This window comes from Bacillus sp. MMSF_3353, assembly GCF_030733445.1.
Lineage (GTDB): Bacteria > Bacillota > Bacilli > Bacillales > Bacillaceae_G > Bacillus_A > Bacillus_A wiedmannii.
Genome location: NZ_JASHJA010000029.1, coordinates 1 through 46,846 on the forward strand (window position 1 = coordinate 1; position 46,846 = coordinate 46,846).

Sequence of the window (46,846 nt, forward strand, 5' to 3'; positions counted from 1 at the left end):
ATTATAACTTAATCAATTAGAAAATGAATTACATATTAAAATTAAATTTTATAAAATATTAATACGCAATGACTATAGAAAATCTCCCATTTTCTATGGTTATTATTTAATTTTAAAAATAATGTTTTTATTATATAGTTTAATATTTTATAAAATTAAATTTAAAAAGAAAGTTAAATTAGACATTACTCTAATTTACAATCTAATATATATATCGATATATGGTATAATTTATTTAAAATGTAAATACTATAAATTTTAATTTACATAATAATATTATGTAAATTACGAGGTGTGAGGAGGAATTAGAATGATTAGCGCATATGAAATGACTATGACTACAAATGAAGTAAAAGATTATTTAGATATAAGTCACTTTATTTTTAATAATTTAATGAAGCAAGGAAAGCTAACACCAATCAATAAGGATACGTGGCGTTTAGATGGTAGTTTTTTATTTAGTAGAGAAGAAGTAGAAAAAGTAAAAGAAGAACGTAAAATTGAGGGGATTACTTTATACCAAGCAAGTAAAGAGTATCATATTAGTATGAATCAGCTTGAAAAATGGATAGAAGAAGGAAAGTTAGTTTATTTTTTAATGGAACATCGTAATCGACAAACGAAATTTGTGAAAGAGGAGGATGTTCGTGAACTTGTTCAGCAAGTAGAACAAGCTAATCATATATATACATTTTCGCAGAAATATAATGTAGTATTATTTCAAAAGTTTGTAAAAGGCAATACATTGGCACGTGTTATTTCTATTCCAAAACGTGGTGATATTATAGTTCTTGATGAATTTGGAACTAATATGACACTTAGTGAGGCATTAAAAGCAGGATATGAGTCCGCTTATAAACTGTCGGATAAACCTAGAAGTCATCATCAAAGGTTTGTTAAGTTTCGTTTTCCTAAATCTGCGCAATTACGAAACAATATTTTTCACATAATCGATAATATATTACAGTACGTATCTCCAAGAAATATAAAGATTTTAGAAGAAGAAACATTTTGGTATTTTGAGATTCGTCAATCATTAATTACATTACCACCAGGAATTCAAATGGAATGGATTGAGGAGTTAACGCCTTATATAATAGAAGGGAAAATTGTTCCAAGAATGAATCATAGCGTATATTTGGATAGTAATACAGTAACGAAGTCTGTCATACTTACAAGTAAGGAATACAAATACTTGAAAGAAATTACAAATGAAACAAATAGCTCTATTGAAGAATTTATAGCCATTGCTATTAGAGACAAGATTAATGGGCACTTACTTAAGTGAAATCGAATTTTTTAATGAATTAAAGCTAAATCTAGGTATTTTCTCTTTTACTTTTATTAAAACGCTTTAGTTGAAACGGAATAAATGCTAAGTTCCTATTACTAATAGTTGGGATATAAAAACTGAATATGTAGTTTTTATATATTTAATACTTCCTATAAAGTCTGTTATCAGACTTTCGGAAGTATAGAGAAAGAAAAAATTCAAGAATAGTTGTATGAATAATGTAGCGACAAATTATCTCTTTATGTATTATGTAAAAATATCTATTGTGTATGTGAAATAAATTTATATGTATGTTTTAATTATTAATGTTAAAAAATTACCCTATATTTTTTTGATATTATTTATATTTTTGTTTTAGTCCAAACTGCATTACGACCTTTTGATATTAGTTTAATTAATTTTTCTTCTTGTAAACATGCAAATGCTTTATTGATCGTGCTTGGTGAAACATCTGAAAATACCATCCGTATTGCTTCTTTTGTAAAAGGGAGTTCTTGTTTTAATATATACTCTTTAATTTTAAAGCTTTTGTTCCCTTTCAGTTGGTAACTTGTAATATGTACGTCTAGTTCTTTATATGCTTCTAGAATAATATGTAATAGACATTTTAATATAAAGGATACATTGTGCTCTTGAAAATGCCAATTTGCTGAAGATTTATATAGGGCATCATAATAATCTCTCTCGTATTTTTTTATTATTTTATCTAGTGAAATATATTTCACTAGTGAATGTTTACTTTGTAATAGTAATAAAGAGATAAGTAGACGTACCATTCTTCCATTTCCAGATTCAAAAGGAAAAATACATATAAAATTAAGTACAAAATTACAAATTAAAATTAGTGGATCAATATCTTTTTGATTTAATAAATAATTATATTCTTCACATAAATTTTTTACTGCTACTGGGATTTCTTTAATCGTTAAAGGGCGATAGCAATAAAATGAGAAATTAAGTTGCTCATGTTCTTCAAGTAAGATGTCCTGTTTTCTCCACGTTCCACTATCCGAAGTAGCATATTTAAAAAGTTGAAAATGTATTTCTAAGATTGTGCTTGGATCAATAGTAAGCCTTTCATAGTTATTATGAATGAGTGATAGCGCATCAACGTAACAAGATATTTCATCTTCAATCATTGTTTTTGGCGACAGATCATATGTAATTAATTCTTTTAACCTTTTATTTGTTATTTTTAAGTTTTTATACATTGCGACAAAATCTTTGGTATGTTGAAGTTGAGTAGATATTTGCAACTTTTCTAATGTACATGGAAATTCCTTCTCATAGACCTCCAATCTCCCTTGGTATTGCTTTATTTTTCCAATTAGGCTTGCTACATCTAAATTTACCAATAAATTTGTGAATTTTTCGCCAAAAAACGACATATTTTTCCCCTCCTATAATATAAAACTATACAATACTTAACTGGATTTAAAGTGTTTTTTTGAATAATTTTCTAAAAAAAATTAAAAATATAGTTTTTTATGTGTGAAAATTACAATAATTAGGGTCTTTTTGCCTTATTTTGTGACAAGATTTAACATCAGATTAAATAGTTTCATGTTAAAAAGCAGAGTTTTATATTGTGTAATTGCTTTTTATCAATAAGTGAGTTATTGCATATGGGGAAGGGGGAAGTCCTTACTAATGAAGACTATTGCTTTTTACTTACCACAATTTCATAAAATACCTGAAAACGATTTATGGTGGGGAAAGGGTTTTACAGAATGGACCAATGTAAAAAAAGCAAAACCACGTTTTCTGGGACACTATCAGCCTAGGGCTCCATTAAGGGATTATTATTACAATTTGTTAGATTTAGATGTACATAAGTGGCAGGTAAATTTAGCAAAACAATATGGTTTAGATGGTTTTTGCTATTATCACTATTGGTTCAAAGGGAAAAAATTACTAGAAAAACCAATAGAATTGAGAAATCAATGTAAGGAAATTGATTTCCCATATTGCTTATGTTGGGCAAATGAATCTTGGACAAGATCTTGGGATGGGAAAGACCAAGAAGTAATAATGCGACAAGAATATGGGGATGAGTCTGATTGGAAAGAACACTTTAATTATCTATTGCCATTCTTTAAAAACAAAAGCTATTTAAATATTAAAGATAAACCGATATTTGTAATTTACCGACCAGCTTCTATACCAAACCTAAATAAAATGTTGAGTCTATGGAATGAATGTGCTCAATCTGAAGGGCTTCTAGGGATACACTTTGTAGAAATGTTAACAATTTTTGAAGATAAATCAGATTTTCCTTTTGATGCTGCTATAGAGTTTGAACCTATGTACACTTTAAAAAAACTAATAGGCAATACAAATTCACTACATCAAGAAAAAAAAGATTTTCACTTAAGTTATGATTTTGTATGGAAAAGAATATTAAACCGTCAAATTAAAGAACGTGAAAACATATATAAAGGGGCTTTTGTAGATTGGGATAACTCTCCAAGGAAAAAAGAAAGCGCTTTAATTATGAAAGGGGCTAATCCCGATAAGTTTAAGAAGTATCTTTTACAACATAGTAAGGACACTGACTTTTTATTTATTAATGCTTGGAATGAGTGGGCAGAAGGCACATACCTAGAACCAGATGAAAAGTATGGATATAAATATCTTGAAGCTTTAATGGAGATAAAGAAGAGTCACTTCTAATAAATTGTAACAGCAAGAAGAAGGGGGAAACATTATGACTGGTATAAATACTATGATTTCCATTCGAAACATTAAGAAATCATATGGAGATTATACAGTTATTAAGAATTTAAGCATAGATATCCGTAAAGGTGAAATTATAGGATTACTAGGACCGAATGGAGCTGGGAAGACAACACTTATATCGATTTTATCTACTCTTACTCTGCCAGATGAAGGGTATGGTACAGTATGTAACTACGACTTGTATACTGAACGGAATAAGATTAAAAAAAATGTGAGTGTAGTACCTCAAGATTTAGCGCTATACCCGACTTTAACTGCATATGATAACTTATCTTTTTATGCCGATTTATATGGATTAAAGGGAAATAGGAAAAAAAGCCGCATAAAAGAAGCTTTACAATTCGCACAGCTTGAGGACTGGGCACATAAGAGAATTGATACATTTTCAGGTGGTATGAAAAGAAGAATTAATTTAGTGATCGGTTTGTTAAATAAGCCAAAAGTTATTTTCTTAGACGAACCAACAGTGGGAATTGATCCACAATCAAGAAACCATATTTTTAATTGTATTCGCCATCTCGTAGAAGAACTAGGAATTACTGTCATATATACAACTCATCATATGGAAGAAGCTGAGATGTTATGCCATCGTGTAGCAATTTATGATAAGGGTGAAATATTAGATATTGATACCCCAAAAAATTTAATAACAAAGTATGGGGAAAATTATTTAGAGATTGCAATATCAAATATTCCGGAAGAATTTATACATAAAACAAAAATGATTGCTGATGTGAAGTCCTGCACTTTGGTAGATAAAAAAGTCATCATTCAATGCGTAGATAGTTTTAATGTTACAAGAGAAGTTATGAAATTGATTCAAAAGTATAATTTAAAAATCGAATTATTTAATGTTAAAAATTCTAATTTAGAAAATGTATTTTTACATTTAACGGGTAAAAATTTAAGGTCTTAAATGAAAGGAGATGGTAAAAATGAAAGCTTGGTATATAGCTAAGAAGGATCTACTTATTCTTTTAAAGGATATCCCTGGTCTAATCTATTTATTTATTACACCTATTATAGTTATTGCAGTTGCTAGTTTTGCATTATCAAATGTATTTGATAGTAAGACAGAAAAATTCAAGATTCCTATAGTAGTAAATGATAATGGAGAACTTTCTAAAAGGGTTATTGAGGAATTGAAAAAAATCCCTGCCCTTGAGATAGAAGAAACTTATGAACTAAATGGTAAAAAGAGAGCATATACAGAAGAACAGGTAAAAAAGGAAGTTCAAACTAAAAAAGCGGCAATCGTCATCCCTAAGGATTTCACACAAAATGTATATTCAGGGAAAGAGGCCAAAGTCATCATCATAGAAGATGAAGTTGATCGCATTATTCCAAGTGTTGTTTCAAATGCTGTAACTCAAATTGTGTCAGAAATACAAAGAGATATGACTAAAGAGATTGTAAAACAAGCCTCTGCTCAAATGGAAGTAAATGTGAAAGTAGAGTTTAAAGAATTAGCATCAGATAATGAACATAAACCCACTCCATTTGAATCTAATGTACCAGGATATGCCGTAATGTTTGTACTTTTAGGTACTGCTGCAGCTGCAGGTGCATTAGTAGAAGAGAGAGAGAACGGAACGTTAAGAAAAATTCTTACTTTACCTATTAATACATTATCAATCATTTTTGGAAAGATGCTCTCATGCTTTATAACAGCTATTGTTCAATGTGCAGTCCTTTTTAGTGTAGGACATTTTGTATTTGGAATGTGGCTAGGCAAAAGTGTATTAGGAATTATATTGCTAGTGATATGTACTGCATTTGCAGCTTCAAGTCTAGCAATTTTATTAGCCTCTATATGTCAAACAAGATCCCAAGCAAATGGTATTTCAATTTTAATCGTGTTAACTATGTCTGCTTTAGGTGGATCTTGGTGGCCACTTTATATAGAACCTGAATGGATGCAAAACCTAGCGCATATTACCATTACAGCTTGGGCAATGGGAGGCTTTAACGACTTATTAGTATATAACAAAGAATTCTCCTCTGTTTTTATTCCATCAGCTGCATTAATTGGTATGGGAATTTTATTTTTAACAATCTCTATACAAAAATTTCGACGTTCTTATGAAAAGTAGGTGAAATAAGTGTACTTAGTAAAAAATGAGGTGAATGTTCGTTTTGGGGAATGCGATTCTATGGGAATTGCTCACCATTCTCATTATTTTCATTGGTTTGAGCTGGGTAGGTTTCAAATGCTAGATATGACTGGTATAAACCAGTATTTAAAACAGGAAAAATTGTATTTTCCAATTATTGATATAAGATGTACCTACAAAAAATCAGCTCGTTTTCAAGACGACTTAATTGTAGAAACCTATCTTAAGAATGAAAGTAAAGTTTATATAGAATTTGTTTATAAATTATTCCGCAAGAGAGGCCGAGTTTTGTTAGCGGAGGGATTTTCAAAACACGTTTTAACAAGGTCGAATGATCAATTAATCAGTAGATTACCAGAAGAAATTTTAGAAAAGCTTCAATTTGAAAATAGCGGGGGTGTCATATGATTACATTTATTTTTCCGGGACAAGGGTCTCAATCCGTAGGGATGTGTAAAGGGTATTTAGATAAATACCCAAACATATTTTTCCCATTATTTGAGGAAGCAAATGATACGCTAGGATTTGATTTAAAGCAACTATGTTTATATGGGCCAAGTGAAAAATTAATAGAAACCAGTGTTACACAACCAGCTATTCTTACGGTAAGCACAGGGATATCAAGAATTTTACATTTGCATGGTATAAGGCCATCTAAAGTAGCGGGGCATAGCTTAGGACAATTCTCCGCACTGGTAGAAGCAGGATCTTTACAATTCCAGAATGCATTATCCATTGTACGGAAGCGTGGTCAGCTGATGAGTAATGTAAAACAAGAGGGGTGTATGTTAGGAATTGTATCGAACACATATCAAACATTATTTGAAGTTGTAGAGGAATCTAAACAATATGAAATTGATATTGCTGCCTATAATTCCCCTACACAGGTTGTATTTTCTGGCGAGAGTAAGAGCATTCTTAAATTTCAAAAGGTACTAGATCAAAAAAATGGTATAAAAACTAAAATACTCTCAACTAGTCATGCATTTCACTCACGTTTAATGGGAGAAATGGTTCTTGAGTTTAAGGAGTATTTAAATTTATTTTCGTTAAAAAATGCTCAAATACCAATTGTTTTAAACTGTTCAGGAAAACCAACTACAGATAGAATCAATATTTTACAAGATATAGAAAGACAATGCGTAGATCCAGTTATGTGGCAAGACACTATCTACACTTTATTGAATAATGGTACGAAACACTTTATAGAAGTAGGTCCCGGGAATACTTTAACCAAGTTATGTCGCTCCTTTAAGCAGAACATATCTGTATCCTCTACAGAAACACCGATGTATTTAAAAAGAAGCCTTACTACAATAGAGAAAGAATTTAAGGGGGAACGGGTCTATGTTTAATGGAAACGAAGTGGCATTAGTTATCGGAGGATCACGAGGCATTGGTAAATCAATAACAATGGACCTAGCCAATCAGGGCTTAACTGTTTACTTTACGTTTCAAAGTAATCAAAAATCAGCAAATGAAATAGCAAATACTATAGGAGAAAAAGGTGGAAAAGTGTTTCCTATGCATGTAGATATTACAAATGAAGCCTCTATTCATAAATTGTTTCAACACATACGCTCAAAGGAAAAAAGAATAGATATTTTAGTAAATAATGCAGGAGTTATAAATGATGGATTTGCTGCAATGATGAGCGAGGAAAAATGGGATCATGTGGTTGATTTAAATTTAAAAGGAACATTTCTTTGTTGCCGACAAGCATTAAGAATAATGATGAGACAGAAAAGAGGTTCTATTGTAAATATTACGTCGACAAGTGGAATAACAGGTGCAAGAGGTCAATGTAATTACTCTGCTTCAAAGGGTGGGGTTATTTCCTTAACCAAGACTTTAGCATTAGAAGGTGGGGAATACGGTATTAGGGTTAATGCTGTTGCACCTGGTTTTATAAAAACAGATATGACAAAAGGAATGGATCAACAGGCATTAAAAAGGATGTTAGAACTAGTACCGCTTGGCAGAATTGGGGATCCTAAAGAGGTAGCATATCTAACAACATTTTTATCCTCTAACTATGCAAGTTATATCACCGGGAAAGTTTTTACAGTGGATGGTGGATTAGTTAATGGCTAAACAATAGATGATTTAATGACGAATTTTGAGTTAAACAAGGAAAAGGGGAAAACAGATGTTTACGTATGTAGAAACAAAAATTATTGCTGAAAAAAGAAAACAATTAACTACTAGAATTAAAGAAATTATTACTGAGAGATTAGATTTAGAAATCGAACCACATTTCATTACTGATGATCAGCCATTATTCGGAAGAGGCTTAGGAGTTGACTCCTTGGATGCGTTAGAGCTATTTCTGGCAATTGAAGAGGAATTTGGCGTTGCAGTATATGACGAGAATATGGCAGTACTGGGTTCTATTAATAAAATTGCCGATTTTATTGAAGAAAATAGGGAGGATGATGTGCAGTGAGACCGGTATTAAATGCAGATCAAATCCGAAATATCTTACCGCATAAATGGCCATTCCTTTTCTTAGATAAAGTTATTCAACTTGAGCCAGGAAAGAGTGGAATTGGTATTAAAAATGTAACTGTAAGTGAACCTTTTTTTGAAGGGCACTTTCCAAATGAATCAATAATGCCTGGAGTGTTAATTATTGAAGCTTTGGCACAAATGACGGCTGTTGTTTATGTTACAGGAGAACTAGCAAAAATAGATTCACATGGTGCATGTTCACCTAAAATAGATCCAAGTTCATATGTGGGTTATTTAGTTTCTGTACGTAATATGAAATTTTTAAAACCTGTAGTACCAGGAGACCAGCTAGAATTACATGTCCAAATTGGAAGATCACTTGGGATAATCTCACAAGTGGAAATCACGGCTTATGTAGATAAAAAGAAAGTTGCTACTGGTAGTATCCAAGTTTCTAAAAGAGTTGAGGAAATATGATCCATGGTATGGATGTTCAAGTTCGTGAGTGTACAGAGGCAGATAGTGAGAAGTTAGCTCACTTTTATAATAAATATCAGTATGGTCCCATTAAATATGGGTATCCCTTAAATACGCAAGACATCAAGCAATTATTTCGAGAGCGGAAGATACAGTTATATTTAATTGCTGAATATGAAAATGAAATTATAGCTAGCTTATTATTTTCTAGTTTATCAGGTCAAAGAGCAGCAACTCCAGATGGAACCTGGGCAGGATTCTTTTTAATCCATCCAGAATTTCGTTCGGGAAATATACCAGATAAATTATTTGCCTATGCAATTAAAAATCTTATTCAACAAGATATTAAGTATATTGATACAGAAGTGAATCCGGAAGATAAAGTAGCCATGGCACTTTATAAAAGAGTAGGGTTATATCAAACAAGTAGGTCGTATATAGACTATGATGGCTACTTAAATTTAAGAAGCTATTTACCTTATGTTATTAATTATCTGTTAGATGCATTTAAACCAATTATTTCAAAAAGTGACCAAGATATATGGCTATCTAGGGGTTGGAAAACGGTTAGGGGATTGAAATCCCTACGTTCTATTCAGAGTAACGCCATAACAAGAAATGGAATTGAAGTTGTAAAGTATGCTATTAATCTTGGAGCAAAAGATGTGAATTGTTGGGTTGATATAAAAAGTGAAAAAATTACTGAGGTAGAAACAGAACAAGTAAGATTCACTAGTTATATTTTAGAAGGAAACAATTTAATTGTTGGAGAGAAGATTCATATCTGTTATGTATATGAAAATCATTTTTCAAATCCTATTGAAGCTAGTATTACATCCAAGATAGGGGACGATTACTTAATTGATTTAAAGAAAACTTTTTATCCAAATAAAAAGTACGAGTGGGAAGAAGTTATAACAGTTACTAAGGAAATTGAGGGAGAACTTGTTACTAAGTTAAAAGCAAAAGAACTAGAACTAACTGTTCATTTTGGAGTAACCATAGCAAAACCGTTAGAAATAAATGTTGCTAATTATCCTAAGTTAATTAATGGAAAAGAATCTGCATGTATCGTTAATATAAAAAATAATTCTTTAGATAGATTAATTTACAAACTACTTATTCAACAAGGAAACTCGAAAATACTAGATTTCAAACTGCTAGAAAAACACCAAATCTGTATCATAGAACCGGGTGAAATAAAGAATCATCCTATTTTATTGAATCCTAAAAAAATTGGTATCACTAATATGACACTTTCGGCTGTTAGTCATCAAAATAAAAATATTGGGGAATTAAAGACAATAATTCCGATTCATGCGTATGGGAAAAATCATGTTTATGAAACAAAAGAATACTTAGTTCTAGAAAATATGTATATAACTGTACAAATAAGTAAAAGTACTGGTTGTTTATATATATATGACCTTAGAAAGCAGCAATTATTGGCAAAAGAAGCATGGCCAGATCTAGATTATCCATTTTTAAATGCAGTAAAAGAACCGAAAGTAAATGAGCTGTCATGGGAAATAAAATCTGATTCATGTTTTGAAATTATTCATGAGGCCACAAAATTAAAGAGAAGCATTTGTTTTTTGTCAGATAAGATAGTTCAAATAAATGATTTCGCACAGGAAGGAAAATATATAAAGATATATCCTTGGTGCATGTTATATGATGCGAAGATGACGGTACCATTAAAGAGTGGGTTAGTTTCTAAACCTATGGTATATGGTGAGTATCCATATGCACTACATGACTATGAATTTGTAAATCAATTCGATCTACCTAGTCATCCAAACATGTATGAGCGAAATTATACATTGTTTGAATCACAAAATATTAATATTGGATTTATATGGAAAGGAAATATAGAGCGTATCCTATTTGGATTAAGGTGGATGCCAGCGGTAATATTTAAACGGAGTGAAAAAGAAAAATGTATAACAAAAACTCACTATTATACTTTATGTTCTCATGATAGCAAAGATGAAGTGGAAGAAATCTATAACGATATTACTAATCATACATCCAAATTTATATCTAATAAGATTCCGTACTCAATTGAGACTGACCAATTTCATATTATAAATGAAAACGGGGAATTTCATATTCATGGAAGTCTAAAAAACTTATTTTCTTCCATATTAAAGGGGAAATTAACATTGTTTTTCCCTCAGACATCTTACGAACAACAATTGTTTATACAAGACATAGAATCTATAAGCAATTTTAATTTTGAATTTAGTGGAAAGGTCAATTGGTCAAAAGCACATTATGCCGTACTCACGTATCAAGATGAATTAAATAGAAATGCGATAACTAAAAAAATATATCTATTCCTTAAAGGAAGAAATAAATTAACATATAGCGAAAAAAAACAAGAATATCTAGTTCAAAATAATGTACTAAATTTAAAGATTAAAGTAAACCAAAGTAGTAAAATAACAGAATTTATGTATAAAGATAAAGAGATTTTAAAAGAAAACTCAGTATTAAGTTCTTATAATTTTTTACCCGGTGTAATGATACCAACAGCTAATTCTTATACTCCAGATTGTAGGAAAGATTTGAGCATTAATTCAATATATCTCAATAAAAGTAATCAATCAGTAGTAGCGACGGAAAATACATATAAGGAATTTATTAATCGGATTTTCTGTCAATCTGATGAGTGGAAAGTTGAATATACAACTGTATATGATCTACCTGTCTTACAAATACAATTGAAAAGTCTACAGAAAGATAAAATGAAAACTAGTGTCTTTCACTTATTCTGGGAGAAAAAAGGAAAAACAAAAATTAAAAAGATGTATTATTGGCAGAATGGAGAGCAAAACACGTTAATACCAAATGGCAAACAAAGAAAGATTTATTTAGATAATAAGGTAATTCTCGAATTATCTAATGGGTTATTTGTATCTATTTTAGCATTATCACATAGTACAAAATGTTTTATATACGAATGGCCCAAAAAAGGGATACAAATCGGAATATATGATAATCAGAATGAATTTAATGATGGAGATATTCGCTTTAATATTGCAGTTGGAGAAACTTTACTTGATAGTGAATACTTTTCGCAAATTTTAGTAGAGGGGAATAAGACATGAAAGTATTGTTTATTGCACCTAGTCATTTTAGCATTGGTGAGTTGCATAATGCCTTATGTCTAGCTAAACAAATTCAAAAAGATGGGGAAGTTTATTTTTTAACAAGCGAAAAATTCTCATGGTATGCCAGTAAAACTGTAGCCAATGTTACATCACTAACAAAGGGGCTAAGACAAAAAGAGGTTATAAAACAAATCACTAATTCATTTCAACCTGATGCTATTGTTTTAGCTGATTACCATAATTTATTTTTAGAGTCTCCAATTATTGATCTTGATTATCTATTAAACCTACACATACCTTGTTTCTCTATTGATTCTTTGGCTTGGGGTAGTGAGGATAGATTATTAGAAAATAAACTTTTTAAAAACGCAAACTACAATAGCTTAAAGAAAAGGTCATTGATAAAACTACCTAAAATTCCGTCTCAATTTAAGTTAATTAGAACGTGCCCAGTAAATAGTTATAAAGAAGATAATGAGAAGATTATTTCCGTCAAGTTGTATAAAGAGGCTTTACAAGTAGATGAAGAAAGAAAAATGAAAATACGAGTACAACTTGGTTGTAGAGAGCAAGATAAATTAATTATGATTGCGAAATCATCATGGGCCAACCTATTAGTAAAAATGAGGCTCATGGAGAAGAAACAGTACAATGATGCAAGGTTTAGCTATGAATATATATTACAAGAGCTATTAAGTCTATATCTTCAGGACTTTCCAAGCGATACATGTATTAAATTAATTGGGGTTTCAGATGAGACTAAATTTGTTTCTATGAAAAATGGAGGGAAAATAGAATTTGTTTCACTACCATTTCTTCATTTGGAAGAATACGAGCAACTATTATTATCGTGTGATTTATTTATCACTGATAATATAACATCTTGTTCAATGGGAAAAGCAGTATTTGGAAAAATACCTGTGATTAGCCTTGTAAATCATATGGGATATGAAGAATTAAAAGCTCAAGGATACAGCCTTAATCCTACATTAAAAAGCATTATAGAAAAATGGAATTATATAATACCTAATGGACTTTATCCATTTCTTGTATTCCCAAATGGTTGGCATAAAGAACTAGCTCCATTGATAGAGAAAAATGATTATTTTAATTGTGTGCATACTTGTGAAATTTTTGATTTAAGGAACACCAGTAAAACAATATTCAATATGCTATATAGCAAAACTGAGATTGATAAATTAAAGAAAATGCAACAACTATATATAGATAATGTCTGTAATTTACCGACAATAAATGATGTGATAAAGAGAGAATTGGGGGCACTTAATCATGAGTAATCAAATTAATATACAAAAAGAAAAAAATGAATCATATGATGCAGTACGTAGCGGAATAGGTGTAATAGATTTATCGGAAACAGGAAGAATTGTTGTAAAAGGGGAGGACCATGTAGAGTTCCTAGATCGTTTAGTTACGAAAGATATTATGTTTATGGAAGAAGAAACTACACTCTTTACCTTATTGTTAAAAGAAGATGGGACTGTAATCGATATAATCAATCTATTTAAAAATGAGGATTCTATTACAGTTATTACTACACCGCATAAAAAGGACACTGTACTAGCTTGGTTAGAAAATCAAAAGACGAATGGCATTGAGATTATAGATATAAGTCAAACACATTCTCTCCTTGGATTTGAAGGCCCTTATGCATGGAGATTAGCTCAACAATTTTTAGATTTCGAAATATCATCACTACCATTTCAATCATTTGTGTTAAATCAATTATTTGGAAAGGAAATTCTATTGGCAAGAACAGGTGTAACAGCAGAGTATGGTTATCAATTATTGTTTGAAAAATACTTGGAACCAATAGTGGTTGAAACCATAAATTCTTTTAAAGATGACGATATTAACTTGAAAAAAGTGGATTGGGAAACATTAGAGACGTTAATGTTAGAAATTCGACATCCATATTTTGAATTTAAACATTTAGAAGAACTAAATATTTTCGAAGCTAGTTTAGAATGGTTTATTGATTTTTATAAAAATGAATTTTATGGAAGAGAATCCTTAGAACAGCAATCGGAAGCTGGAGTAAATAAAAGAATTGTGGGATTTACGACAGGAATAGAGAGCAAAATTACAGTTAATGATGAAATTTTTATAGAGGAACAATTAATTGGTAAAGTTATTGAACTTAAAGAAAGTCCTGTATTAAACATGAGACTCGGAATTGCTCTATTAGAGGAACCATTTGCTGTTTCAGGAATTGGATTTTATGTAAAAAATAAAGAAAATGAGTTGTATGAGGCACATACCCAATCCTCACCATATATTCTACCTAAATCATGGTCAATCAAAATACTGTAAAGGTGATGGCATATGAACATGAATAATCAGCGAATCGTCGTGACTGGCATGGGAATTATTTGTTCAAACGGAAATAGTGTAAAAGAATTTTGGGATAATATTAAATCTGGGAAATCTGGTATTAAAGTAATCCAAAATATCGATATGGCTGAAATGGTAACAGATTATGGTGGAGAGATTGAAAACCTTCAGGTAGATGATTACTTCTTTAAGGATGAAATAAAGGATATGGATCGCTGTGGAAAATTAGGTGTCATGGCGGCAAGAGAAGCGGTAGAAAACGCAAAATTAAAAATAGAAAACTTTAATCCATACCGAATTGGAATATCATTAGGCACATCTTTAGGAGGCATGTTGAGCGGGGAAGAATTTCATAATCAGTGGATTAAAGATGGAATTGAAAAAGCAGATGAAACGTTACTTTTTAAGTATCCAATCCATACTCCCTGTGACAATATTACTCGAGACTTAAAAATAAAAGGGCCAAAAATGATTATTTCGAATGCATGTGCCGCTGGTACAAATTCAATTGGATTTGCACTGGATACAATTCGAAATAACAAAGCAGATATCATGATAACCGGTGGTGTAGATCCCTTATCTAAATTGTCAATGAGTGGTTTTAATAGTTTACAAGCACTTGCACCAACGCCACCATCGCCTTATAGCAAGAGTAATGGCGTGGTAATCGGAGAAGGTGCAGCCATTCTTGTTTTGGAATCATTAGATCATGCGGTTGAAAGAGGTGCAAATATCCTTGCTGAAGTAGTGGATTATGATTTATCTTCAGATGCATATCATCAGACGGCCCCAGATCCGGGCGGGGAAGGTGCTTTGAGATCCATGCGAGGTGCTTTAAAGAAAGCCAATATAGATGCTAAGGAAGTAAGCTATATCAATGGACATGGTACAGGTACACCAGCAAATGATGTATCAGAGCCAAAAGCAATTCGTACATTAATTACTGAAAATAAGACACCAGTTTCTTCAACTAAATCAATGATAGGACATATGTTAGGAGCCGCAGGGGCGGCGGAAGCAGTAACAAGTATTCTTGCTATTCAACATGGATATTTACCTCCAACTATAAACTTTGAAGTTGAAAGTCAAAAGTTTAATCTAGATTTTGTACCTAACATAGGTAGGGTAAGTGATTTGAGTTATGTACTATCAAATTCATTTGCTTTTGGTGGAAACAATGCAAGTATCTTATTCTGTAAGTACAATGAGAACCTTGAGTTATCAGCGGCAAAGGAAAAGCTAATTAAAGAAAAAAAAGTCGTAATTACTGGTGTAGGGGGACTTGCTGGGAATTCTTCAAACCTTCAAGAAATTAAAGATTGTATGTTTAAGGGAAAAAGTGGTACCTCAAAGATTAAACAGTGGAACGACAATCCTAAGTGCATACAAGCCGGGAAAATACCAGAACAAAACTATCGAAGGCTAATACATCCTAATTTATTAAGGAAGATGGATTCAATTAGCAAACATGCAGTATTGTCAGTGAAAATGGCGATAGAAAACGGGAACTTAAAGATAGATAAAAATAATAGGGACAAGATAGGAATTATTTTTGCAACTGGTACAGGACCAGTTGGAACGGTAGAATCATTTAACCGAATTATTATCCAAGAGGGTGTTAAGGCCGCCAATGCTAAATTATTTCCAAACACAGTTATGAACGCAGCAGCTGGACATATTTCATTAAACTTTAAAATAAAAGGTCCTACTTCAACTATTTCATGTGGAGGGGTTTCTGGTATTAGTGCACTATACTATGCTTACGCCATGATTCAATCCAGTGATTATGACACGTTCATTGTGGTAACAGCGGATGAAGTAAATAATCCAATAATAGAGGGACACTCAAAAATAAAAAGGTACTTAACAACTGAGAATATAAGACCTTTTGATTGTAATAGTAGCGGTACCATACTTGGTGAAGGGACCGTTGCCTTTATTGTAGAAAGTGAGGAAGCGGCGTTAAACAGAAGTGGTAATATTTTAGCTGAAATCAAGGGATTTGGGTTAACATCTGATGATAGTAAAATAGGGGACTTAAGCCATCTAGGAAAGGCATGGGAGGAATCTATGCGTTTAGCAATGCAAGAGGCGATGATTTCTCCAGAAGGGATAGAATATATTTGTGCAGCCGCCAATGGTCATACATATTTTGACCGTATTGAAGAGAGGGTTATAGAACGGACATTTGGGAATAGTGTTCCTGTTAGTGCTACAAAATCTATCTTTGGGGAAACCCATGCAACTGCAGGTCTTCTTTCTCTAATTAGTGTAATATGTGCATTCGATGGTGAAATTCCAGCTACGCAAAATGTAAAGAGTCATAGAGGAAGAATTGATCTTGTCACAGAAAACGCTCGAAAGACTCCCGTTAGCAATGCCTTAATTAGTACATATTCTTACGGTGGTAATTATAATTCTGTTGTAATAGGAAAATATTTTAATTAATTATTTATGTAGGAGGCCAATTTTATTAAGTAAGTATTGGTCTTCTGCATAATAAGCTATATGGTTTTTAAAGCTTAAGCTCTTAATTGAGCATATCAGAAATACTATGAAGGAGCGCAATGCCATGAAAGGTATCATTCTTGCAGGTGGGAGCGGTACTAGATTGTACCCCCTTACCCAAATTGTATCAAAGCAATTATTACCTATCTATGATAAACCCATGATTTATTATCCTTTATCAGTACTAATGTTGGCTGGTATAAGAGAGATACTAATTATTTCAACGCCACAAGATATTAATAAATTTGAGCAAATGTTAGGTGATGGTTCAAAATATGGAATTACTCTTTCATATACTGTTCAGCCTTATCCAGAAGGTATAGCACAAGCATTTATTATCGCAGAAGAATTTATTGGAAATGATAATGTAGCTTTAATTCTTGGCGATAATATCTTTTATGGTCATGGACTAACAGAATTACTAGAAAAGGCTGTTAAGAAGACAAAGGGGGCTACAGTTTTTGGTTATTATGTCAATGATCCAGAGCGCTTTGGAGTAGTAGAGTTTGATTCTAAAAAGCATGTGATTAATATCATGGAAAAGCCAAAGGAACCAAAATCAAACTATGCAGTAACCGGCCTGTATTTTTATGATAAACGTGTGATAGAAATAGCAAAAACCATTAAACCATCTAATCGTGGAGAATTAGAGATAACAGATATAAACAAAGAATATCTTGAAATGGGAGAATTAGAAGTTGAATTATTAGGAAGAGGCTATGCATGGCTGGATACAGGTACACACGAATCATTATTAGAAGCAGCACAATTTATAGAAACAATTGAGAAAAGACAGAGTTTAAAAGTAGCTTGTTTAGAAGAAATTGCATTTAAAAAGAAATATATAACCAAGCAACAACTATTAAAAATGGCAAATTCGGTAAAGGAAAATCAATACAGCCGATATTTACTAAGGGTTGCCCATCAATAGCATTTAAATGAATGGAGAGAGAAGAATGCGTAAAATTCATACAGCATTAGATGGTGTTTTTATTATAGAGCTTGATAAATGCAGTGACAAACGTGGTTACTTCATAGAAACATGTAATAAGAAAAAATTTGAACTTTTAGATTTACAGGGAGACTTTGTACAAGATAATCAATCATTATCTGTTCACACAGGCACGATACGTGGGCTGCATTATCAGTTGAATCCTAAAGCCCAAATGAAGGTAGTGAGCTGCATTTCTGGTTCTATTTACGATGTAGTGGTAGATATCCGAAAGGGCTCTCCAACGTATGGGCAATGGTTCGGAACAATTTTAAGTGAGTATAATAACCGTCTACTTACCGTTCCTAAAGGGTTTGCACATGGTTTTTGTACTACAGAACCTAATACTATTGTCCAGTATAAAGTAGATGAGTATTATTCACCTAACCATGAAGGCGGAATTCTATGGAATGATGAAATGATAGGGATTTTTTGGCCAACTAATCAACCAATTTTATCAGAAAAAGATAGAAAACTACCTAGTTTAAAAGATACTAATATCAACTTTGTTTATGGAGATGATTTTAATTGAAATTATTAATAACGGGTGGGGCAGGATTTATTGGTAGTAATTTTATTCGGTATATGTTAAAGAAATATCCTCAATACCAAATTGTAAATGTAGATTTATTAACATATGCAGGGAATTTATCTAATTTAAAGGAAATATCACTAAATCAAAATTATAAATTCATCAAAGGGGATATTTCAAATGAAATATTCATAGATAAGCTATTTAAAAAAGAGAAATTTGATTATGTATTAAATTTCGCAGCAGAATCTCACGTTGATAGAAGTATTAAAACTCCCCATATCTTTGTCCAAACTAACATATTAGGTACACAAGCCTTATTACACTCAGCATATAAAACAAAAGTGAAAAAGTTTGTACAAATTTCTACAGATGAAGTATATGGGACATTATCTCAAACGGGTGCGTTTACAGAGCATACAATAATAGCTCCTAATAGTCCTTATAGTGCAAGTAAAGCTAGTGCAGACTTAATGGTACGAGCGTATCATGAGACATTCGGTTTACCTATCAATATAACTCGTTGTTCCAATAATTATGGTCCCTATCAGTTCACGGAAAAATTAATACCATTAACAATAACTCATGCGTTAAATAATAAAGATATTCCTCTATACGGTGATGGATTACATATAAGAGATTGGCTTCATGTACAGGATCACTGTGTAGCAATTGATTTAGTTCTTCATGGTGGAGCAGATGGACACATTTATAATATCGGAGGATATAATGAATATACAAATCTAGATATTGTACAAAAAATACTCAAATTCCTAAATAAAGATCAATCGCAAATTACATTTATCTCAGATCGCTTAGGACATGATCGACATTATGCCATGGATGCTACTAAGTTGAAAGAAGAATTAGGTTGGACACCACACTATCTATTTGATGATGGACTCACTCAAACAATTAAGTGGTATATAGATAACCGTACGTGGTGGGAATGAATTTTATTAGCTGAAAATTACATAAGTTAAACGAGGAATTTTAAAATGAAGATACTGATAACGGGAGTAGATGGGCAACTAGGACAAACTTTAATACAGGTACTCAGCAGAACACATCATGAGCTATATGGTGTGAATCGAACCACGTTAGATATTACAAATAAAATAAGAGTTAGCTCTTATCTTGATAGGTTAAAGCCAGATGTAATTGTACACTGTGCAGCATTTACAAATGTAGATGGGGCAGAGAAAAATAAAGGGCTGGCATATGAAGTAAATGTATTAGGTACCAAATATATCGCTCAAGCTGCAAGCAGAATAAAATGTAAATTTGTATATATTAGTACGGATTATGTGTTTGATGGCGAAAAGCAGACACCATACAATCTTGAGGATTGTCCTAATCCATTAAACATATATGGAGAAACGAAATTAGCTGGAGAGTATTTAGTAACAAAATACACGAATAATCATTTTATTATTAGAACATCGTGGATATTTGGAAATGGCGATGATCACTTTATCGCTAAGATAAGAAAACTAGCAAGTTTATATGGTGAAGTCTGTGTAGTATCAGATCAGTTTGGTTCACCAACTTATGCATTAGATTTAGCAAATTTTATTGAAGAAATAATAGATACAGATCAATATGGATTATATCATGTGACAAATGAAGGAATATGTTCATGGTATGAGTTTGCAGTTGAATTTTTTAAAGACTTCAATAGAGACATCAATATCATTCCTTTAACGACGGAAGAATTCCCGCAAACAGCCAATAGACCTAAATATTCAGTGTTAAGCAAAGATTGCATTATGCTGAATGGATTAAAACCGTTAAGACATTGGAAAGAAGCATTAAAAGAGTATAATAAACAATTAAATAGTAGATAATCGTTTTAATTGTTTATGAAATTAGCCAATAAATGTGGCTTTATTTATTTTAGTAAGTTGCATTTTAATTATGTAGAACTTTGTCGTTTACAAAGTATTAACTGCAAAATAAAAAACCACTACTTTAGTAGTGGTTTTTTATTTTGCAACTATACATTAAATCATAACAAAGGCCATTATACATTCGCTGAAAGATTAACAGTACGTTTACTATTTTAGCATAGTTGCATTCATATAAATGTTCCAATCTAGTGAACTTTCAAGCTTGAATAGATTTAGATAATACCTATTAGGGGTCACCATACATCGCCACCAAGCTAGTATTTTGAAGTACCCCCAAAACGAAAATTTTATATCTTTGCAGATATTTATGAGAATTATTCACGTTTTTCTGTTTCGGGAATCAGCAGTTTCCTTAACTTGATAAGCATGCGTCAGGATTCCTTATAAAGAAAAATAGTAACCCATCAAATTCTTGAAATTCCACATCTAAGTTTTGAACTTTATATTTAAATTGAAACCCAAGTTTTTCTAATATGTGGATAGAGGCCGAATTTTCTGGAAATACAGTAGTAACAATGTTTTCAATCCGAAAAACTGAGAAAGCATATTTTAAAAGAGCTTTCGTAGCTTCTGTAGCAAATCCCTTTCCCCACTTATCATGTGATAATGCATAATATACTTCTGTTAATGATGGAGCAAAATCTAACGGTCCTAATCCACAATAACCAATTACTTTTTGAGAAGTTTTTTCTATTATGGCAAGATTGAATTTTACAATGCTATCTACTGTATTTTTTTTATTCGAATCAATGCTCCACTGAATAATATTTTTCATTTCTTCCAGAGAATAAATTGGATCTGAAATATATCGATGTACCTCAGGATTCTTTTGTATTTCATATAAATAGTCTAAATCATCGATTTGATAGGGTCTAATTAATAATCTCTCAGTTTCAATACAAGCATTAGTAAACATAACATACCTCCCTTATCTTAATTTTTAAGCAAATTTATATTCAAACTCCTTTCCATATTTATTATTGCGGTATTACAAAGTGCTTAGTCGAAAAATTGTAAATACACCTCGTTTTGCAAAACCTTTCATAATCAATCCTAAGGTAGATAAGCTTAGGCTAGCTACTTCAAATATTATCCGATAATGTAAATAGTTATCGTGTTAATTATTTCTCATCTCTTTAATCATTTCCGTACTCCTAAACTCAATTATATCACCGTAAACACATGCTATAACTAGATCTTACGAGCTTAATGTTTTTTAAATTATGTAAAATTTAATTTGAAATCTTAAGCTGATGGCTGTGTGGGGCTGTCCCCCTAATCAGCCCAAGAGTCATACATAAAAATTTTATACGTCGTGCAAGACATTAAATCCAATCTGCCGGGCCGTGACTTTGAAATATAGAAACAAATAAGGGATATTAGTATCCCTTATTTGTTAATTAATAAATTCAAAAAGTTTTGAGCCGTTTGTTCCTCCGGGCAAGTTTTATTTATAAAATTGATTGATAGAATTGATAACACTAGTATCAAAAATGTGAGATCTTTCTGCTCCATAGTAGCTAATAGGATAATACCCCACAAATGTTTTAAAAGCATCTACATATTGTTGATAGCGTTGTTGAAAAATAACCGCACTTAAATTATTGGCAGAGTCGCCCCAATTAACCTTACCATCAACTTCCATTTGAACTCCAATACGGGTTTTAATACCACTTAATTTAATTGCTGCAGGCTTTCCATCACGGAAAGTTACTTGCTGTTGATCTATGCTGTGTTTTACGCCTTGTAAATTCGCAAGAGGTGCTTTATTGTCAGTTCCTGTTCCATTGAAATAGTAGTTAGGTTGTAACAGAACCTCATCAAAAATATTTGTCCTATTTGTTATATAACCTACACGTTTAATTGTATCAGCTGCAATGCCTTCAGCATTAGAATAGATTGGTACCCATATGAAATTATAAGGTTTTGATAAGGAGTTTTTAACATACTGTGATAAATCTGAAGCTAATTTAACTGACGAATTGTTCGTGAGATTATTATAGTCAAATGATGAGCCTGGGTTGTTATACATATACTCGCAGTTATAATAAAATCCTTTTACGGATTTCCCAAGTTCTTTGTCTACCTGGTTAATAAAGCTTTGAAGCTTCGGATATAGGGTCTTAAAAGGAGCACTTGCATGATTCAGACCTGGTAACCCAACAATAACAGGTTTAGGGTTTTTAGAATTATTAATAGTGTTCACAGCATCTTTTATATATGATAAGGCCTTAGAATAAGAATTATTAGACCCATCAGTATATATTTCCCAGTGCGGGGTAGGTAAGATGACAAATTCATCAACATTTGTAAATTTTTCAATATCTTGAGTGGTGAATTGAGAATATTTTTTCCCGTTTTTTGTCTCACCTACATAAAGGAATACACGTTTTGAATTCGAAGCTGCTTGTACATCTGTAGAACCCAAAAAGGTGAAACTAGTAATGCTTAATACAAGCATCATAATTAACGATAAAATCTTTTTAATTGGTTTCATAGAAACCCCTCCTTTAATTTTGATAATATGTTTTAATATTGAAATTCAAGATTATTGCATCAGAGAAAAAAATAACTTTGTAATAATTTGTAAAACAAAAAATGTTTTTGTCAATTTGTAAAAAGTAGGAGTATTGATATTGCAATATTAAGAGTTGGTTTTATTGCTATACAGTCCCCATCACCATCAAGCTAAAATTTTATGGTATCCCCAGAATGAGATTTTTTGCTAATTTGTAATAAAAAAGCTTATTTTTTTGTTTTGGGGTATTTCTTAATTTTTAGGTTGATGGGCATGCCGCTGTACCCCAATAAAACCTTGTATTATTTTTCTTAAGCAGTGATTCTACATAAATTTCAAACTATATATTTTTCATTTATATACCTCCTAATACATATCTAATCTTTAGTTCATACTTATATATTAGACTATTATTCTTTCATCTCACTTTCATATATCTTACAATAACCTTAAATATCTTTTTGTAGATATTGGATATTTTGCAAGGAAGGTGGTAAGGGATATGAAAAAAACTATATTAATAGTTGATGACGACACAGATATTATCGAACTATTAAAACTTTTTTTAGAAATAGAAGGTTTTCTTGTTTTAGAGGCTTCGGATGGTGAAGCAGCTTTAAAATATGTGAAGGAAAATCATATTGATTTAGCTATTGTTGATATTATGATGCCTAAAATGGACGGCTATCAATTAATTAAAAAGGTTCGTGAAACGTTGAAATTCCCAATTCTTATATTATCAGCCAAAACACAAGAAATAGATAAAATTATGGGATTAGGACTTGGAGCGGATGATTTTATTGTTAAGCCTTTTAGCCCTTTAGAAATTATAGCAAGGGTTCAAGCACATCTTAGAAGATCTTATGAATTTAATAAGAATACTTTAGAAAGTACGGTTAATCAGATACATATTGGTAATTTAATATTAGATCATCATTCTTGCATGCTCTATAAATATAATAAGTCAATTACTCTCAGTGCCATAGAATATAAACTGTTGACACTTTTTATGGAAGATCCCGGGAGAATATTTACCAAAAAACAAATTTTTGAAAGAGTATGGTCTGATCATTATTATTCAGATGACAATGCTATTATGGTGCATATTAGTAGACTACGCGAAAAATTGGAGGACTCCCCCAGAAATCCAGTATATATAAAAACTATACGAGGACTAGGATATCGCTTTGCTAGAAGGGATGAACTTTATGAAGGATAAGGTTCTATATATTCTAATTAAAAATTACGTTATATTTGCATTGATAATTGGATGCACCGTGATAATTTTATTTTTACTTTTGAACTATCAATTGGAAAAGCAATTGGGAACACTACAAAACTTAAAAGCAAGTGAGGTAGTACGTGAAGACTTTAAAGCTATAAACTCCAAAACAATAGAATCCTTTGGAGGCTGGGTAGAAATTCTTGATGAGAATCTGCGAATTATCTACACTAAAGGGGGAAAAAATGATGATGTTTCATTCTATTCATCAAAAGAATTTACTGCTTTATTTTTTGATGATTCTAAGCTTCCTTATTATTCTTCTGTATCATCATTTTTAACGAAAAAAGGGGATACATATTATTGTCTTGTCAAAATTCCTAAACAAAAATTACAGTATAAGTATGCTTTTTCTGATGAAAATGAGGAGTATTTATATATTTTTTTTAAGATATTAGTTCTTATTGCAGTTTTATTTTTCATTCTGTTTTTTATCAATGTATATATGTTTAGTAGGCGAATTGCTATGAAAATAACAAAGCCTTTGGGTCAATTAGTAAAGGGATTTGAGCAAATTGCTAGTGGGAAATATGATAAAAGATTGAACTATAAAGCAAATTTTGAATTAATGCAAATACAGGATTCTTTTAATCTCATGTCGGAAAGACTTGATAAAATAGAAAAAGAAAAGAAGAAATTAGAAGAAAACAAACAGAGAATGCTTGTAGATTTATCTCATGATTTAAGGACGCCGATTACAACAGTTCAAGGATATATTGAGGCGTTACAACTAGGGATAATTACAGAAGAAAGTAAAAAAGAAAAAACATTAAATATTATATACAACAAAATTCGAATCATTGCATTATTAACTGAAGACATTTTTGAGCTGTCTAAATTAGAACGTTCCGATTATCCTTTTGAAGTAACTCCTACAGATATGTCTGAATTTATTCGTGAATTAATAGTAGAATATTATGACCTATTTCAAAATAAACAATTCATATTTCAATATCAAATTCCTTCAAAAAATGTAGTTATTCCAGTTAACAAAAAACTATTATATCGCGCTGTATCTAACCTAATATCTAATACTTTAGAATATAACAAGGTAGGTACAACTGTTTTTGTAGCGTTAATTGAAGATAAAAATAAAGTATATATAGACATTATAGATAATGGTATTGGGATTCCCAAAGATATGGTGAAAAGTATTTTTGATGCATTTGTTCGAGTAGATAGTTCTCGAACAAATGATGGGGGTTCTGGCCTTGGACTGACCATTGCAAAACACATAGTAGAAAAACATGGGGGAGATATATGTTTAGATAGCAAAAAAGGAAAAACGCATTTTCGTATTTCTTTGCCTAAACCAAATGAAGTATGAGATTGCACAAGAATTTGTTGTAAAACTTGGCGGTAGATTTACTCATTAATTTTACCCGAGACATAAAAGCAACATGAAGTAATAATATATGTTTATTCCTGTATTGATTTTATGAATACATTTAGACACTTACACAAAAGGCATCCAAATAGGATGCTTTTTATGTTATATAAAAATTGCATAATAAACGATGAAATGAAAAAGATACTTAAGGTTAGTGTAAGATAAATGAAAGTGAGATGAAAGAATAATAGTTTAATATATAAGTATGAGTTACTGTTAGGAGGGATAAAAAAGTATACCTTTACGAATGAAAAAAATTCTTATATTTTAGGGATTTCAAGACAAACAATATCTTTACTTATTCATACCTCAAATATTTTAAACAAACATTTGATTAGTAAAGTTAAACCATGGAATCCAAATTTAATGATTATTTATTTTAAAAATTAACACATTTCTAACAAACAATCTCCATTAATTTAAATATATATTATACGGTGAGATTGTTATACAAAAAAATATTAAAGGGGATAAAGAACATGTTAAAAAATGCTGGTCTAGGGTTACTTTCTACAGCAATTGTATTAACTTCCGGTTTAGGATTATCCAGTACAGCCTCAGCTGATATCACTAAAGTTTCTTTTTTAGTAGAATCTAAAGGGGAAATTACACGAAGTATAGATTTAATTGGGTACAAAGATAAAGAACCTAACAACACTTTGGAAAATGCAAGTATATTCGGTTTAAATGGTGTAGTTTATGGTAACCTTAATTTAACAGATAAAGAAGGTGTTGATATATTTGAATTTACACCAAATAAAACAAATTTGGCTTACTTTAAATTAACTGGTTTTTATAATGATAATAATTTTGATTTATATTTATTAGATAGCAGTGGGAATGAATTAGCCCGATCTCAAACTAATGTAACAGAAAATATTTATTACAAAGTACAAGCAGGAAAAACCTATTATCTTAAAATACAAGCATCCGCTCGTCATAATCCAGATGGTGACTTTGATTATACTTTAAAATCCTTTGCAGAAGGTAATTATTAAAAATGACCAATAAATCATATTAAAACTCCCTAGCGGTTGTTAGGGAGTTCTAAAGGTTCTGTTGCAAATTAACTCTATAGTTTTCAAAATATTTGCTTCAAAACAAAAAAGCCGCTTACTTTAGTAATGGCTTTTTTGTAGGTAATGAATCTCAAACACTAAATTGAAACACTATTTGTTACGCATTCACTGAAAGATTGACCGCTTACATTTACTATTTTAGCATATTTGAATGCAATTAAATGTTCCAAACTAGTGAACTTTCAAACTTGAATCAATTTAAAATATAGTATAAGTTTGTGTAGTAAAGGCGCAAAAGTAGGGAAAGGTATGTCCGTGAAACCCCCTGATATAAAGTACATTTTACACACTTACTTTATATTAGTTTACATAATCTTTATTATCGGTAGTCGTTAGAAATGAAATTTTTTCGTCTCAAATTCAAAAGTACTGTTATGTTATTGAGACGAAAAATAAAACAGTAATTATCCCAAATAGATATTACATATTATATGAGTTAATACAGTAAGTTTGGCCTAATGATATTTCGTTTAACACGAGAGTTATCTATGCATCAGACTAGGATCTACACTTCTAGTAATCTATTAAAAAAGTCTCATATCTCAAAACAAAAAGTATTCTTGATTTTTGAGATATGAGATGAAATTTTGGTATTTGTACAAGTATTTCACATTGTATTTCGTATGTATGCCAAATTAAATTGATATAAAGTGTAGTTTAAGTATCGTCACCTGAGCTTGCACCTTCGTATCTAATACTTTTCGATATTCTTTTAAGGTCATTACACCAAGATACATGCTACTTCCCTTCTGAATACTGATTAGGAAGTATTTTACCAAGACTAGATTTATGTTATCGAATGAGGCTTTGATTTTGCAGCTCGTTCATACTTCGTTCTTTGTTGTAGTTGTCAGAAACGTTCGGGTTTAAGGAGTCTAAGTATGTTTGCAAACCTACACGTTCTTGTAAAATATAATACCACTCATCTTGATCCATCTCTCTCTCCTCTTCCTAGCTGATAGCTATACCTCTCTCATTTACACAGTTATACAAGGTTTTTCTTCTAGTGGAATGTAATCGGCCTCTTTTAGCTCATTAAAAGAGCGTAATTGTACGCTGTATATCGTATCTCCCGCTGCTTTCATTCCAGAGAAAAAATAAATTTCTCCTTCTATTTCATAGGCAGGACGTATGATTAGTCCTTTTTGACTTTCATATTGGACATGGCCAATTTCAACGATTCCTTCATTTAAAATGGCATCTCGAGCATTTGTATAGTCATTTCGAAAATCGGTATGAATCGCTTTATAAGACATTGTATCCCTCCAGTGTTTGATGAGTTGCTTTTAGCTATGTTCATCCAGGTGCCTGGCATGTATTTTGAATGACATGTACGTTTAAATTCGATGTAGGAAAACATAATTCCTAGTTTGTTCTTGTTCTTTTATGGAAAAGTAACATTTGTCATGTTGTGTTTATAGAGTCCAAAAAGAGTAGCACCCTTTTCAGGTACTACTCTATCTTTACGCAATTGTATATATGGCTTAATATCCAAGTATGCCGACAATTTGAGCTGCTTTGTTGTTACGAATGGAATAATAAATTTCTAAGCCTTTACGTTCAGCTTTTAGTACTTTACCCTTCATTTTCGATAAATGTTGTGAAACAGATGATTGGGGTATCTCTAAAATTTTTGTTAGCTGCGAAACATTAAAAGTATTATGTTTGCTTAGCTCGTTTACAATACGTAAACGAATTGGATGCGCCATTATTTTTAAAATTTCAACATCTTCTTCAGTAATATTAGTTTTTTTTGATTCCAGTACGGTGCTTGTCATAGTTATTCTCCTTTATTACTTTCTTATGAGAAGTTATTTACCCTAGTATTCTGTATCAAAATTTTATATTTTATATATCTCAATAGATAAAAATTAATGTAACATTAATAAATTCTATAGTTATTATATAACGGATTTTCTATTCGAGTGTGAAGTTCATCTGGAGTTTGCGTGATTTTTATATATCCTAATGTACAACTGAGCGAATGTATATCTGAGGTCTGATATTGCATAATCGTAAATAATAAAAATATAAAGTTCTCATATTTACTAAAGGTAAGTAATCCTTCTACTTTATCTTTCTACAATACAATTACGTTCTTACAGGGGGGCACCACACATCTATCAACTTAAGAATGGAAACAAAGTGTACTTTCATTTTGTGGGGTAAAGCATTCCTAAAATAGAAGCATACTCTTAATAATATGCATACCAAATAAACCCTATCGTTTTATTAAAGGTCAAGGCAATAGTAATGAAATCCTATATTTATGCGATTGAATATAATGTCACACATTTTATAAGGTAAAAAGGAAAGGATAGATGAACAGGAGAGTATACCTGTTTACATCTATCCTTTTTTACAACAATATGACCACATTTACTACTACAACAAGGATTATTATCACAACAATTTTTCATATAGTTATTGAACTATTTTTTGAATAACTAAATTAACCTCTTCGTTAACTTTAATTACGAATAAATGGTCCCCTTCACCTTCAATTGGATCAACTACATCTTCATTAAAAGATTCAGCATGTTGTCTACCATATCTATTAAACTAGCGGTTTTTATTTTCTCTGATTCCTTTCCATACCTAAGGTACCCAAAAGTCCACTGGATTCCCGAGGCTACCATCCACATTTGTGTCTCTGAAAAGACATTTTGTGCCACTAGACGTAACTGTAGATTCCTGAACAAGCTAAATCATGAAAATACATACAAAGATAGATTATCATCCATTCCATTACTATTTTGCTTCGTTCGAATAGAAAAACTCGGAAGAACGCCACTTGTTCGATATCTCCTCAATGTGATAAGGTGTCGTTCTGCAGCATCCACCTATTAAACGTGCACCTGCTTGGTACCATTCTTCAGATTGAATATCCAACGCGTTACATTGTTCATGATCATGCCATGTTTTTGTTTCTGGATTATAAGTTTCACCAGAGTTTGGATAAACAATAATCGGTTTTTTGGTGTTTGCCCTCAACTCTTGGATTGCACCAGTCACAACGGTTACTGGCGCACAATTGATACCTATCGCTACAATTTGTTCACTTTTCTCAAAAGCTCGTACACACTCCACGAGTTTGATACCTTCACTAATCTCTTTCTCATTTTTTAGCGAAAAGGAAAGCCACGCATATGTTTCTGGAAACTCACGCAATAATGTATCTAATACTCTTGCTTCTTGCAGGGAAGGGATCGTTTCAAATGCCAATAGATCTGCACCTGCTTCGATTAACGCAGACATTCTCGAACGGTGAAAGTCTGCTAATGTTTTATCTGTCACACCATAGTTGCCTACATACTCTGAACCATCTGCAAGATATGCCCCGTACGGCCCAACTGATGCAACAACCAATGGTTTAGGCCTATTCGTTTGCGTATTTTCCTTCCAAAAATCATCTCTTGCCCTTCTTGCAAGTAACACCGTTTTCTTAATTAATTCCAAAGCTTCCTGTTCTTTTATTCCACGCGCGGAAAACCCATTAATAGTAGCTTGATAGCTTGCTGTTATGGCGCAGTCCGCTCCAGCACGAAAATAGTCTGAATGAACCTGATAAATGAGTTCCGGATTTTCTAATAACACACGTGCCGACCAAAGGGGATCGTCCAAATTACATCCATGCGCCTCCAATTCTGTAGCTAATGCTCCGTCAAGAAGCATAATGGAATGTTGGGATAAAATAGCATCAATTGGGTTGATTTTGTTCGACATAATCTACGCCCCTCTTTTTTAGATTTTTTGTTAGATAATAACTTCCATAGCAAAACAAAATAAACGGTATGCCACAATATAAGGCAATTCTCTGTGTTGGATCGAATGCAATTCCAATACACGATGCCAGACAAAGGATAAAAGAAGCAATTGGTACTAATGGATATAGTGGTGTGCGATAAATCAAGTCCTTTTCAGAATTTCCTTCTTTCAAAAATTGTCTGCGAAATAGGAACTGGGAAGCACTAATACTCATCCAAACTACAACTACTGCTAGACCGGAAATGGAAACAAGTACGATATAGACAGTATCTGGTGCCACAATACTTGAGAGCAAAGCCAAAGCTCCACCCACCATGCTGAAAATGACGGCGTTGATTGGAACACCTTGCTTCGTCATTTTTCCAAAAATCGGAGATATCGTATTCTTATTAGCAAGCGACCAAAGCATTCTAGAAGAGGCATAAAGGCCTGAGTTTGCCGCAGATAAAATGGCTGTTAAGATAACGAAATTCATTATGTCAGCTGAATATGGCACCCCAATTCGTTCTAGAACTGCAACAAAAGGGCTCTCTAATATCCCTGCATCGGAAATAGGCAATAACGCAGATAAAACAACAATCGTTCCTACAAAAAAGATGATCAATCTCCACAGAGTAGTTCGAATGGCCTTCGGTATCATTTTTTCCGGGTTCGCTGTTTCTCCAGCTGCAATGCCTATTAACTCTGTTCCCGAAAAAGCAAAATTAACCGCAAGCATGGTCATTATAACGGCCGTAGCACCATGAGGAAATAAACCTCCACTTGTAAAATTAGAAAAGAATGGTGCTGGTTTTGAATGAGTCATCGGAAGAAACCCTAGCATTGCGGCTACTCCTAAAACAATAAAAATCACAATAGCTATAACCTTTATCAATGAAAACCAAAATTCAGATTCGGCGAAAAATTTAACAGTCAGGACATTTAATAAAAAGATCAAAATGGCAAAAAGAGCACTCCATACCCAAACACTAATCGATGGAAACCATCGCTTCATAAGTAATCCAGCGGCTGTAAATTCAGAACCTAAAGCAACAGTCCAAGTTAACCAATACAACCAGGCTACTGTATACCCTGTACCCGGTCCAATGTATTTAACTGCATAACTATGAAATGCGCCCGTTTCAGGCATATGTACGGAAAGCTCTCCTAAACATAGCATAACTAGATAAACCACTAGCGCACCAATCAGATAGGATAGTATTGTTCCAAACGGGCCAGCTTGTTGAATAGTGTAACCCGAGCTTAAGAATAAGCCAGTTCCAATCACCCCACCAAGTGATAGCATGACTAAATGACGTGCTTGCATTTTCCTTTGAAATTCTTGCCCATTTTTGTTCTCCATTTCTACTCTCCTTTAGTTACTATCCAGAAAAAACAAAAACGCACTCTAAAATAGAGGGCGCTACTGACAAATAAAAACGGAAGCTCTCATCTATCAGGATTTTCACCCGCTGGAATTAGCACAGTGTCTACTTAAGCAGACCTGTTGCTGAGGTTTCATAAGGCCAGTCCCTCCACCTCTCTGGATAAGAAATATTTTTTTATAACCTTATCAATCCATTCAATAACTGTCAAGATAATTCTGTTTTTTTAAAATTATCTATTATAGAAATACAAAAAATAGAGTATTACTATAACTGCAACCCACTCCTTCTTGGGTATTATTTAAAAATCGAACAGACAAAACCTCATTTATTTATGATACGGTTCACAAGCACTTCCTCAAATTTTGAGGCACTTCTAAATATCTTCTTACTTCTTTGGCTATGGGGGTCACCATACATATCCAGCAACTTAAGGATGTGTGACGAGACCCCATATCAAGCAATATTTAGCGAATTTTCACCACAAATTATCTTTGTCTTCCTATTGGGGAGACGGTACCACTTCTTTGAAAGAGAAAAAACAGAAAATCTTGAGGTCTTATGTAGGCTGATGAGGCTCTAGAACATGAAAAAGTTCATTCGATTGTGTTTGATGAGTTACCTCCTCATTCGATTGTGATGCAGTTAACTGCAATAGTGTTATCAAATGCAGCGCTGTTGATTGTTGGAGGCGAAGGTGGTCTCGAAGGTTACGTAAAAGGAGTAGGGGTTGGTTAGCGCCTTCACCTATCCTACCCGAATAAGGCGGGAAATGGTTTAGTCCTTTGTTACAGAAGGCGGCTTTTTTATGACATCCGCATCATCACCTGTAACGTAAACTTGTGCTGTTTCTTTTTTTAGCTTTTCCTTTATTTGTTTTATTTCTTCTATTTGACGTTTTGTAACCAATACTTTATTTACTTGCACGGGGTGTTTGTTTATTTCAATTTCTTCTTCTTTCAGAGGAATTCGAAGTTCCTCCTCATTTCCTGCTTCTATTACTAATACTTCACGCTTAATAGGAACAGTGAACGTTTTCTGTTCTTCGACGACTTCTTTATGAACCTTTACCTCCCCTATTTGTACTCGTTTTTTTTTTATTTCCAGTTGCTCTTCTCGTAATTGGAACGTTTTTTCTTTAATTTCATTTGTTTTTTTAGTCGGTTTGTCGATGTTCCTTCTCGAATTCATTGTATAACTAATGCCGCCTACGAGTGCTCCTATAACGAGTCCTGTTACGATTGTAAAACCTGTTACCCAACCGATTATGCTACCGATTATCACACCAATAGTAATATACTTTCCCATAGGACCTCCTGAAGTTCTTTTTTATATATGAGGATGGAAAGAAACCTACTTAACTAGAAGTTAAGTAGGTAGGCACAATTAGTCCTCTTTGATAATATCTGTATTACCATGCGATTCAACATCTGCAACTTCTTTACGAAGTACGTCGCGTACTTGTTCTATTTCTTGAACCGAACGTTTATGAGCAGAGACTTCACCAGTGACGACCGTATGCTTTTCTACATCAATTTTTTCAGCAGTTACTGGAATGTGAATCGTTTCTTCTTCTGTAATTGGTTCATCTGTTGGTTCGTGATCAACGGCTCTTTGTTCAATAACGACTTGATCATGTAAAACAGGGACATTCACTGATTGTTCTTCCTCAACAATGTCCTTATGAAGCGTCACATCACCAGTCTCCACACGGTGTTTGTCGATCTCCAATTCTTCAGCACGAAGATCAAGATGTACGTCTTCTGCTGCAAATTCTGTATCGGCAGAGCGATCTACTTCACGTACCTTTTTTCGAGTTTCCTTTTGAGTTCCTTCTTCGTTAAATAAATCAAAAAAGCCCATGATGAAAACCTCCTAAGGGATGTGTTTGGATCTTACAAGTACTAATGTTACCTGTGTGAGTGAAAATATGCGCTTGATTTGGTGCTTGTTTCTAAAAAGGCTTTACTTAGCCATTTGGTATTTACATCCAATTTTTTTTGTTAGGGCTATTTTAAAAAAATCAGAGTCGTTAGCCTTCATGCCTTCATCCTCGATTAACGTGCCCTATCGTACTATAAGGGGTCACCATACATGCCCATCAACTTAAGAAAAATAAACGCCCTAAAACGAAAAAAATGAGCTGACTTCTCAAAGTAACTACCTATAGGGGTACCGTCACATCGCTATCAAGCTAAGGTTTTATTAAACCATCAGAACGAAATTTTTAGGCTTTCCTGTAATGAAAAAGCTTATTTATCGTTTTGGGGGTGACTTGTTTTCTTAGGTTGATGGCAATGTGGACCCCTTACACTATAAAATTAATTACTATTTTCATATCTTTCATTAAATGTGATTTGTAGCATACATCTACCACAATTCAATCCATAAATTTTACCTTTTTGCAAGATTATGGTTCAAATAATAAAGAATACAAAAATGGATACTAAATGTTACAAGTAATATAAAAAATTATAAAATCAATACACTTCACACAAATTAACCAGATCCTTAAAATTAGGAACTGGTTAATTTGTGTTTAAATAATAAATTTTATAATCTTTATATAATAATTATAAAATTTCTATATACTTGAAACAATACATATAGAGTTACCTACCAAATCGTATCCTCCGAAGTAATTAGGTATTATAAAGTGGTCTCCTTTTTTAAAGAAATAGTGCTCACCTTCTTTAATTAACTCACCTTCCCCCTTTATTACACTAACAAGAAGGAAGGCCTTTTGTTGTTCCAAGCTAGTTGATCCATCTAACTCCCATTTTGCCACTGAAAAATATGGACATTTGATAAAGTTAGTTATACTCAAATCATCTACTTTTTCATGTTTAACCTTTAACTGATTCGATATAAATGGGGCTTCTATTACATCAATGCTTCTTTCAAAATGCAGCTCACGTAAATTCCCTTCTGAATCTCTTCTATCATAATCATACAATCTATAGGTCGTATCAGAGTTTTGCTGTGTTTCTAATACTAAAATCCCTTTACCAATTGCATGAACAGTTCCACTCGGCACATAGAAGAAATCTCCAGGTTTCACCTTCACACGATGTAACAGTTGGTTCCACTCTTTCTGTTCAATCATAGACATGAATTCTTCTTTTGTTTTCGCATGATGCCCATATATAATTTCTGCGTCTTTTGTGGAATCGATTACATACCAGCATTCTGTTTTTCCTAGTTCTCCATTTTCATGTACTCTGGCATACTCATCGTTGGGATGCACTTGAACAGATAGGTCCTGATTGGCATCTAAAATTTTGGTAAGAAGAGGGAAACGGTCTCCCTCAATATTACCAAACAAATCTCGATGTTCTTCCCACAATTCCCTTAAAGATAACCCTTTATATTTTCCATTCTTAACAATACTTTGTCCATGTTGATGCGCTGCAAAAGCCCAACACTCTCCAGTTTGATTTGATGGAATTTCATATCCAAAAGAAGTTAAATGTGTCCCACCCCAAATTCTTTCTTTAAAAACAGGTGCAAAAAATAATGGTTCAGTCATGATTTGAATCCTCCATTCTATGCAATTTCATCTAGTAGTTTGTATGCTTCTGCTTTTGTTTGAACAGATAATAACCGCTCTCTATAACTATCATCCATTAGTTTTCGAGAAAGCATTTGAAGGATTTTTAAATGTTCATTTCCTTCATTTCCTTTTGGTACCGCAATCATAAATATTAACTTTGCTTCCGTTCCATCAAGGCTGTTCCAATCTATACCCGATTGTTTAATTCCAAATACCACACTCGGTTTCCTAACGGTAGCTGATTTCCCATGTGGAATCGCAATATTTATACCAATACCTGTAGTACTTTCTTGCTCACGGTTCATAATAGCTTGTTTAAATTCTGTCACTGAGTGTAATGCACCTACATGTTTTAATTTTTGAATCATTTCATCAATGATGTCATCTCTTGTTTCCCCTTTTAAGTCCGTTTCAATTAATTCTAAACTTGTAATATCTGTTAATTTTTCAATTTCTACCCTATCTACTTGTTGGCCTCTTGCTTTAGTTTCTTGTTCCAGTTGTTCTAATTTTATTGTTGCTGAAACTTCTTTTATTTGTTCACTTTCTTGTTTTTCTAACTTTAAAACGTCTTTTTTCAATACATTTACTACAACAGCTGTGACGACAGAACCTACAATTACAGCTACAAAAAACATAAATACATTATCTACTGCCCCTAACACTGCAACAATTGGACCACCATGTGCTACTCTGTCTCCTACATGACCGATCATCGCAATCACAGCACCCGTCATCGAACCAGCCATTATACTTGGAATAACCCGAAGTGGATCTTGTGCTGCAAAGGGAATCGCACCTTCCGTAATACCAAATAGCCCCATTGTAAATGATGCTTTACCCATTTCTCTCTCTGAATCTTGAAATTTCCCCTTACCTATGAAAGTAGCCAGTCCCATTCCAATTGGTGGTATACAAATTGCTGCAGCAATTGGACCCATAATTTCATAGTTTCCTTCTCCAATCATTGCTGAACCAAATAAGAATGCTACTTTATTGACCGGACCACCCATATCAAATGAAATCATTGCCCCTAAAATTAATGCTAAGAGAATTGAACTTGACCCTTGCATACCTGCTAACCAAGCTGTTAATGATACGAAAACTTGTGCGACAGGGGCACCAATAATAAATACAAATGCTAAACCTACAATAAGAGAAGTAAATACCGGAATAATAATAATCGGCATAATTGGTTGAATCGCTTTTGGAACTTTTAATTTTTTGATTCCTAACGCTATGTAACCAGCTAAGAAACCAGCGATAATACCACCAAGAAAACCAGCACCACTTTCACTTCCGTAAAAGCTTCCTGTTGCTGCAATATATCCACCAATCATACCAGGAACAAGTCCAGGTTTATCCGCTATACTATATGCAATATATCCAGCTAGTATTGGAACCATGAACGTAAATGATGCACCACCAATTTGTTCAATAGTTTTCCAGAAAGAACCCTCCGGAATCACTAAACCCCCAGGTGTTTTTTCTCCCCCAAGTGTTAACGCAATTGCAATTAATAATCCCCCGACTACGATAAATGGGACCATAAAAGATACACCATTCATTAAATGACGATATATCGGATTTTGCTTTCTTTCCTGTTGGTTACTTTCTACTATTTTTGACTGTGAATGATAAAGAGGTACATTCCCGCTGATTATTTTCTGAATTAATTCTCCTGGTTTACGAATACCATCTTGTACCCCAACAACCAACAATTTTTTCCCTACAAATCTATCTTTATTTACGACTCTATCCGCAGCTATAATAATGCCGTCAGCTTCGCGAATATCTTGTTCAGTTAACTCATTTTCTACCCCTATTCCACCTTGGGTTTCAATTTTCATTTGAACTCCTAATTTATCCGCTGTTTTTTGCAAATTTTCAGCTGCCATATAGGTATGGGCAATCCCATTCGGACATGATGTAACCGCTAACAATTTCATTCTTAATCCTCCTTACACTTCTTACTAAGCGCCTACACTTACTATAAATCAATATTACGACGTCAAAAGTTTCATTTTTTACCGTAACTTCCGGAAAATAAATCTTTTGCCTATGCAAATAACAGTTATTTAGGCCTCCACTTTTCGGTTAATTATGTAAAAAGGACAAAAATTTCATGACATTTGTTTCTTTCGTAAGCTTTTGAATAAAGGATGGTTGCTCACTTATAAAGGATAGTTCCTGAAACAATTGTTTCGTTACCTCTTGTCCATCACTTTTAACTGCTAGCATAAATACAAGTGATACCTTTTCTGCTCCCCAATCAATTGGTTCCTTTAATGTAGCAATTGCAATTACTGATTCTTGAATAAATTTTGGATTGCCATGGGGAATTGCGATTCCTGCCCCAATCGTTGTTGCTGACATTTTTTCTCTTATGATTGCATTTTCTGCATACTCTTTATCTACATACCCCTTACTATGCAAAGCATACGCTAACTTTTCAATTAGCTCATATGGGTGCTGTATATCCTGTTGTAAAAACACTAAAAATGGAGATGTATAATTGAACATAACAAAGTCTTTTTGTTCTTTATAACTTGGCTCATCATAATTTTGTATAAAGTCCCCTAGCTTCTTTTCTTCTGGCCCCTCTAATAATGGGGATACTACTATATGGGGAATGTCTAATCTTGAAAGACTAGTAGTTGAAATAACGAGATCCACATCACGATGTTTCATTATATAACTTTGTAAATCTGCTTTTGAAATACAGTCCATCACATGGATATGACGAAATTTACGCTCAATTTTTGTACGTAACAACTGCGACATGCCAATGCCCATATGGCAAACAATAATTACATTTTTAGATTTTTCCTGGTAATTTAACCGTTCAACAGATGCTTCAAAGTGTAGAGTAAGATAAGCCGCTTCTTCTTCTGGAATATATATTTTTTGAGATTCATTTATCTCTTCTAATACTTGTATCAATACATTAAACACATAGGGATACATTCTCTTTATATCGTGTAACATCGGATTAGAGACAGAAAGATCATAGCTTAAGCGATTCAATGCGGTATATAGATGAATCGTTAACCCTTCAATTAAAATTTTGTCTTTACTGAAATCAATTTCATATAACTGCGATATACGTTTAACTAATTGCTGTATAACTATAGAAAGAATTGGATTACTTTCAGTAAGTGTGCTATCCTGCATTGGTTTATCTTGATAACGGATTTTCCCACCTAAAATATGAGCTGTTAAATACGTAACTTCTTCTTCTGTAAAATGAACTGAAAAAACACATTCCAACTGTTTTAAAAATTCCAATGTCCATATATATTCTTTTGTTTCTTTCAGTATTTTAATTTCCTTTTCAGCATTTAAAATAGGTTGTTTAAGTTTCATTCTCCGTACCATGAGCAATGTATGCACTAATAAACTTTCAAATGTATCATCTGTAAAAAAAACTGCATTTCGCTTTTGTAACGCTTTCAATTCGTTCGTAACAAATTCAACCTCATGATATTGAAATTGTTCTTTAATAAATTGATTCGTAAGATCTGAATTACGAATCAAATCTGATAACCTAGCCAATGCTCTCCTTTTTTTCTTTTCATTTCCATCAATAATAAGTCCAACTCGCTGTTTTGAAACAATGGTTAAATCAAAATGATGCAACCATTTTTCAATTCTATCTAGATCTTTTTTTATAGTAGTCCGACTTACAAAATGTTGAGATGCCATATCCTGTGCAGTAACTGCCTTTACATTCATTAATAAGTTGTAAGCAATTTGTAGAATTCTTTCTTCATCTGATTCATACTTTGTACGATTATTAATACAATAAAGTTTATTAAACAAGTCCACCTTTTCATATTCCTCAATCTCTAAGTACACACCTAATCCTGGTTTCCTAACAAGAATCGCACTTGAATAATTCGCAAGGTGCTCCTCAATTATTTTAAAGTCATTACGAATTGTTTTTTCAGAGCAATTCACCTGATCCGCAAGGTCTTGTACTAAAAAATAGTCGTTAGATTCAGATAATAGCAGAAATAAAATTTCTTTTTGTCTTGTATTCATAAATTTCACCTATCTCTTATTTACTTCTATGTTATATGCATTACTTTACAAGATATTTTTTCTCTCTTTATAACTGACACTTCCAATTATATGTATTCATTTTAAAATTCCAACCATCTTACGATACATATTATTATTTAGATTTAATTGCATAACACTACATTACTCTTACTAATAAACATCAAGATTCTCAAGAAGTTAAGTCTGTCGGGAAGTGAGTTGCTTTATCAAAAAGATAAAATTCACCTCGTTCCCATGTTAGATAAACATCTTTATTTAACATCTGGAAATGATGTTCCAGATGTATTTGAAATTCACAATACCAAGGCGGGCCAAATTATATGTTACAACTTACGCTTTCCAGAAATTACACGCTATCCATCGTTTCAAGGTGCAAAAATCATCTTATATGTTGCACCGTGGACAACAACAAACTTGAACCATTGGAGAACACTATTAAAAGCAAGAGCCATAGAGAACTGCATCTATGTTATTGCATGTAACAGTGTAGGAGATGTGAATAATGAAAATCATATTGACAACACATACACTGGATACTCAATGGCCATCGATCCAAATGGAAACATTGTAAAAGAAGCGGACGACCATGAGCCAATCAGAACAGTAGAAATTGATTTAGCAAAAATAGAAGAACAACAACAAAACATCCCAATATTTAAAAATCTTTGACCGGATGTTTTTAAGTATACGAAGTAGAACCGTATCCCCCCTCTTCACCAAACGAGTGCAGTAGTTGAAGATCGGGCTATCTTAAAGGCGGATTTTTTATTCGTCTCTTAAGACTAAAAGATATATTCCAGCACAAGTACAATAGAAACAGGAAACCCCTACAATCGTATATACAGCCTCTAATACTCATTTTTGAAAAAATGCTTATGCAAAAATCCTAACTTTGTTTACAACAAGAGCAAACACAAATGGCGGTTGTTATTAATGAATATGGAGAAGATTAATTTAATTGAAAAGAAACGACGATGATCTTAACTTGTACAGATGATCTCACTTCTTTTGGTGAAAACAACTATGAAATAATGTAAAAGTAGTTCTACTCAATTTGAATAGAACTACTTTTTATTGGAAATTAAGTATTTTACAACATGTGGCTAGTTCCTAATTTCCTGTCCTTCTAAATGTCTCACATTCTGTAGAAAGACAAGAATTTAGGAACCTTGTTATACAGGAATTGTTTCAATTATTTATTTTAAATACATTAAAGGATAATTAATATTTACATAAACACACCTTTATCATGTTTAGTAATTACCAAAGGATTTATTTCTTTATAGGTATGTAGAATGATTCTTTTTATTATTGGTAGATTGTAAAAAATAATCTGTCCAAAATTAAATGAAATTCAATCTTCAATTATTTTTAATTAAGGATTAACAGTAGACATTTAATAGGATTCATCGTTCTGTTTTTAAGAGCCATCATATTCTTCACGGAACCTATTTTCATATTGAAACTTCTTTAAAATAAGTTGGATCATGTATGATGATTTTTTTTCCTAGAACGGTGATAATGCCTTCATTCTTTAATTGCTTTAACACTCCACTAACTGTTTCGCGACACGTCCCAGATATTTTAGAGATTTCGGTTGTTGTAAGTGGGCATGAAATTATAATTTCTTCTCCCTCTTGTTCTCCTAAAAAATTCATTAAATGGTGTAGCGCCTGAATAACACGATCTTGTGCATTTGGAATTGAAATATTTTGTACGCGGCTTTCATTCACTTTCAATATAGAAGATAACTGTTGAACAATATACATAAGCTGTTTTCGACTTGATCGAATCATATTCTCAAAAATTACAGTGGGAATATAGTATACATCTACATCTGTCATTGCAACAGCTGTATAATCGTATGCTTTGTCTGTAAACATATCACCATAAGGAAAAATAGAAAATCGCTTGATATATTCCTCATATAATAAATTCCCACTTTGATTGACTCGTTCTAATTTTACAAATCCATCTAATACAAGGTAAATTCTTTCTCTGGAATCACCTTCTAAAAATAAAAATTGACCTTTTTTATAGGTTCGCCAATAGATAAGTTCTGCTAGGCTCTTCAATTTTTTATCCGTTAAATGAGCAAATAATTCAAACTGCTTCAAGTCTTCAACTACGTTTCGCTTTTTCATAAAACGCCCTCTTTCTGTATACCGGAGTAAAAATTCAAGAAAGCCTCTTCAAAATTTATTTTATCATAATTAGTTTCGAGATCGTTTTACGTTCATGAATACTTTATGAATGTTACTTACTAAAAAGTATACTGTACATAAAAAAAATGAAGCAAATCACTTCATTCTTTTTATTGGTTTAAAAGCCTCTTATATGTAAACACATGCATCATGCTTAGAAATAATAGTGCCAGTATTTTCTTCTAACGCTTCATGCACTTTTTCTAGTGAGGTAATAATTGTTTTTCGTTTTGGATCTGTATTAGCAAAGTTAATCGCTGCTTGAATTTTCGGAAGCATACTTCCTGCGGCAAATTGATTATCCCGTATATGTTGTTCTAATTCATCAACTGTAACAGCCTCTAATTTCTTTTGATCTGTTTTATTAAAGTTTACATAAACATGATCAACTGCAGTTAAGATAACAAGAGTATCGGCATCTACTAATTCAGCTAGTTTTTGAGCAGCAAAATCTTTATCAATAACAGCTTCAGTTCCTTTTAACCCCTCTTCAGTTTCAATAACTGGGATTCCTCCGCCTCCAACAGCAATCACTATATCTCCATCCTCCACTAAGGAATTAATGATCTTATGTTCATGAATACTTACAGGTTTTGGGGATGGTACAACTCGTCTCCATCCTCTTCCTGCGTCTTCTTTAAATACCGCTTTGGTTTCTTCCATTAACTTTCTTGCTTCCTCTTCAGTATAAAAAGGACCAATTGGTTTTGTTGGATTTTCGAATGCTTCATCCTTTTCATCTACAATAACGCGTGTTATAACTGTGGCAACATCTTTTTTTATTTTACGTTTTTTCAGAGCCTTCTCAATCGCATTTTCCATCCAATATCCAATCATACCTTGGCTCATTGCACCACAGGTATCTAACGGCATTGCTGGTGTTTTTTCCGTTTCCGCTACTTTTTGTTGTAATAAGATGTTACCAACCTGTGGGCCGTTTCCATGTGCAATGACGATATCTACATCATTTTCCATAATCTTAGTAAGTTGTTCTGCTGTTCTTTCCAACGCTTCTTGTTGCGCTTGTGCAGTAGCGTCCCCAGATTGTATAGCATTTCCACCTAATGCAACTACTATTTTTTTTCTTTTCATCTTTCAACCCTCCAATTGATTTCATATTTACAAGATCTTATACAAAAATGCATCCCGTCTATTTAAAAAGTAATATTACCTGTAATCAGTCCATAAATTGCAAAAAATGCTAAAGCTCCAATGGCCACAGATGAAGCAAGTTCAACACGCGTAAATATTTGTTTTGGATTCGTTTGCTTTTGAACATTGTAAAAAATGAAAATCCCAGGAGCATATAATGTCATTGTCAGTAATAAATAATCTAAGCCTGCTGCATAAATTAACCAAATTCCATACATACTCGCCACTAAACCAATTATAATATTCTTTGTTCGATCATTTTCTTTAGATTGTAGACTAAACTTAAATTGATAAAATGCCGAAAAGGCATACGGAATTAAAATAGCAGAGGAAGCGAGAGAAAACGCAAAATGATAGGCTTGATCGGAAACTATAAATGTTAATAAAAAAATTTGAATTAACCCATTTGTTATCCATAATGAATTTACAGGAGCTTTGTTCTTATTTTCTTTCGCAAACCACTTTGGAAATACGCCATCTTTAGCAGCTAAATACGGAATTTCAGATGCAAGTAGAGTCCATCCTAGCCAAGCACCTAATACAGAAATAACTAATCCTAAGTTAATAAAAATCGCGCCCCATTTTCCGACAACACTTTCAAATAAATAAGCCATGGCTGGATTTTTCAAATTAGCAACATCGGCTTGTTGCATAAGCCCTAGAGATAATAGTGTAAGTAGGATGTAAATAATAAGAGTCCCAATTAATCCGATGACAGTCGCTTTTCCTACATCACTTCGGTTTTTAGCACGACTTGATAGGACAACAGCTCCTTCTACACCAATAAATACCCAGAGGGTTACAAGCATTGTGCTCTTAACTTGACTACCTACATCTCCCCATGAAAAAGAACCCGCTTGTCCCCAAAATCCATCTAAGAAAATATCAATATGAAAGGCGAAAATTCCTACCACAATAAATACAAAAACGGGTACTAATTTTGCAATTGTTGTTACTAAATTTACAAGGGCCGCTGATTGTATACCACGTAAAATTAACATGTGAACACACCATAGTAATACACTCGCGCCAATAATTGATGCTACATTTTGCCCCCCTTCAAAAACGGGGAAAAAATATCCAAGTGAAGAAAATAACAATGTACCGTAAGCTACATTTCCAAGCCAAGCGGACAACCAATATCCCCATGCACTATTAAACCCCATAAAGTTACCAAACCCCGCTTTTGCATAACTAAAAATGCCACCATCTAAATCTGCCCTTTTTACGGTTAAATTTTGAAATGATAATCCAAGGGCGATCATTCCTATACCCGTTATAACCCATCCAATAATAATTGCACCGGCACCAGCACCTTTTGCCATATCGCTTGCTAAGTTAAATGCTCCGCCGCCTATCATAGAGCCAACAACAAGAGCTGTTAAAGTAAATAAGCCTAATTTCTTTTCTTCACCCATTACACTCACCTCTCTTTAATCACAATAAAAATAAATAGCAGTAGTGAATGATAGTGTCTAAAGGTAGGGAAAGAAGGAAGTTTAACCTCCTTCTTTACTCCATATTTCCTAAAGTAGCTGCCATAACCGCTTTAATTGTATGCATTCTATTTTCTGCTTGATCAAATACTTTTGAATACTTGCTGCGAAATACTTCGTCACTTACTTCCATTTCTTTTATTCCATATTTTTCATAGATTTCTTCTCCATATAACGTTTCTACATTATGGAATGCAGGTAAACAATGTAAGAACATAACATTTTCATTTCCAGTCGCTTTAATCATGTGCATATTTACTTGATATGGTTTCAATAATGTAATGCGTTCAGCAAATTTGTCTTCTTCCCCCATGGATACCCATACATCTGTATAAATTACATCCGCCCCTGCAACAGCCTCTTCGACATTGCTTGTTACCTTTACTTGATTATTATATTTTTTGGCCATATCAATCACTTCTTGTGCTGGCCATAATGATTCCGGTGTACAAATACGAACTTCCATTCCAACAATTGCTCCACCAACTAGTAAACTATTAGCGACATTATTTCGTCCATCTCCAACATAGACGAGCTTAACGCCTTTTAAATGTCCTATATGTTCTTTTATAGTTAATAAATCTGCAAGTGTTTGTGTTGGATGCCACATATCTGTTAAACCATTCCATACCGGTACACCTGAGTTTTCAGCTAAAATTTCTACTGTTGCATGATCAAAACCACGGAACTCAATTCCATCAAACATTCGCCCTAGAACTTTTGCTGTATCTTCAACAGATTCTTTTTTTCCAAGCTGAATATCACCTTTCCCTAAATATTCAGGGTTGGCGCCTAAATCTGTACAAGCTACTGTAAATGCACATCGCGTACGAGTTGAAGTTTTTTCAAATAAAAGTGCTACATTTTTGCCTTCTAAATAACGATGTGGAATACCATTTTTCTTTTTCTCTTTTAATTCTGCTGCTAAGTCTAGAAAATATAATAAATCTTCTTCTGTAAAATCTTTTTCAGCAAGAAAGCTTTTTCCTTTTAAGTTCGGTCTAGTCATTAACATGATTCATCACTACTTTCTCCATTATTTATACTAAATATCTTTTCGAACAATCGGCATACTCATGCAGCGTGGACCCCCACGACCACGAGATAATTCCGAACTGAGTACCTCAATAACTTCTATACCATGCTCACGTAATAAAGCATTGGATACATAATTGCGATCATATGTAACAACTACTCCTGGTGCAATTGCCAATGTATTAGACCCATCATTCCATTGTTCACGAGCAGAAGCGATTACATCTCCTCCTCCACAAGGGATAAGTACCAATTCACTTAATCCTAATACTTCTTTTAAAGTATCCATTAAAGACGTATGATGTGTAATTTTAAGAGTTTCTTCATCCGATCCTTTTTCTAAAATATAAATGTTCATATTTCCTTTTGGTCCTTGGATAGCTGGATGAATTGTAAATTTATCGTAATCGACCATTGTAAATACTGTATCTAAATGCATAAACGCTCGACATTTTGGAAGTTCTATGGCCACTACTTTCTTAATTTTATTTTGACGACTAAATAAATTTTTAGCTAAGCGCTCAATTGCTTTAGCTGAAGTACGAGCAGATACGCCAATTGCAATTGTTTCCGCATTCAAGATTAGTTCATCGCCGCCTTCAATTGGAAACTTGTAATCACGATCTAACCAAACTGGCACATTATGATTTGCAAAGCGTGGATGATGTTTAATGATATATTCCATAAACAATGATTCCCGTCTACGTGCTGGTTCTCTCATTTTATTAATCGTTAAGCCGTCCCCTATAGTAGCTGCCGGATCACGAGTAAAGTATAAATTTGGCATTGGATCTAAATAAAATGGATAATGGTCTTCCATTAATTCATATAAATGTGCTTTCTTACTCGTTTCAATTTCGTTTTTCCGCACACCACCCATAATTTTTTGAATCAATTCTTCATTTGAAAAGGAAAGTAAATATTCTTTTAAAGTTTGATGTGCAACATTTACGTCAGCATGTCCTTCTTTTAAAATACGATCAACAAATTCTTCTCGAAGCTTTTTACCAACTAACGCCTCCGCTGCTAGTTTTTCTAAATAAAGAACTTCAACACCCCGATTGCGTAATGTTTGTGCAAAATAATCATGTTCTTTTTGAATAATTGGTAAAAATGGAATATCATCAAATAATAACTGCTGTAAATAATCCGGCGTTAAGTTTTCTACTTCCTTACCAGGTCGCTTTAGTAAAACCGTTTGTAATTCTCCAATCTCTGAAGTAACATGTATCGGATGTTTCATTTGTTGTACCTCCTTTTAAATTTTTTTGATGTCTTTCAAGTACATAATAAACGGTACAAACCTTCCTAATTATGAAAACGCTAACATTTTTAAGTGAAATATTTCACAAAATATTTTTTAAAATAATTTAATCTTGTATTTTTATGAACTCTTTTATCACAATGATCGCTAAAATTCTATACATTACGTATATATGATGTATAATGACCT

Annotated in this window: 39 protein-coding genes and 1 riboswitch; of the genes, 21 read left to right on the top strand and 18 right to left on the bottom strand. The window is 32.7% G+C overall.

The genetic code is table 11. From position 1 onward, the window contains the following. The first annotated feature begins 310 nt into the window (after positions 1 to 310). Positions 311 to 1,288 carry a DNA-binding protein gene (locus RBB48_RS27150; protein ID WP_151920484.1) on the top strand — a complete coding sequence of 326 codons (978 nt, stop codon included), beginning with the start codon at positions 311 to 313 and terminating at the stop codon, positions 1,286 to 1,288. Positions 1,289 to 1,635: 347 nt separating this feature from the next. On the opposite strand, the gene RBB48_RS27155 is transcribed toward RBB48_RS27150, so the two are convergent. After that, a complete protein-coding gene (locus RBB48_RS27155; protein ID WP_306008388.1) occupies positions 1,636 to 2,682 on the bottom strand; it encodes a Fic family protein in 1,047 nt (348 codons plus the stop codon). Positions 2,683 to 2,944: 262 nt separating this feature from the next. Here RBB48_RS27155 and RBB48_RS27160 point away from each other — a divergent pair, with 262 nt between their 5' ends. The 16 genes from RBB48_RS27160 (at position 2,945) to rfbD (ending at position 20,424) form a co-directional block, all read left to right on the top strand. Further along, the gene (locus RBB48_RS27160; RefSeq protein WP_306008389.1) at positions 2,945 to 3,967 is read left to right on the top strand and encodes a glycosyltransferase WbsX family protein; all 1,023 of its coding nucleotides are present in this window, start codon (positions 2,945 to 2,947) and stop codon (positions 3,965 to 3,967) included. Positions 3,968 to 4,001: 34 nt separating this feature from the next. Next, positions 4,002 to 4,949: an ABC transporter ATP-binding protein gene (locus RBB48_RS27165; RefSeq protein ID WP_306008390.1), complete on the top strand. Its 948-nt coding sequence runs from the start codon at positions 4,002 to 4,004 to the stop codon at positions 4,947 to 4,949. Positions 4,950 to 4,968: 19 nt separating this feature from the next. After that, complete coding sequence (locus RBB48_RS27170) at positions 4,969 to 6,126, top strand: ABC transporter permease (RefSeq protein ID WP_306008391.1); 1,158 nt, start codon at positions 4,969 to 4,971, stop codon at positions 6,124 to 6,126. 9 nt (positions 6,127 to 6,135) lie between these two features. Then, a complete protein-coding gene (locus RBB48_RS27175) occupies positions 6,136 to 6,555 on the top strand; it encodes an acyl-CoA thioesterase (RefSeq protein WP_306008392.1) in 420 nt (139 codons plus the stop codon). After that, positions 6,552 to 7,502: an ACP S-malonyltransferase gene (locus RBB48_RS27180; protein ID WP_306008393.1), complete on the top strand. Its 951-nt coding sequence runs from the start codon at positions 6,552 to 6,554 to the stop codon at positions 7,500 to 7,502. Before RBB48_RS27175 ends, RBB48_RS27180 begins: the two co-directional genes overlap by 4 nt. Next, positions 7,495 to 8,241: a 3-oxoacyl-ACP reductase FabG gene (fabG, locus tag RBB48_RS27185; RefSeq protein ID WP_306008394.1), complete on the top strand. Its 747-nt coding sequence runs from the start codon at positions 7,495 to 7,497 to the stop codon at positions 8,239 to 8,241. Before RBB48_RS27180 ends, fabG begins: the two co-directional genes overlap by 8 nt. A 55-nt stretch (positions 8,242 to 8,296) precedes the next feature. Next, the gene (locus tag RBB48_RS27190; protein ID WP_000495741.1) at positions 8,297 to 8,593 is read left to right on the top strand and encodes an acyl carrier protein; all 297 of its coding nucleotides are present in this window, start codon (positions 8,297 to 8,299) and stop codon (positions 8,591 to 8,593) included. Beyond that, positions 8,590 to 9,075, top strand: a complete 486-nt coding sequence (fabZ, locus tag RBB48_RS27195) for a 3-hydroxyacyl-ACP dehydratase FabZ (RefSeq protein WP_306008395.1) — start codon at positions 8,590 to 8,592, stop codon at positions 9,073 to 9,075. Before RBB48_RS27190 ends, fabZ begins: the two co-directional genes overlap by 4 nt. After that, positions 9,072 to 12,188 (top strand): GNAT family N-acetyltransferase, encoded by a 3,117-nt coding sequence (locus RBB48_RS27200; RefSeq protein ID WP_306008396.1) that lies wholly within the window; start codon positions 9,072 to 9,074, stop codon positions 12,186 to 12,188. The genes fabZ and RBB48_RS27200 overlap by 4 nt, the downstream gene beginning before the upstream one ends. Next, positions 12,185 to 13,489, top strand: a complete 1,305-nt coding sequence (locus RBB48_RS27205; RefSeq protein WP_306008397.1) for a DUF6365 family protein — start codon at positions 12,185 to 12,187, stop codon at positions 13,487 to 13,489. Before RBB48_RS27200 ends, RBB48_RS27205 begins: the two co-directional genes overlap by 4 nt. Next, positions 13,482 to 14,525: an aminomethyl transferase family protein gene (locus RBB48_RS27210; RefSeq protein WP_306008398.1), complete on the top strand. Its 1,044-nt coding sequence runs from the start codon at positions 13,482 to 13,484 to the stop codon at positions 14,523 to 14,525. Before RBB48_RS27205 ends, RBB48_RS27210 begins: the two co-directional genes overlap by 8 nt. Before the next feature lie 12 nt (positions 14,526 to 14,537). Then, entirely contained in the window at positions 14,538 to 16,994 is a 2,457-nt protein-coding gene (locus RBB48_RS27215) for a beta-ketoacyl-[acyl-carrier-protein] synthase family protein (protein ID WP_306008399.1), read from the top strand. Positions 16,995 to 17,118: 124 nt separating this feature from the next. Then, entirely contained in the window at positions 17,119 to 17,985 is an 867-nt protein-coding gene (gene rfbA, locus RBB48_RS27220) for a glucose-1-phosphate thymidylyltransferase RfbA (RefSeq protein ID WP_306008400.1), read from the top strand. Positions 17,986 to 18,010: 25 nt separating this feature from the next. After that, a complete protein-coding gene (rfbC, locus tag RBB48_RS27225; RefSeq protein WP_306008401.1) occupies positions 18,011 to 18,577 on the top strand; it encodes a dTDP-4-dehydrorhamnose 3,5-epimerase in 567 nt (188 codons plus the stop codon). Further along, positions 18,574 to 19,530 carry a dTDP-glucose 4,6-dehydratase gene (rfbB, locus tag RBB48_RS27230; RefSeq protein WP_306008402.1) on the top strand — a complete coding sequence of 319 codons (957 nt, stop codon included), beginning with the start codon at positions 18,574 to 18,576 and terminating at the stop codon, positions 19,528 to 19,530. Before rfbC ends, rfbB begins: the two co-directional genes overlap by 4 nt. A 45-nt stretch (positions 19,531 to 19,575) precedes the next feature. Continuing rightward, positions 19,576 to 20,424, top strand: a complete 849-nt coding sequence (gene rfbD, locus RBB48_RS27235) for a dTDP-4-dehydrorhamnose reductase (RefSeq protein WP_306008403.1) — start codon at positions 19,576 to 19,578, stop codon at positions 20,422 to 20,424. A gap of 415 nt (positions 20,425 to 20,839) precedes the next feature. Here the strand turns inward: rfbD and RBB48_RS27240 are convergent, their stop codons facing one another. Together RBB48_RS27240 and RBB48_RS27245 are read right to left on the bottom strand one after the other, a co-directional pair. Beyond that, positions 20,840 to 21,403 (bottom strand): GNAT family N-acetyltransferase, encoded by a 564-nt coding sequence (locus tag RBB48_RS27240; protein ID WP_306008404.1) that lies wholly within the window; start codon positions 21,401 to 21,403, stop codon positions 20,840 to 20,842. A 531-nt stretch (positions 21,404 to 21,934) separates the two neighbouring features. Beyond that, a complete protein-coding gene (locus tag RBB48_RS27245) occupies positions 21,935 to 22,984 on the bottom strand; it encodes a hypothetical protein (RefSeq protein WP_306008405.1) in 1,050 nt (349 codons plus the stop codon). Between the two features lie 523 nt (positions 22,985 to 23,507). Here RBB48_RS27245 and RBB48_RS27250 point away from each other — a divergent pair. The 3 genes from RBB48_RS27250 to RBB48_RS27260 all read left to right on the top strand — a co-directional run bounded on the left by RBB48_RS27250 (position 23,508) and on the right by RBB48_RS27260 (position 26,675). Continuing rightward, on the top strand, positions 23,508 to 24,224 hold the full coding sequence (locus tag RBB48_RS27250) for a response regulator transcription factor (RefSeq protein ID WP_000751022.1): 717 nt from the start codon (positions 23,508 to 23,510) through the stop codon (positions 24,222 to 24,224). Further along, positions 24,214 to 25,614 carry an ATP-binding protein gene (locus tag RBB48_RS27255; protein ID WP_306008406.1) on the top strand — a complete coding sequence of 467 codons (1,401 nt, stop codon included), beginning with the start codon at positions 24,214 to 24,216 and terminating at the stop codon, positions 25,612 to 25,614. The genes RBB48_RS27250 and RBB48_RS27255 overlap by 11 nt, the downstream gene beginning before the upstream one ends. A 542-nt stretch (positions 25,615 to 26,156) precedes the next feature. Further along, positions 26,157 to 26,675 carry a hypothetical protein gene (locus RBB48_RS27260; RefSeq protein WP_306008407.1) on the top strand — a complete coding sequence of 173 codons (519 nt, stop codon included), beginning with the start codon at positions 26,157 to 26,159 and terminating at the stop codon, positions 26,673 to 26,675. Between the two features lie 873 nt (positions 26,676 to 27,548). Here the strand turns inward: RBB48_RS27260 and RBB48_RS27265 are convergent. From RBB48_RS27265 to RBB48_RS27310, 10 genes are all read right to left on the bottom strand, one after another. Further along, complete coding sequence (locus RBB48_RS27265; protein WP_306008408.1) at positions 27,549 to 27,692, bottom strand: hypothetical protein; 144 nt, start codon at positions 27,690 to 27,692, stop codon at positions 27,549 to 27,551. Between the two features lie 41 nt (positions 27,693 to 27,733). After that, the gene (locus tag RBB48_RS27270; protein WP_306008409.1) at positions 27,734 to 28,012 is read right to left on the bottom strand and encodes a hypothetical protein; all 279 of its coding nucleotides are present in this window, start codon (positions 28,010 to 28,012) and stop codon (positions 27,734 to 27,736) included. Positions 28,013 to 28,240: 228 nt separating this feature from the next. After that, positions 28,241 to 28,534 (bottom strand): ArsR/SmtB family transcription factor, encoded by a 294-nt coding sequence (locus RBB48_RS27275; RefSeq protein ID WP_000204905.1) that lies wholly within the window; start codon positions 28,532 to 28,534, stop codon positions 28,241 to 28,243. Between the two features lie 973 nt (positions 28,535 to 29,507). Continuing rightward, entirely contained in the window at positions 29,508 to 30,482 is a 975-nt protein-coding gene (gene mmuM, locus RBB48_RS27280) for a homocysteine S-methyltransferase (RefSeq protein WP_306008410.1), read from the bottom strand. After that, positions 30,457 to 31,866, bottom strand: a complete 1,410-nt coding sequence (mmuP, locus tag RBB48_RS27285) for an S-methylmethionine permease (RefSeq protein ID WP_306008411.1) — start codon at positions 31,864 to 31,866, stop codon at positions 30,457 to 30,459. The genes mmuM and mmuP overlap by 26 nt, the downstream gene beginning before the upstream one ends. An 83-nt stretch (positions 31,867 to 31,949) precedes the next feature. After that, positions 31,950 to 32,057: riboswitch (SAM riboswitch) on the bottom strand. 608 nt (positions 32,058 to 32,665) lie between these two features. Then, positions 32,666 to 33,196 carry a YsnF/AvaK domain-containing protein gene (locus RBB48_RS27290; protein WP_306008412.1) on the bottom strand — a complete coding sequence of 177 codons (531 nt, stop codon included), beginning with the start codon at positions 33,194 to 33,196 and terminating at the stop codon, positions 32,666 to 32,668. Positions 33,197 to 33,274: 78 nt separating this feature from the next. Next, positions 33,275 to 33,751: a YsnF/AvaK domain-containing protein gene (locus RBB48_RS27295; protein ID WP_016119337.1), complete on the bottom strand. Its 477-nt coding sequence runs from the start codon at positions 33,749 to 33,751 to the stop codon at positions 33,275 to 33,277. Positions 33,752 to 34,472: 721 nt separating this feature from the next. Continuing rightward, positions 34,473 to 35,417 (bottom strand): mannose-6-phosphate isomerase, class I, encoded by a 945-nt coding sequence (gene manA, locus RBB48_RS27300; RefSeq protein ID WP_306008413.1) that lies wholly within the window; start codon positions 35,415 to 35,417, stop codon positions 34,473 to 34,475. 17 nt (positions 35,418 to 35,434) lie between these two features. After that, complete coding sequence (locus RBB48_RS27305) at positions 35,435 to 37,390, bottom strand: fructose-specific PTS transporter subunit EIIC (RefSeq protein ID WP_306008414.1); 1,956 nt, start codon at positions 37,388 to 37,390, stop codon at positions 35,435 to 35,437. 148 nt (positions 37,391 to 37,538) lie between these two features. After that, positions 37,539 to 39,485 carry a BglG family transcription antiterminator gene (locus RBB48_RS27310; RefSeq protein ID WP_306008415.1) on the bottom strand — a complete coding sequence of 649 codons (1,947 nt, stop codon included), beginning with the start codon at positions 39,483 to 39,485 and terminating at the stop codon, positions 37,539 to 37,541. Positions 39,486 to 39,704: 219 nt separating this feature from the next. On the opposite strand from RBB48_RS27310, the gene RBB48_RS27315 reads away from it, so the two are divergent. Beyond that, entirely contained in the window at positions 39,705 to 40,175 is a 471-nt protein-coding gene (locus RBB48_RS27315; protein WP_306008416.1) for a nitrilase-related carbon-nitrogen hydrolase, read from the top strand. Positions 40,176 to 40,960: 785 nt separating this feature from the next. On the opposite strand, the gene RBB48_RS27320 is transcribed toward RBB48_RS27315, so the two are convergent. From RBB48_RS27320 to arcA, 5 genes are all read right to left on the bottom strand, one after another. Continuing rightward, positions 40,961 to 41,650, bottom strand: a complete 690-nt coding sequence (locus RBB48_RS27320) for a Crp/Fnr family transcriptional regulator (protein ID WP_306008417.1) — start codon at positions 41,648 to 41,650, stop codon at positions 40,961 to 40,963. Positions 41,651 to 41,839: 189 nt separating this feature from the next. Next, positions 41,840 to 42,802, bottom strand: a complete 963-nt coding sequence (gene arcC / locus RBB48_RS27325) for a carbamate kinase (RefSeq protein WP_306008418.1) — start codon at positions 42,800 to 42,802, stop codon at positions 41,840 to 41,842. Positions 42,803 to 42,864: 62 nt separating this feature from the next. Continuing rightward, complete coding sequence (gene arcD, locus RBB48_RS27330) at positions 42,865 to 44,280, bottom strand: arginine-ornithine antiporter (protein ID WP_098082331.1); 1,416 nt, start codon at positions 44,278 to 44,280, stop codon at positions 42,865 to 42,867. Positions 44,281 to 44,374: 94 nt separating this feature from the next. Beyond that, entirely contained in the window at positions 44,375 to 45,373 is a 999-nt protein-coding gene (gene argF, locus RBB48_RS27335) for an ornithine carbamoyltransferase (protein ID WP_098131518.1), read from the bottom strand. Positions 45,374 to 45,403: 30 nt separating this feature from the next. After that, positions 45,404 to 46,636 (bottom strand): arginine deiminase, encoded by a 1,233-nt coding sequence (arcA, locus tag RBB48_RS27340; RefSeq protein ID WP_098538135.1) that lies wholly within the window; start codon positions 46,634 to 46,636, stop codon positions 45,404 to 45,406. Between the last annotated feature and the right edge of the window lie 210 nt (positions 46,637 to 46,846).

What these genes read in the sequence shown, in the direction of transcription:
- RBB48_RS27150 (WP_151920484.1), top strand. Translation starts at nt 311, where the DNA reads ATGATTAGCGCATATGAAATGACTATGACTACAAATGAAGTAAAAGAT.
- RBB48_RS27155 (WP_306008388.1), bottom strand. Translation starts at nt 2,682, where the DNA reads ATGTCGTTTTTTGGCGAAAAATTCACAAATTTATTGGTAAATTTAGAT.
- RBB48_RS27160 (WP_306008389.1), top strand. Translation starts at nt 2,945, where the DNA reads ATGAAGACTATTGCTTTTTACTTACCACAATTTCATAAAATACCTGAA.
- RBB48_RS27165 (WP_306008390.1), top strand. Translation starts at nt 4,002, where the DNA reads ATGACTGGTATAAATACTATGATTTCCATTCGAAACATTAAGAAATCA.
- RBB48_RS27170 (WP_306008391.1), top strand. Translation starts at nt 4,969, where the DNA reads ATGAAAGCTTGGTATATAGCTAAGAAGGATCTACTTATTCTTTTAAAG.
- RBB48_RS27180 (WP_306008393.1), top strand. Translation starts at nt 6,552, where the DNA reads ATGATTACATTTATTTTTCCGGGACAAGGGTCTCAATCCGTAGGGATG.
- fabG (WP_306008394.1), top strand. Translation starts at nt 7,495, where the DNA reads ATGTTTAATGGAAACGAAGTGGCATTAGTTATCGGAGGATCACGAGGC.
- RBB48_RS27190 (WP_000495741.1), top strand. Translation starts at nt 8,297, where the DNA reads ATGTTTACGTATGTAGAAACAAAAATTATTGCTGAAAAAAGAAAACAA.
- RBB48_RS27200 (WP_306008396.1), top strand. Translation starts at nt 9,072, where the DNA reads ATGATCCATGGTATGGATGTTCAAGTTCGTGAGTGTACAGAGGCAGAT.
- RBB48_RS27205 (WP_306008397.1), top strand. Translation starts at nt 12,185, where the DNA reads ATGAAAGTATTGTTTATTGCACCTAGTCATTTTAGCATTGGTGAGTTG.
- RBB48_RS27210 (WP_306008398.1), top strand. Translation starts at nt 13,482, where the DNA reads ATGAGTAATCAAATTAATATACAAAAAGAAAAAAATGAATCATATGAT.
- RBB48_RS27215 (WP_306008399.1), top strand. Translation starts at nt 14,538, where the DNA reads ATGAACATGAATAATCAGCGAATCGTCGTGACTGGCATGGGAATTATT.
- rfbA (WP_306008400.1), top strand. Translation starts at nt 17,119, where the DNA reads ATGAAAGGTATCATTCTTGCAGGTGGGAGCGGTACTAGATTGTACCCC.
- rfbC (WP_306008401.1), top strand. Translation starts at nt 18,011, where the DNA reads ATGCGTAAAATTCATACAGCATTAGATGGTGTTTTTATTATAGAGCTT.
- rfbD (WP_306008403.1), top strand. Translation starts at nt 19,576, where the DNA reads ATGAAGATACTGATAACGGGAGTAGATGGGCAACTAGGACAAACTTTA.
- RBB48_RS27240 (WP_306008404.1), bottom strand. Translation starts at nt 21,403, where the DNA reads ATGTTTACTAATGCTTGTATTGAAACTGAGAGATTATTAATTAGACCC.
- RBB48_RS27245 (WP_306008405.1), bottom strand. Translation starts at nt 22,984, where the DNA reads ATGAAACCAATTAAAAAGATTTTATCGTTAATTATGATGCTTGTATTA.
- RBB48_RS27250 (WP_000751022.1), top strand. Translation starts at nt 23,508, where the DNA reads ATGAAAAAAACTATATTAATAGTTGATGACGACACAGATATTATCGAA.
- RBB48_RS27255 (WP_306008406.1), top strand. Translation starts at nt 24,214, where the DNA reads ATGAAGGATAAGGTTCTATATATTCTAATTAAAAATTACGTTATATTT.
- RBB48_RS27260 (WP_306008407.1), top strand. Translation starts at nt 26,157, where the DNA reads ATGTTAAAAAATGCTGGTCTAGGGTTACTTTCTACAGCAATTGTATTA.
- RBB48_RS27265 (WP_306008408.1), bottom strand. Translation starts at nt 27,692, where the DNA reads ATGGATCAAGATGAGTGGTATTATATTTTACAAGAACGTGTAGGTTTG.
- RBB48_RS27270 (WP_306008409.1), bottom strand. Translation starts at nt 28,012, where the DNA reads ATGTCTTATAAAGCGATTCATACCGATTTTCGAAATGACTATACAAAT.
- RBB48_RS27275 (WP_000204905.1), bottom strand. Translation starts at nt 28,534, where the DNA reads ATGACAAGCACCGTACTGGAATCAAAAAAAACTAATATTACTGAAGAA.
- mmuM (WP_306008410.1), bottom strand. Translation starts at nt 30,482, where the DNA reads ATGTCGAACAAAATCAACCCAATTGATGCTATTTTATCCCAACATTCC.
- mmuP (WP_306008411.1), bottom strand. Translation starts at nt 31,866, where the DNA reads ATGGAGAACAAAAATGGGCAAGAATTTCAAAGGAAAATGCAAGCACGT.
- RBB48_RS27290 (WP_306008412.1), bottom strand. Translation starts at nt 33,196, where the DNA reads ATGGGAAAGTATATTACTATTGGTGTGATAATCGGTAGCATAATCGGT.
- RBB48_RS27295 (WP_016119337.1), bottom strand. Translation starts at nt 33,751, where the DNA reads ATGGGCTTTTTTGATTTATTTAACGAAGAAGGAACTCAAAAGGAAACT.
- manA (WP_306008413.1), bottom strand. Translation starts at nt 35,417, where the DNA reads ATGACTGAACCATTATTTTTTGCACCTGTTTTTAAAGAAAGAATTTGG.
- RBB48_RS27305 (WP_306008414.1), bottom strand. Translation starts at nt 37,390, where the DNA reads ATGAAATTGTTAGCGGTTACATCATGTCCGAATGGGATTGCCCATACC.
- RBB48_RS27310 (WP_306008415.1), bottom strand. Translation starts at nt 39,485, where the DNA reads ATGAATACAAGACAAAAAGAAATTTTATTTCTGCTATTATCTGAATCT.
- RBB48_RS27320 (WP_306008417.1), bottom strand. Translation starts at nt 41,650, where the DNA reads ATGAAAAAGCGAAACGTAGTTGAAGACTTGAAGCAGTTTGAATTATTT.
- arcC (WP_306008418.1), bottom strand. Translation starts at nt 42,802, where the DNA reads ATGAAAAGAAAAAAAATAGTAGTTGCATTAGGTGGAAATGCTATACAA.
- arcD (WP_098082331.1), bottom strand. Translation starts at nt 44,280, where the DNA reads ATGGGTGAAGAAAAGAAATTAGGCTTATTTACTTTAACAGCTCTTGTT.
- argF (WP_098131518.1), bottom strand. Translation starts at nt 45,373, where the DNA reads ATGTTAATGACTAGACCGAACTTAAAAGGAAAAAGCTTTCTTGCTGAA.
- arcA (WP_098538135.1), bottom strand. Translation starts at nt 46,636, where the DNA reads ATGAAACATCCGATACATGTTACTTCAGAGATTGGAGAATTACAAACG.